Source organism: Paenibacillus thalictri (genome assembly GCF_004307995.1).
Classification (GTDB): domain Bacteria; phylum Bacillota; class Bacilli; order Paenibacillales; family NBRC-103111; genus Paenibacillus_AF; species Paenibacillus_AF thalictri.
This window is the reverse complement of the sequence record NZ_SIRE01000024.1, coordinates 57,672-115,342: the sequence shown is the minus strand read 5'-3', so window position 1 is coordinate 115,342 and position 57,671 is coordinate 57,672. Positions and strand designations below refer to the sequence as shown.

The following is a 57,671-nucleotide window of genomic DNA, read 5'->3' as shown; positions in this document are numbered from 1 at the left end:
TGATCCGCAGCGCTTGCTCCGGATTCTCTATCCACGTTTCGTCGGAAAATTCGTGAGAATTAGCGCAGCGGTATCCATATACGTCCAATACACCCAGCAGCTTCTCCAGAAAAGCCGCTCCCTCCGCACAGGAGGCAAGCCGCTCCATATACCCGGAGCCGTCCGCTTCCGCAAAACACGCAGCAACCTCCCGCGATTGTTTGGCCAATCCCGCCAACAGCCACAGCTCGCGATCCGTTTCCAGCGACTTATTCATGACGCCGGACAACAGATCGTATATGACGGTCGTATCCGTTTCCCCCGTTAGCTGCGCATACAGCTGCTCCAGCGCCATAAAACCGGTGCGGGGCATGACGATTTCGAAGTGCAGCTGCCATGCCCTCTTGTAAAAATCGTGAAGCTCCTTGATCTTCTCCGCGGTCTCGGCAGCATCAAACTTCATGCTGCGGTAAGCATCCAAACGATGATAAAAGGGCATAAGTTCCTCGTCGACAATGCGCTGCAAACGTGCTTTTAGCACCGGCAGCAGCGGTTTAACCGCCGCCTTGTGAGCTTCGAGCCGCTCCTCAAAATCTCCCGGAAACGGCACGTTTTGCTGATACACACGGCTATCCGCCAGTTTAAAGCGGAATTGGGTGAGCGGCATCTTCATATTGGCAAATGCAGCCTTCGTCCCTTCCGTCACCGCCGGCACCATAAACGATGCGAACAGCGGAGTTAACGCGTGAGCCAAATGAACGTCGTCCTGCACCCAAAAACCCGTCTGTTTGTCTTGCTCGCTCAGAATCAATTCGTTTTGAAACGATTCTTTAATCAGCATCCCTTATACCTCGCCTCCGGCTTGAGTGATTTTTAGCCGGCCCGCCCGGGTTAACCGGTAACAGGCCTGGCCTGCAAAATATAAACGCGGCTGTCCTTGACCGCAAATTCGATATCGACCGGGCGGGCGAAGAAAGCTTCGATGGCGGTCGTTTGCCTGACCAATTCGGTAATTTGCGCATCGTTCAGACAGAAGCGGTTTTGCTCTTCTTCCGTCGTTTCCGCTTCGACGGTCTCTTTGTCCTTAGCGACAATCTTCAATTCTTTTAAACCAAGCTCGCGTACGATATGACCGTCGGTTTTGTTCACATAAAATGCATCGGGAGTTACGAGACCGGAGACGACCGCTTCCCCCAAGCCATAACTTGCGTTAATGACGATTTCATCCCGGTTCTGTGTCACTGGATTGATGCTGAAAATAACGCCGGACACATCGGCCTGCACCATACGCTGGACAAGTACTCCCATGGGAAGACCGGCGGCGTCCCATTTCAAATCGTTCTGCAGGGCGTAAGCTCTTACTCTCGATGAAAATAACGAAGCCCAGCAGCGTTTTAAGCTTTCCATAAGATGAGCCAAACTGGTCACATTCAGTATCGTCTCATATTGTCCGGCAAATGAAGCCGCTTCCAAGTCTTCGGCGGATGAGGACGATCGAACCGCTACTGCGATCGGAGCGTCGTTACACTCACCTTCATACAACCATTCAAAAGCGGACGCCACCTCTCGCCACACTTCCTCCGGCAGCGCGGCCCGCGAAAACCGCTGCTCCACATTATCCTCCATATGGCCGAAAAGCAGCGAATTTTGAGTCAAAAATAGCGAGAGCGCCTCGGAGGTAACGACAAAACCTCCGGGAACGGCGACATGAAGCTCGGAAAGTTTTGCCAGCTGCAATGCTTTGGAGCCAATTCGGCTTTTGGATTCGGAGCCGGCTGCGGCAAGTTTGACCGTATACACGGAAGCACTCCTTTATTCATATTTACAAAATATTCACAATAATCCCAGTATATCTAATTTGTTGGCCATTTTGTTAAGGAATTGTAAATTTATTTGCAAAAAAACAGACTGCACGGACAGTCTGCTTTTATTGTTGTTATTCGATTGATGTAGTCGAAATTCGCATATCCGCCCGGTTCCGGCTCTCCATCCAACATACTTGTCCGTCTCCCAGATCGCCAAACTGTGCCGGTTTTGGATCATTTTGCATACATATGGGTTAATTGCTTCTCTTGTATATTTCCCGCCTGCGCTGTCTCCCCTTCTGAATATACCTGCGAAATATCCAGACTGAGAGGAATACCCAGCAGCCGCTTGCCAAAAAACCTCCCAGCACGTCGCTTGGGTAGTGCACACCCAGATAAATTCGGCTGATCCCGATCATCAAAATCAAAATGCCGCTCAGAGCAATCAACACGATTCTCCCTAAGGCGGAAGGAATGTGGCGCCACAACAAAAAAGCAAATACCCCGTACAAGCTGAAAGCCGCCATCGAATGACCGCTCGGAAAGCTGTAGCCGGTCGCCTGCACAATCCGGTGAATATCCGGCCGGGCGCGCTGAAAAACCGCTTTAAGCCCTTCGTTCAGAAGCCACGTTCCTCCCGTCACCCAAACAAACAAGATCAGCTCCTTGCGGTGATGCAGCACGAAATATAAAAACAGAACGATGGCCAGCGCCAAAATAGACGAATATTTACCCGAACCGATCGTTGTGAAGCATTTCATGATTTGGGTTAAAGCCGGTGTCTCCATGCCTTGAACAAGCGAAACCAACGTCTGATCGAATGCGGCGATTTGCTTGCTGCTTACAAATAACGCAATCAGCCCAAAGCCGGCTGCACATAACAAACTGACGATAAAAGCGGCCGCGAGCCGCCCATTTAATTTCATGCGGATAATTCAATCTCCTTTGGCATTTTACGTTCCCGGATGCGGCATATCGCCCATACGATAAATCCGGCGGAAACCATCGCTGCGCCCGTCGCGCAAACCCCGTTCCAGCCCCATACGCTCCAAGTATAGCTGCCGAGCCCCGAACCAAGCGAGCCGATCAAAAATGTAGACCCCGTATACACGGTGTTCAGCCTGCTCCTCGCCTCCGGCACAAGCGCGTACATCCGCGACTGATTGGCGATTTGCCCGCCCTGTACTGCCAAATCAAGAAGTACTACACCGACCACAAGCCCCCAGAGCCGATAGCCAAACAGCCAAAAGCAAGCAAACGACAGCAGCGTAACAAAGCTGACGATGCCAACGATCATTTTCCGGCTGTAGCGGTCGGACAACCTGCCCGTGAGCGGCGCGGCCAATGCTCCGGCGGCCCCGACGAGTCCGAACAAGCCGGCAACCTGGCTGCCGTAATGATACGGCGGTCCTTCAATATAAAATACAAGCGCGGTCCAAAATACGCTGAAGCTGCCGAACTGCATCGCTGCGATAAACGACGCCTCCCGCAGCACCGGCTGGGTTTTGATCAGGCTGCCGATCGACGAAACCAGCTCTCTATAGGTCAGCTTTGTTTCCGGCCTGCTCTCCGGCAGCATGAGCCGCATTACAAGTGCCAGCAGAAGCATAAGTCCCGCGGCGATGCAGAACATGATACGCCAGCCCCACGTGCCGCCAACGGCGCCCGATACCGTTCTGGCCAGCAAAATGCCGATCAGCAGACCACTCATGACGGTGCCGAGCACTTTGCCCCGTTCCTCGGGAGCCGCCATCTGCGCCGCCAGCGGAATGATCATTTGCGGCACGACGGTCGTAATGCCGACCAGCAGGCTGGCGATGCAAATCCACAGCAGCGACTGGGCCGTCGCCACACCGATCAGCGAAACCGACACCGCGATCAGCAGCAGGCATATCATGCGGCGTCTTTCCTTCATATCGCCCAGCGGAACAAACATAAACAAACCGATGGCATAGCCGATTTGCGTCAGCATTGCAACAAAGCCGATTTCCCGGGCCGTCTTACCGAACGTCCGGCCGATATCGGCAAGCAGCGGCTGGTTGTAATAAAGATTGCCGACCGCCATGCCGCATGCAACCGCCATCAGCAAAATGAGCCCCCGGGTCAATTTTTTCTGCGCCCCTTGCTGCCGCAACAGCTCACCCGATATTGCAGCCTTCATGCTTGTAATTGCTCCTCTCCGGTCATCTTCCGTTCAGCATACCATAAAACAGCAAAAAAATAGAGCCGTGAATGCTCGCGACTCAACTTTTACCCACACCTTCGTCCCACTGGCATCATACTCTGCTTACAGATTTTATTATGTCAATTTTAAAACGGAGTTGAATAAATGGTCATTGACGTCATCATTCCGGCCATCGAAAAAGATCTCGGCACCCTTCCGCTTGTCATCGACAGTGTGCGGAAACATGTAACCCATACCATCGGAGAGATCATCGTTGTTTCGCCGGAAAGTGAAAAGATCAAAGCGATGTGCGCTCGCAAAAACTGCAGGTTTGTCAATGAAAACACGGTGCTTCCAATCACCAAAAAGGATATCCGGTACAGTTCCGCAAAATGGGAGCGCTCCGGCTGGATGTACCAGCAGCTGTTAAAGCTGGGAAGCACCAAATTAACGAACCGGAAGTTCTATTTGACAATCGATGCGGATACGATTTTACTGCGGCCGCATACGTTCAGAGCCAACGGCAAAACCGTGTTTTTTTACCGGAATTGGAGCCAGCCTGAATATTTTGTGACGTACCGCAAGCTGCTTGGCAAAAAACGTTCTTCAAGCAAGTCGTTTGTCGCGCATTATATGCTGTTTGAAAAAGCCAAAGTCGTGCAGCTGAAAAAAGCGATCGAAGCCAGGCACCAAACTCCTTGGTACAAGGCGATTCTAAACAATTTCAACCGAAAAAAACAGTTTGCCTTCTCGGAATTCGAAACGTACGGCAATTTCCTGCATTCCCAGAACCCGGGACAAATCAAGTTTAAAACATGGCTCAACAAAAGCTCGGGCATAAGTACCGCGCAGCTGACACCGGGCACCGTCAAAAAGCTTTCCAGCAAATTCAGATCGATCTCTTTGCATAAGCGCAAATGGTATGCACGAAAAGCAAAATAACCGTAACAAAGCTGGCTGCTTGGGGCAGCCAGCTTTTTGCTGTCGGAGGCGCGGTTGCCCGGCCGTCTAGATTAACTGTGCAAGGTGTACTTCTGCGCTTTGCGTTGATTGTGTGCGGGCGACGGTTCTGACCCATTAAATAGGGCGGTGCGTCTTGCGGAATCCGCTTAACCGCCACTGGCATTACACGGATTCGTTGATCGAATCGCCGCTTGTCTGCGCTTCGTCTATTTATCCGCTTCCTGCCAATGTTCTTCGCAAAATGCGGCGAGTTGGCTCAATTCCTCATCTTCCAGCTCAAAATCGACATACTTTCTTGTACTTCTTTCGTACAGCTCGTATTTCACGATGCCGCTGCGGCCTTCCTCCACACGGTAAATGACTCTCGCATACAATCCGTCTTCGGAGTGCAGCTCGTCATCCTCCGGGACATCCAAATCCAACTCGAACTCATAACGTTCGCCGGTTAAGATGCCAAACGGATCTTTTACAAATTCCACGCTGTATCCCGTTATTGCCAGCACTTGTTTCTCATCCTCTCATGAACTTGCTGGACTTTATTATACATAAAAACGGAAGACGCTCAAAATAAAAACTTCGAATTATTGCGCAGCCTGCGATGTAAAGAGGAACTATCGTTTATTGCGCAGCCTGCGGTGTACAGAGGAACTACCGCTTATTGCGCAGCTTGCGGCGAAGCGACGTCCACTTTGCCTGGTGAAGCCGCTTTGGGCGGCTGCTGTCCGAGCTCGCCGAACGCTTTCTGCAGCAGCGGATAACTTTTCTTCAGCCGTTCGTGAGACGCCGGCTTATTCCAGTTATCCCATTTGTAAGCGACCGGATCCAGCGGATCGGGATTGGCGGACAAATGCGGCTCTACCTTGACCGCCTTGCTTTCCGTCATTTTGAACCCGTTGGCCTCATAAGGATAACGCCATACGCGATGTGTGCTGGGATCGGTAAAACCAAGCAGCAGCCAAGGAATACGCACCTCGATAACCTGCCCTTGCGCATACCAATCGGCCAAATTGTTGAATTCGTCGCTGCTTGGGTCCGATGTGCCGTAGTGCAGCTTGCCCACCTCGACATCTTCAAAAGGCAGCTGCTCCTTGGTTTGCGGCAGCGTCATCGGTTTGCCGACCGGCAGCCTCCAAGGCAGAAACAGCCCGTTTTCCGAATGGGACCACGCCTCCTGCCAAGGCATCATTTTGCTTTGGTGACCGTACATCCACGTGTGGTAATCGTACGCGCTTCCCGCGTAGATCGCCGAATCTTCCCCTCCGCCGAGCTTCATGACAAATTCCTGCCCGCCGCTGAAGGTGATTCCGGGCGCTTTGTCGGCTTTGGCGCTTCCTCCATCCAATGTGTCGAAACCGATATACAGCGGTTTGTCTTCCAGCTTCCAATCGCCGTTTTTGCTTTGTAGCAGCATGTACAAATAAGCTTCATCATGCGAGACGGTGAGGCTGTAGCCGTCGTAATCCCGGCTCGCCGTATTTTTGCGGCGGTCCCAATCGCCGGTCTTCCCGTCCAATATGACCAAATCGTCCGCCGAATTCCCCGGCTCTACCGCGAGCACGCCAAAATGCTCCTCGTTAGTCAGCATATTTCGCCACATCGGGCGGCGGTCGACCGGCGAGTCGAGCTCCATCGTGTTCCACGTAATTTTGAACCATTCGTCCTGCCAAGAAAACAACATCGCGCCATCGAAGCTTTCATTGTAGATACTGCGGTACAGATCTGCGTCGATCTGCCCTTGCTCTTTTTCCGTATGCATGCCCTGATTGCGGTCCAACGGACCAAAATGAGCCATCCCCCGCGAGCTTGGCACGCCGTATTCGGCGACGATTAGCGGGATGCCGCGGTGATGCTCGCGCAAATCGTGCAAATAGCCGGCATAAGGGTTGACGTTCCCCTCACTGTCTTTGTAAGTCTGATATTTTTCCTCATACCGCAGCAGGTCGGGATAATACGGGTAAACGTGATAAGAGGCAAAATAACCTGCTTTCCAGCTTTCTTGCGCAGCAATACGCATCGGGTCGACCGAAACCATATCTTCGTTGTCAAGCGGCTCGTTCGGATGCGTCAGCGGGTCGGTCGTCACCCAGTTGGTGAATGAAACCGGGTGCTGCCAGCCGTATTTCATGTCCTCTAACGCGAGAACATCCATCATTTGGGCCAGCCAGCTTTCGAAAGGCGTTGCGCCGGAGGCCGCCTGAAAATAAGTGCCCCGGAACGGCTGCATGCCGGGATGCGCATCGTCCGTCGCCTTCACAGCGAAAGGATCCCATTCGGTGCCGATCACCCAGCCAAGCACATAAGGCGAAACATCGGCAGTAAATTTGCCGGATGCGTGGCCGGGCTCCGCTTTCCGTTTCAACTGCCCGTGAACGGCTTGCACCGCGTCGCGAATTTCCTGTTCGAACAAGCGGATCGTCTCCGGCTGCAGCGCGTCGTAACCTTGCCCGTCCGCGCCGACAAGCTGTTCATCCGGCGCCCATACGCCCTGCAAAATATAAAGCGGATCCGTTCGACCGGAGTTGAATTCCGCCAGCGCCTCGTAAAAATACGGCGGCAGTATCGTGTACACCCGGACAACATCCGCATGCATGTCTTTCATTTGCGCAAACCAGCGCAAATAATCCTCTTTCGTCGGACTGAGCTCCCCAGGCGCATGGCCCGGCGTAGTGGCGCCCATGTTGACGCCCGACCAAAACTGCGGTTTCCATGCCTTCCCGTCGTAAACCGCCAAATGACCTTCTTTAGCGGCGGAGGTTAGCTTGACACCGCCCTCTTCGAATACCGGCAGAGCGGAGGCCGGAATGCTTTTGCCACCGCTGGTAAATAGACCACGCACCGGAGAGCTCCAAAACCACAACCCGGCGCAAACCGCCAGCAGAACAACTATGAGCAGCGCCAGCATTATTTTTTTATTGATTGCAACGTGCATGACAATTATTTCACCTCTCTACTGCGCTTTGGCTTGCATGGCTCCCTTATCGATGCAAAGCGTGGTGCCCGACTTAAACAACGTCACCTTCTCGGAGCTGCAAACCAGCGGCGTCTCTTCTTCGAATGCGATGCCAAACGTCTTCAGCCGTTCCCGGTTGGACCAGCTGTACGTAAATTCCGCTTTCACCGGTTGGGGTACCGTCTTCAGCTCAGCCAGCTGCGTGCGCAGTTGCCCGCTCCAGGCCCATTGATTCGCGACAAACGAGCCGCTGACCAGAAGAGCGTTCGCCGCAATGACAACAGCCAAAGCGACGCCGACGCCTTGCAGCAGCCGGTAACCCTTCAGGCAAAAAGCAAGCCACACGCAAATCAGCGGCACGATCCATAGCTGCGGCACATACCGGGCCCACCAAGCCGCCGGGTTGATAAACGAGGAAACCGCCAGCGCGGCGATCACCCCGCCTGCGGCCAAAGCGATAGCCGGTCGCCGCCGGAAGGCGAGCGCCAACACCAGCAGCGCCAAGAGAAGCGCGCCGCTGAATAAAGGCCCGAAGCCGGCAACCGCGACATCCGTTTCGGCAAAAGTCGGCAGTTCCTTGGCGCTGAACGTAAACGGCCAGCGGAACTGCGTCGGTTTTTTGGCCGTATCGTTGCCCATTGGTTCGGCGAAATATGAGGCGGCGACCTGCTCGAAGCGGTTCATGCGCTCCAAATTCCGCGGCGTAAAATTTTTCACCACATCAATCGCGTTTTCGCCGGCAAGCGGGTAAAACGGATGCCCATAGTGGAGCGTATTGGTGACGTAAGGGTTGTACCCGACGATCAGTGCGCCAATAATCCCCCCGACCGCTGCGATACGGAACAGCCGTTTGAGCCAGCCGAACTGCTCGCTCATATAAAGAGCGACAAGCAGCGCCACGGTCAACACACCGGCATAAGCGATCGCGGTAAATTTAATGTTCATAATCATAATCATTGCCAGCGTGTATGCCGTAAGCGTCAGCCACCCGGGGCGGACAAATGCCAGACAGCCAAGCGCAAGCAAGCAAAGCAGCAGCGAGCCGAGCAGACCGTCGACATAAAAAGTAAACGACTGGTACACGCTGACCGGGTTCAGCGCAAGCAGCGCCGCCACTACCCAAGCGGATATCCGGTTCCCGGGTTTTAAAGCCAGCAGCGCGCCAGCGCTGAGCAGGCCGGATGCAAAGATGGCGAGCAGATTAATCAGCTTGCTTTGCTCGAGATGGCCTGTCGCCATATAAACGGAAGCCGCCGCAATTTCCGCCGCTTTGGCGTAATGGTTGATCCACAGGCTTTGCCCCGTCGGCACGGCAAGCTCCTTATCATAGGCCGGATTCCAGCCCTCAGCCAGATGAATGATCGCCTCCTGGTGATACGCCTGCCCGTCGTAGGACAAATCGTAGAACCAGCCGCAGACGATAAATCCGCAAACAAACAGCAGCGCGCTCAGCCCAGCCGAAATGGCAAAAACTGCCATATGCCCCTCAGCCGCCAGTTTTTTTGAAGCGAACCAGGCAAATGCAACGGCAAGCCCCGCCGCAAGCCAAAGATCTGCCCACGACATCGGCAACCCGGTCAAAAACAGCAGCGCCGGCACCATAAAGGCGGCTGCGACAAAAGTCAGAAGGGTCATGCCGGTGACCGTTGCCGTACAGGCGATTCGATTATTCATAGTGCCACCCCCTATATCCGATATGTTTCAAACTCCATATGCCGTTTCGTTTTATCCAATCAGCAGCGAGGCAACCCAGCCCAGCAGCGTGCCCACGCCAAGACCACCCAGCACTTCCGGCCGGGTATGTCCCTGCCGTTCACGCAGCGCGGGTTCGCTTGCCCCGGCGATTTCGCGAGTCAACTTATTAAGCCGCTTCGCATTGTCGCCAACAGCCCGGCGTATTCCCACCGCATCAATCATCACTATGTAAGTGAGGGCCACCGCAAGGCCAAACATTGGCGTTCCCCAGCCTTCATGAAAGCCGATCAGCATCGCCACCGAAGAAACAACCGACGTATGCGTGCTTGGAAAGCCGCCGTTGCCGATCAGTTTGCGGGCATCTTGCCCGTGAAGCATCCGGTTCACCGCATATTTCAGCGTACCCGACACTAGCCATGCTATAAAAGGCAGCGCCGGATACAGCAGACCGGCGTTGATTCCCACGGCGATCCCCTCCTTTGTTCACGGCGCCTATATGCGCCTTTGTTGATGCGTCTAGGCACGCGCAATAAGCAGCACTCCGCACATAATGAAGGCGGCGCCGAACCATTTTTGCATCGATAACGATTCCTGAAATAAATAAAATCCGAGCACCATGACGAGAATGTACCCGAGGCTGACCATCGGATATGCGGTACTCAGCGGAAATTTCCGCAGCGCAAACAGCCAGAACACCGAGCTGAAGCCATAGCAGGCAAGTCCTGCCGCAACGGGCCAATAAGCCAAAACGGCGGACCAAGACCACATTTCCGCACCAGCCGGCTTCGCGGAGCTGACGCCCCATTTCATCAGCACCTGCCCCGCGGCTCCAAGCAGTACGGATAAGATTAACCATAAATAATGGATCACCGCAGTATTTCCTCCCTTATACGCTTATTTGCGCAATGCTTGCCGGCAGACCCTATTGCTTAAAAAACAACAGCAGGAAAACTACGGAGCTTGCAAACAACACGGCTGTCAGCAAAATATGCTTGTCCTCCAGCAGCAGCTTCTCCGGACGGCCTCCCTTTCCTTCGATATGAATCAAATACAAGTAGCGGAACATCCCATAAAGCACAAAAATAAGCGTCCACATCAAGTGAATCGTATGCCCCGAGGTAAAGGTAAACAACGCGTAACTCATGATTGTCGCCGTTGTCACAATACCCGACATTTGATTCAGCATTTCCATCGAATACGATTCCAGCACTTTACGGTGCGCGCCCGATCCGCTTTGCATCAAGGCGAGCTCGTGCCTGCGTTTGCCGATCGCCAGGAACAACGCCAGCAGCATCGTGCAAAACAGAAACCACGGCGTTAACGGCACGCCGATGACCAGCCCGCCGCCTACCGCGCGTAACACGAAGCCGGACGCTACGATAAGCAGATCTAAGATGACGACATGTTTAAGCCGCAGGGAGTACAACACATTCATGCAAAAATAAACGGCCAGCACAAAACCGAAAGCAAACTGGAAGCGGAAGGCCAGCACTAGGCAGGACGCCAGCAGCACAAAACCGAAAAGCAGCGCCGTCTGCGGATGAATCGATCCCGAAGCGAGCGGCCTATGCTTTTTCTCCGGATGCAGACGGTCGCGATCGCGGTCGACGTAATCGTTGAGCACATACACACAGCTGGATACGAGACAAAACAACACAAAACCGGAGAACGCTTGACCGAACATGTGCAGATCCGCCTGACGGACGGAAAAAATGAGAGCGGCAAATACGAGCAAGTTTTTCGTCCACTGCCGCGGCCGCATCAGAGCAAGGTAGCGGACGGCGAGCGGCTGGCTTTCCCAGCCTTCCGGCTTGACATGCGCTTTGGTTTGAGGCATGAACAAACCTCCTTTTTCATCGTTTAGGTGCGGTTACGTGTATGGTTAGCGCAGCTCCCTCCACTGCATAGAACATTATAACGAACAAAAGGTTCTGTATAAAGAACGGTATTGCGCCGTATTTTGGAGTATAACCTAGGATAACAGCGAATTTTGTTCGTTAAAAAGGAATAATCCAAGTTTTCTGATTTTTATTTTGACGATTTATGCGTTATACTGCTTGGTATCGTTCGTTATAAAGAACTAAAGCGAACGAGATATTTTAGGCGGCATCGGCTGAAAAGGATTTGAACCATACAATTTGAAGGAGGAATGTGCATGTGCGGCATTGTCGGTTATATCGGCGCCCGTGATTCGCAACATATTTTATTGGAAGGATTAAAAAAACTGGAGTATCGCGGATACGATTCCGCCGGAGTAGCGATTCATACAAACGCGGGGCTTCGGCTGCGCAAAGCGAAAGGAAGGATCAGCGAATTGGAAAACCGGCTGAAGATGCAGCCGCTTGCCGGGTTCGCCGGCATCGCCCATACGCGCTGGGCTACCCACGGGAAACCTTCGGATGCCAATTCGCATCCGCATACCGACAACGACATGAAAATATCCGTTGTACATAACGGGATTATCGAAAACCACCTGCAGCTAAAGGAAGATTTGGAGCAGCACGGATACCGTTTTGTTTCGGAAACGGACACCGAAGTGATCTCCCATCTGATCGCCCATCATTATGAGGGGGATTTAGCCGCAACAGTAAGGCATGCGGTCGGCAAAATACGCGGCGCTTATGCCATCGCGGTGCTCTCCGAGCACGAGCCGGACAAGCTTGTGGCGGTCCGCTGGGCCAGTCCGCTCATCATTGGGGTCGGAGATGGAGAAAACTTCATCGGCTCCGATATTCCAGCCATTTTGGAGCATACACGCGACGTTTACATTTTGAACGACGGCGAGATGGCGGTGTTGACCTGCGACGGAGTCGAGCTGATGACACTGGAGGGCAACTTCATCGCCAAGCAACTGCTGCGGATCGATTGGGATCTGATGAGGGCGGAAAAAAACGGGTTCGACACGTTTATGCTCAAAGAAATCCACGAGCAGCCCCGCGCCTACCAGGACACGATGCGGGGGAGGATCAACGCAGGCCAAGAAATCGTGCTTCCCGACATTGCGCTCACTTCGGCGGAAGTCCGGCAGTTGAAGCACATTCATCTTATCGCCTGCGGTACGGCATATCATGCCGCGCTGATCGGCAAAACCGTAATCGAACGGCTGACCCGCATCCCGGTTGAAGTCGACCTTGCCTCCGAATACCGTTACCGCATGCCCGTGATCGGCGAAAACACACTTGTCATCGCCGTCAGTCAGTCGGGAGAGACGGCTGACACGTTAGCCGCCATGCGGCAAGCCAAATATTGGGGCGCACGCGTCATGGCCATCACCAATGTGATTGGCAGTTCGGTAGCCCGTGAAGCGGACGATGTGCTGTTTACGCTGGCCGGCCCCGAAATCGCCGTCGCTTCGACCAAGGCCTACAGCTCCCAGTTGATCGCTTTTTATTTGCTTGGCCTGTATATGGCCCAGTCGTTGAAAACTTTGGACGATACCGCAATAGCCGGTCTGATCGCCATGCTGGAAAAGCTGCCCTTACAGCTTGTCTCCATGCTGAGAAACATGAATCCGATCCGGCAAGTCGCGGAACGGATAGCGGAGAACGATCACCTGTTTTTTATCGGCCGCGGACTCGACTGCAGCTTGGCGATGGAAGCGTCGCTGAAGCTGAAGGAAATTTCCTATATTCATTCCGAAGCTTATGCCGCCGGTGAGCTGAAACACGGCTCGCTTGCGTTGATCGAAGAAAACACGCCGGTTATTGCTTTAGCCACGCAAGAGGAGCTGCTGGAAAAAACGGCAAGCAATATTAAAGAAGTGAAAGCACGCGGCGCTTACGTGATCGCTCTCGCTTTGGAAGGCTGTACCGGGCTTGAAAAAGTCGCGGATCAGGTCATCTACGTACCTCGCACCCATCCTTTATTGACGCCGGCTCTGGCGGTCGTTCCGCTGCAGATGCTCGCTTATTATGCCGCTTCCTTCCGCGGCAACGACGTGGACAAACCGCGCAATTTGGCGAAAAGCGTAACCGTTGAATAACTTTGAATAATCTAGCCTACACAAGCAAAAAGACGATGAAGTAAAGGAGGAGCTACTCTATGTGGATGGAGCCTATCGAACAGGCCGACACGGTGCTGATCGTGCTGGGCGTGGCGATTGCCGGAGGATTCGCCGCCTTATTCGCCATGCGAAACCGGTACGCCGCCTCTGCCGACCGGATGCAAACAAACCTGGAACAGCAGCGTGACTATTTCGCCTATCTCAGTGCCAACATCGACGGACCGGCCCCCCTGCTCCCGCCGCCCGGCCGGCTGAACCCGCTCCAGCTCAAAGCCGTTCAATCCAAGCTGCTGGAGTGGATTGAGACGATCGGCGGTTCTCACCGGGACAAGCTCACGGCATTATGCCGGGAGCTTGGGCTGGTGGAGCTGGAGCTTCGGCGGCTGCGCAGCTTCAAACACGGAGAACGCATTGAAGCCGCCTATCATCTGGGCGTCATGCGCCCTCCCGAATGCACCGGCGAGCTGTTAAAGCTGCTGGAGCAAGAAGGCGGCGAGCCGACAGCTTTTGTCGTTGCGCGCGCAGCCGCCAAATGCGCGGATTCGCTTGACGATTTGTACCGTTTGCTGCGTCTGCTGGCCCAATATCATCCCGACGCGCGGCGGCTGATCGCGGATATCGCCGCCTCTTCCTCTCTGGATACGGCGCCTTTATATGCCCGGCTGCTGCGCATTGAAACGGATGAAACGCTGCTGCTCATTGCGTTGACCGGTCTTTCGGGACGCATTGAAGCGGAAGCGTTCGAAGCTCTTGAACCCCATCTGTTGTCCGGTCATAAAGAAATCAGAATCAAATCAGCCCATCTGCTGCTGCAATACCCCCACCTGTTGTCATCCGAGCGGATCGGCGAGCTGATTCGCCATCCCGATTGGGAGATTCGCGCAGCCGCGGTCAAAACCGCAGGCTGGCAGCAGTTGGAGTCGCAGCTCGAAGCGCTGGTCCAAAGCTTGACAGACGAGCAATGGTGGGTGCGCCATTACAGCGCAAAAAGCTTATCGCAGCTTGGGTTTTCCGGTTTCGAAGCGTTGTGCGAAGCGGCCGCGGCGGGCAGCTCCGAACATGGAACAGCCGGCGAACTGGCATTGGAAGCCGTGCATGAGGAATTGGACCGCGCTGCAGCAGAAGCTTCTCGGGAAACACGGCAAATTCCTCGCTACAATCGGCTGAACTTTACGTTCCGACGTATCGTTGGCGAACCGGGAATCCGCCGGCATGCCAACTGATTTTCCGGACCGGCTCGTAGAAAGGGGAATCGGATGAGATCTTTTTTGCTCAACTATGGAATTATCGCTACCTATTTGATTATCGGATCGTGTTTTTTGTATTTATTCATTTTGGCTGTGTCCCACCAGAAAATAGTGTCGATTATTAAAAGCGCCGTACATTCTCGGTTCCGGGAGCTCGCAGGCTCGGAGAATGTGCCGCCCGTATCGATCCTTGTTCCTTCCTATAACGAGGAACTGACGATTATCGAAAGCGTGCGTTCCTTGATGACATTGGAATTTCCGGTGTATGAGGTTATTGTCATCAATGACGGCTCGACCGATGGCACACTTCAGGTGCTGCTCGATACATTCGACCTGAAGCCAAGCCGGCTGAGCGGATTTCGGGCATTGGTGAAGTCCAAAACAGTCAACAAAGCGTACCGGAACCCTCAATATCCGCGACTTGTCGTCATCGACAAAGAAAACGGCGGTAAAGCTGACGCTTTGAACGCAGGCATCAATGCGTCCAAGTACCCGCTTGTCGCCACGATCGACGCCGACAGCTTGCTGGAAAAAGACGCTTTGATCCGTTTGGTCAAAGTGTATATGGAAAACCCCGAGCAGCATATCGCTGTCGGGGGCAACGTTCGCATCGCTAACGGCAGCTCCATCGAAGACGGGCGCGTGCGGTCTGTCCGCCTGTCGCACAAATGGCTTCCCGCCATTCAATATATCGAATACATGAGGGCATTCCTCGGCGGACGTATCGGCTGGAGCGCCATGAACGGACTTTTGATCGTGTCCGGGGCCTTCGGCCTGTTCCGTAAAGATTATTTGGTCGAAGTGGGAGGTTATGAGCAGGATTGTCCGGGTGAGGATATGAACATCGTGATCAAACTTCACAAATATATGCTGGACCGCAAACTGCCTTACCGGATTGTGTTTTGTCCGGACGCCGTCTGCTGGACGCAGGCGCCCGACACGTTACGTGTGCTTGGCGCCCAACGCCGCCGCTGGATTCGCGGCAGCTTGTGGAATGTCAGCCGGTTCCGCGCCATGCTGTTTATTCCGAAATACAAGGTGATTGGCTGGCTTTCCTTGCCTTACACCATATTGTGCGAAATTTTAAACCCGTTTGTCCGCTTGTCCGGCCTTGCGGCTTTGGTAGGATACGTCTTGCTTGATATGACGCAGCTGCCGATCCTGCTTATCTTCCTGCTGGTCAATCTGCTCATCGGCTTATTGTTTACTTGCGGCGCGCTGCTGATCGAGCAATTTGCCTTCCGCCGCCCGATTCGGACGTCCGACCTTGTGCGTATCATCGGGTTATCGGTCGTTATGGCCGCAGGTTACGATCAAATCAACGCATATTGGAAGCTTGCCGGACTGTGGGACTACCTCCGCCGCAACAACGCCTGGGGCAATATGGTACGCCGCAGCTGGCAGGATGAAGCGGCACATGCGGCCGAAACCTCCGGCTCGCAGAAAAAGGCGGCCAAAGCGCACGCTTTGTGAGGTCGCATGCTGATCCGCTGTCTTATTTTGACAATGGAATCGAACTAAATACATTAAATCTGAAATGGAGTGAGTTACCTATGAATTCCGTATCCGTACTGGCAAAATCCGATTGGCCGCAACGTTTGCAAGCAAAGCTAAGCCAGCTGAAGATGAGTTCCGTTCCTTGGACAGATTGCGGCATCATTGCGGCGGCTACGCGCAGCATCAGCCCCGCCCGGCTTCAGCATTTAAAAAAACATCTCGGCACGGATAACGAGGAGCAACCCGTATTTCCCGTTTACGAAGCCAATGATGGCGTGTTGACGATTGTGCTGCCCGGGCAGTCGCTGCAAGCCGCACATTTTACGGCGTTATCGGCCAAAGCCCAGCTGGAACAAGCCGGTTTGCTGACCGGCGGCATGGCGGTAACCAGCTTCTCCGAAAGTGCCCCCGCATCGGAGGCGACGTTGTCCGATTTCGCTGCGATGTTACAGAGGGACGAGCCAAGCGAGATCGCCGTTTATTCCGGACAGTCCCTGCCTTCGGACACGCCAACTGTCGTTATGATCGATCCGAATACCGATTTGCTCGATTTTCTGAATGTTCGGCTTGGCCTGCAAGGTTATGATGTCCGTCCGGCACAGGACGGTATGGAAGGACTGCGGCTGGTCGAATCGGTTCAGCCCGACCTGGTCATCACCGAGCTGGCGCTGCCGGCGCTTGACGGACACCAAGTGATTCGCCGCATCCGTCAAACCCAAAACCAGGCATGCCAAGTCGTTGTGCTGACCGATCTTGCGGTTGAGCAGGACATCTGCAAATGTTTTGAACTCGGCGCTGCCGATGTAATTAAAAAGCCGTTCTCTCCGGTGGAGCTGGAAGCGCGCCTTAAGCGGCTGCTTGCATAAACGCCTTGAGAACCAAAGGAGTTCGTAGCCATGAAGGGGAAACATTCACCCATCGCCTGGCTGCTGCGTTTTGCCGTGCTGGCCGCCGCCTGCTTATTGGTTTGGCATTATTGGCCGGCCAAAAAAGTGGAAAGTGTCCAAAGCGCGGACGGATCGCAAATCAAATTCCGCACGCAGGGCGATCGCATCGAGATTTACGACAAGGGGCAATGGACTTCGTTTTTTGTCAAAGGAGTCAATGTAGGAGCGGCGCTTCCCGGACACGATCCGGGAGAGCTGCCGATCGGCAAAGAGAAGTATCTCGACTGGTTCGGACAAATCCAGGAGCTCGGCGCCAACACGATTCGGGTATATACGATATTGTCGCCGTCTTTTTATGAAGCGCTTGTGGAATTTAACCAGCGTCATGCGGACCAGCCGCTTTATTTCATCCAAGGCGTATGGACGCCGGAAGATGAGCTGATCGACAGCAAAGACGCCTATCTGGATACCATCTACAAGGAATTCCAAAGCGAAATCGCCGACGCCGTAGGCGCGGTGTACGGAACGGCCGACATTCCCGAGAAGTTTGGCAAAGCCAGCGGAACGTACCGCTACAACGCCGGGCCTTATTTGCTCGCATGGCACATCGGAACCGAATGGGACCCCAAGATGGTGCAAAATACCGACGATTCGCACCGCGACAAAACCGGCTTCCAAGGCACGCACATATCCGCCAAACCAAACGCCACGCCTTTTGAAAATTGGCTTGCCGAAATGCTCGACCATTTAGCGGTGCTGGAATCGCAGACGGGCTGGAAACATCCGCTCACCTTCACCAATTGGGTGACGACGGACCCGCTGAAGCATCCCGGCGAAGTGCTCGTACAGGAGGATATGTCCAGCGTTGACGCCACCCATCTGGATGCTCACGATTGGACGGCCGGCTATTTCGCATCGTTTCACGCCTACCCTTATTACCCTGACTTTTTCCGCCTGGATGAAACGCTGACGGATATAAAGGATAGCGACGGCACGGCGAACACATACCTCAGCTATTTGACCAAGCTGAAAAATTATCATCAGGACATGCCGGTTATGATAACCGAGTTTGGCGTCCCTTCATCGCTTGGCATCGGTCATTTGGCGAACAAAGACCGAAATCAAGGAGGCCACAACGAAACCGAGCAGGGTCAGATCAACGCCTCGCTGCTGCAGGATATCGCTGGCGCCGGCATGGCGGGAGGCATCGTTTTTTCGTGGCAAGACGAATGGTTTAAGCGCACATGGAACACGATGCATTTCGAAATTCCGCAAACCCGCCGCAAAATGTGGACCAACGTCCTGACCAACGAGCAGCATTTCGGAATTGTCGCCGAGTTGTCCGGCAAAGACGGGCCGCTCAAAATCGACGGGGATGCAAGCGATTGGCAGGCTTTGAAGGAAGACGACAAAATGAAACTCCCGGGCACTTATCCGGGTTGGAAATCGATCTGGATGACCCATGACGAAGCTTATGTGTATATTATGGGCGAGTTGGAACAGTCTTTTGACCCGCAGCAAGAAACGCTTTATTTCGGTGTGGATACGACGCCCGGCGGCAACCGGCATGCGCAGGAACTGGGAGGAGTGAAACTCGACGAAGGACTGGAGGCACTTATTGAGCTTTGCAAAGACGGTGACAGCCAAGTGAAAATCGCCTCGAATTACGACTTTCACACCCGGCTTTACGGCAATCAATACGGCATGCTGAAGGTGAGTTCGGACGCCATGAAAGACGATTCCGGATTGTTTAACCCATGGAAGCTGGCCGTGGACCTCGAGCAGATGCCTCCGGATTCCACCCGCTACAGCCCGTTCGAGGACGTGCCGGCTGGAATGCTGAAGCGAGGCTCGACCGACCCGGAGGCGTCAGACTTCGACTCGCTGGCCATGTGGCAGGCCCAAGGCGGCATCGTGGAAATGCGCATCCCGTGGATGCTGCTTGGTTTCACCGACCCCAGCTCGCTGCAAGTGATGAGTTACGGCGAAAAAGAAGGAAAAATGATCGCCACGACAACCGCCGGCATCCGTTTGCTGCCCTGGATCGTAAACCGCTCGAACGGAACCGTTCTGGGCCTCGAACCCGGCAGCGGAAGCTACCCTGTCTCCAAGCTGCCGATGTACACATGGCCGGCATGGGACAATGTTCAGTATGTCGAGCGCCATAAGAAAAGCTACGATTTGATGAAGGATGCGTTCCACAAGCTGGACGTATCCACTCGGTAGGCGGGAGGGGGTGGCCGCGAGACGTCAGCGCAGGCGCTTTCAGGCCCGAGAGCTTGGGGGTTGCTTGTCAGCAACCCCCTTTCGCTCACTGTTTCGCGCGCAGAACTTCAGACCCGCGAGCCTGGGGGTTGCTTGTCAGCAACCCCTCTTCGCTTACTGTTTCGCGCACAGAGCTTTCAGGCCCGAGAGCCTGGGAGTTGCTTGTCAGCAACCCCTCTTCGCTCACTGTTTCGCGCACAGAGCTTTCAGACCCGAGAGCCTGGGAGTTGCTTGTCAGCAACCCCCTTCGCTCACTGTTTCGCGCACAGAGCTTTCAGGCCCGAGAGCCTGGGAGTTGCTTGTCAGCAACCCCCTTCGCTCACTGTTTCGCGCTCTGGAAGACAGCAGCCCCCAACGTTGGAGCCTCCCCGCCCTAACGGACATCAGCGCAGCTATGTAAACCAAATCTAAGGTTTGCTAAACGTAACGGACACCATCGATCTTATTCGGTCTGCCATCTCGGTTTCCCCGACTTTTTTGGGCAAATAAAGACGCTCCGGTCCGTTAAAAATGATAACCTCGATTTTTTTGCCAAATAAAGGCGCCCATGTCCGTCAGCGTTGGAGCATGACGTTCGCAGATATCATTCTAGTCGCAGGGAAACCCTAGCGGCGAGGATGTCCATTACAGACAGTTAGCCAACGATCAACTTTAATCACATTAAATCGAAATCGCGTCATTTGCTGTTTTCAAGCATGTCATGGTTCCAGTTTACTCCATGATCATGCCGGAAGCACAAAACAGCCCCTGCCGGCGTAGAGCCAAATGCTCATCCGCCGCAGGGGCTGCTTTTATGTTCATCTTTACTCGGAGCGCTTTTGCTTGATGCGCCACTTGTTGTACTCCAAAAACTCCGCAAACTGCTCCTTGCTGATGCCGGAATCCATCGCTTCTCTTACCAGTGTGAGCCACTCCTCGTCCAACTGCTCCCGGGGTCCATCGTTATGGATAAACGTTTCCAGCGGAATGCCCAGAACCGCGCTGATTTTCTCAAGAAAATGGATCGAAGGATTGGATTGAACTTCACGTTCGATCGAGCTCAGATAAGATTTGGCTACCCCGGCTTTCTCCGCCAGCTCGGTGAGGGTAAATCCCTGCTCCAAGCGCAGCTTCTTGACTTTCCTGCCAATCATCGTAGCGACCCCTTATCCCAACTGAATATAAGTATATTTTAACAAAAAATGTTCGCAATGTGGACAATTATTTTAAATCCAATAAATGTAACCGTTTTCAGATCTTCACAAAAAAAATTAATTTCTTGGGTGCTATTCTCTCTCTTCTAATGTTTTGGCTTATCTTCGTTTTCTTGTTTGCATTCGAGGAAAAATTGCCTGATTTCTTCCTTCGAAAGTCCCGAATCGCGTGCTACGATCATCAGGTAAACCCAGTTCTCGTCCAGGTTCTTGTTGGGTACAAGCGTTTGTTTTACGGACATAGCCCGATCCCTCCAGATTTCTGGTTAGTTGGCGCGCATCATATGATTCGTTTCTATGCCTATTTTTGAGCGGGTACACCACTCCAAATACGTTATAACGCACGATATTGCATATAAGTAAAATACGCCAACCAAAGTGAAAAACAACCAAAAATCGTCGATATATTCAATATTATTAATTCATTTCGCCAGCCTCATAAAAATCTTTTATGAATAACCTGCACTCTCTTTGTTCTTTAAAACGAACAAATATGATATAATCATGCTTGTACTTTGCTGATTGCTTTATTGTCCAAGGCAGCTACGATGCCCCTGCGCCTAAAGTCGCATGATTTTATGACTGTTCGTTACAAGCAATATGTTATTGAAGGAGTTAACAAGTGAATATTCAGAGGAAGCTGCTCGGAACCCGTCTTGTCGAGAAAGTGTTGTTTCTGTGTTTGGCTATTACCCAAGCCATTGTTTCGTTGCCTGCAGTTGCAGGCACCTCCAGTCAGATCGATACCGCGGCCGCCGGCCGTCCGTTGTACAAAGCGACCTGGATATGGAATACAGGATTGCAGTTGAAAAATATCGATTCCACGTTCCGGTTTCTCGAGCAAAACGGGGTCAATCTCGTTTTTTTGCAGGTTGATGCGGATGTGCCCGCAGCGGATTACGGCAGCTTTATCGGCCGCGCTTCGGCTAGCGGCATCGAAGTTCACGCATTGGGCGGCGCTCCCGACTGGGTGCTGGAGGACCATCAGGTTAAGATGTACAAGCTGATCGACTGGGTGAAAACGTACAATGGCAGCGTCAGGGCTGAACAGCGGTTCAAAGGCATTCACCTTGATGTCGAGCCGTTTGTGCTGCGGGAATGGTACGCCGACACGGATGCCATGCTGGGGTTGTGGCGGGACACGGTAAGCGGGTTTGTGGAAGAAATGCGAACTGAGACCCCCGGCCTGGTTGCCGGCGCCGATCTGCCGGTATGGCTGGATAAATTTCAAGTTCCGGACGGGCAAGGCGGACGGTCGACATTATCCGCTTGGATGATCCGCAAGCTGGATCTGACTGTGTTAATGGCTTATCGGGACAACGCATCCGACATTATCGCCAGCGTCACATCCAAGTTAAATGAAGCCGAAACAGATGGCAAACCGGTTATCGTCGCCGTAGAAACGCTGCCAAACGCCGAGCGGGACATCACGTTCTACACCAAGGGCAGCGTACAAATGCTGCGCGATCTCGGCATCGTATGCGAAACCTTTGGCTCCCGCGCCGCGTTCGCCGGATACGCCGTGCACGATTATGACGGCTGGAGCCGCTTGGCCGAATAACCTGCAGGTACCGGCATTTTTCGCTTGACGCTCATGCCCCATACGGGGACGATCCCCTCGTCTCCGGCTCTGGGTTCTAATTTACTATGCGGACTTTCGGCGCCGGGGATTAGCCTTGGACATCAGCAAGGTACCCCCTGTAAAAAAAAAGGAGTGATAACGATGAACCATACATTTGCTATCGTACTTGCAGCCGGACGCGGGACCCGCATGAATTCCGACACGCACAAAGTGCTGCATCCGCTATGCGGCAAACCGATGATGCGCTACGTCATCGATTCTCTTAAAACCGCCGAAATCGACCGTTTGCTTGTCGTCATCGGCGCCCATGCCGAGCAGATCAAAGAGGAGCTGGGGCTGGAGACCGAATATGTCTTGCAGGAACGGCAGCTCGGCACAGGCCATGCCGTCATGCAAGCCCGGCAGTCGATTGGGCTGACGGGCTGTACGCTCGTGTGCAACGGCGATACGCCTCTGGTCACAAGCGATACGTACAAGTCGCTGTTGTCTGCGCATCAACAATCCGGCGCGGCAATCACCATGGTGACCGCTACTGTCGATAATCCCTCCGGATTGGGGCGTGTCGTTCGCAATGATATGGGCGAGGTTATCCGCGTCGTTGAAGAAAAAGATGCGACCGCCGCCGAAAAAATGATCCATGAAATCAATTCGGGTCTTTACTGTTTCGCAAACTCGGTATTGTTCAGCCTATTGGAGCAAGTGCGCAACGACAACGCGCAAGGCGAATACTATTTGACCGATTGCATACATATTGCCAAAGCTATGGGGCTGCCCGTCCATACCGTATCCGTTGCCGACCCGTACGAAATATCGGGAATCAACGATCGGATTCAGCTTGCCCAGCTGGAGAAAAAGCTACGAAATACGATCAACGAAACACACATGAAAAACGGCGTTACTTTGATCGATCCCGATACGACCTACATCGATGCTGCAGTATCCATCGGAAAAGACACGGTCATCGGACCCGGGGTAACCGTTTCGGGCGCCACTACGATTGGCAAAAACTGTTTCATCGGGCCCGGCTGCCTGATCGATTGCAGTATCGTCGGAGAACGGGCTGCCCTTCACCAGGCGATCGTCAGAAACACGGTGATTGCCGAAGACGAAACGGTCGGATTTGTCGCGGGTGTTTCAACTGCTTCGCCTGCGTCCCTTCCCCAAGCGAATTACGCAGTACATGTACAAACAAACCCGCTTTATGCAAATTCACGGCAGGCTTAAAGAAAGCAGCATAATCAAACGGACGATATTCAGGCACGGACAGCGTGCGAGGTGTGACCACCCGGTGCATTGCCGCGCCCTGTCCGAACCTGCACCGTCAATCCGGCCATAAATTAATTTGCACGATCTGCATTTTTTTGGTTATGAAGGAAGATACTAACCAAAAACAACAGGTGGTGCAAGATTAACATGTGCAATTCTATTTCTGTCGTTGCCGAAGCTTCCGAGCTTATTCAACAGTTTAAACTGGATCATGTGCTGTTTTATACGTCAAACCGTTACGAAATCAATCCGACTCAATCGGTTTCGGCGATTATTACCCGGAAAGACGAACGGGTGCTGGATGAATTCCGCTGGGGGCTGATGCCCTTCTGGGCCAAAGATTCCATCTGGGCGGACAGTGGTTCCTTGCTCGACAAAAGAGCGTTCCGCCGCATTTTGCAGAAACAGCGGTGCATCATTCCCTGCAGCGGTTACTTTGTAAGCCAAATGGAGGGCAAGCGCAAAGTTTGGATTAAATTCACGCCAAAAAGCGGCAGCTTTGGCATCGCCGGTCTGTACGACGTGTGGCGCTCCGCATCCGGAGACGAACTGCGCACCTGCACGATGCTGACAACCGAAGCAAATAGGGTCGTTTCCCCTTATCACCACCGCATGCCCGCCATTATGGATCAAGAACGGACGGATCAGTGGCTCCAGCCCGGACTGAAGGACCCGCTTGCACTTCAGGCGCTTTTGAGCTTGCCTGATCATGAGGCGATGGTTTCGATCCAGCTCACTTCGCCCGAGCAAAAACTGGAGGCCGATCTCGCGCTCCCCGAACCGGGATGGGCATGAGTCCAAAAGAGATGATGTTCTTAGCGGACATCGTCTCTTTTTTTGTTAAAATTTTTACAGAAACCCTCACCATTTAATTGTTATATATGATAAAATCTTCCTGTACATCATCAAACCAAAATTTGGAGGAGGTAATGAACAAGTGGGAGCAAGCTTAATCAAGATCGCGGTTGTCTATTTTGTGATCGGTGTATTGTTCGGGATGTTTATGTCGATTACGCAAATGTTCCAGTTTGCCTCAACGCACGCCCACATCAATTTATTGGGATGGGTGTCGCTGGCGCTCGCCGGATTCGTGTACCACACATTCCCGAAGGCGGCTGAATCGAAACTGGCCAAAATTCATTTTTGGCTGCATAACATCGGCCTGCCGATCATGATGATCGGTCTTATTATCCTTGTAAACGGCGTCCCCAGCATCGAGCCGGTGATTGCCGTCGGCGGCGTTCTCGTCGTAATTGCCGTCATCTGTTTTGCCGTAAACGTCTTTTTGAATGTCGGAGATTCGAAAAATCAAAGTGCTGCGGCCTCCCAGAAAAAAACCACCTCCTTGTAATACAACGAATCTAGCGAGCATGTGCATTCTCTGACAGAACAGTCTCGTGTGTCATGAATACGAAATACACTAAACCGCTTCCTTCCCCGCTTCTACAGCTGGGTTTGGAAGCGGTTCCATTTTATCGTCGGACGCATGCCTGAGCGGGACTTTTGGGAACCGACCACCCTGCCGGTCACCGGCATCGCATCCATTTTGTCGGAGAACATCGAAATGCCCTGTCGGGTTACTATAGATGATCGCTGGAGGCGGAGTCGATTACCTCTTGAATCAAGCTTTTTATAAGCGCTATCAAATATTTTATATTGAACAATCCGGGTTTGTCCTGCACAATAGGCTGTAACGTTACCATAAACCGGAAGGGACACAAACCAATGGATCAATACTGGCAAGTGATGTTTAACGTCATTACCCCCATCCTGTTCACCTGCATCTGCGGTGTGCTGCTGCAAAAATACAGAAATATCGACTTGCGCACCATCACCGATCTCAGCTTGTTTGTGCTTGCGCCGTGCATGGTTATCATCTCGCTCGCCGAATCTTCCCATGACGCGGTCAACATCTGGCAGGTCGCCTCTTTTATCGCAACCCATACGACTTTGTGCTGGCTGGCGGCCCGGCTGACCGGCCGGCTTTTCCGGATGGATGCCGGAGCCATGACGTCAATGACGCTGACGACGATGTTTGGCAATGCCGTTAACTACGGTCTTCCCGTACTGCTGCTCGCTTATGGCGCGGAGGGTTTTTCGCTGGGTGTCAATTATGTCGTGATGCAAATCGTGCTTGTCAACACGCTGGGGTTGTACATCGCTTCCCGCTCCAATGTCAACGTGAAGCAGGCGCTGATTCAAATTTCGCGCACGCCGCTGCTTTATGCGGTTGCCGTGGGAATCGTCATTTTCTCGCTTGGCATCGTGCTGCCAAAAGGCATAGCGAATTCCTTGCATCTGGTAGGCAATGCCTACGCGGCTGTCGTTGTGATGATTTTGGGCGTACAGCTGTATAAGGTCGACTGGAGTAAGGTTCGGCGCAAGGAAGTATGGATCGCCGTATCGCTGCGGCTGCTTATCGTGCCGATTCTGTCCAAATTATGCCTGATGCTGCTGGGCATTCACGGCCTGCTCGCTTCCGTCTTGTTTGTGCATTCCAGCATGCCCGCGGCCATTAATACAGCCGTGCTCGTGGAAAAATATGGCGGCGATAAAGAAGTTGTGACGTTAACCGTAGCGATTACGACATTAATCAGCTTTGCCACGCTTCCTTGGTTTATCAGCATGTCAGCCGGTTAAAGAGCGCTCAAATACCTTCGCAAGCTCAATCGCTCCTTTTTCGCCGCCGGTCCTGTCTTCAACATGCCATGATGCGGATAACACCGCATGGCAATACGCCCAGCCATAAATTCTTTCGGTATTCAAATCAAGCCGCTTCGCGAATATATCCACTCTGCGGCGGATCGCTTCCGGCACGCCTTGCTCCGGCAGATGGTTCATCAAAAACGAGATCACTTCGTATTCGGGTTCGCCGATCAAACCTTTCGGATCGATGGCAAGCCACGGCCCCCGTTCCGACGATAAGATGTTGTCGTGGTGAAGGTCCCCATGCAGTAGCTGTAATCTGCTGGCGGATGATAACAGCTCGGCGTACAGTTTCTCCGCTTTTGCCACCATCTGTTCCGGCAAAGGTCCGGTGCCTCCGCCAAAATCGGCGCGAAACCGGCTTAATCCCTCCGCCCACCTCCCCACCGACGGCAAGCTGCCATTGTCTGGAGCAGGCCGTCTCATCTTCTTCATCACATCGGCAGCGATAAGTGTCGCTTCTTCATCGTCTTTAACCGATTTCAGCGTCGCGCCCGGCGACAGCTTCTCCAGGATCAGGATGCCCCGTTCCTCATCTGCTTCGAGCAGCCGGACTGCGCCATTGCCGTTATAATGGCGGAGTGCTGTCACTTCCAAATGGATTTCGCCGGACGGAACCCCCAGCTTGATCACCGCCGGACGGCCGTCCTGAAAACGAACCGGAGCAACAAAGTTATAGGAGAGCGGGTAATCGTGATCGCGCTGAACGACGCAGGACCACCTGCGCTCGCAATAAGCAATCAGTTCTTCAAGTCCGCTTAGCCAATTTTCGCCTTTTTGCCGGTGTACGCCGACTATATTTTGCCTGAATGTTGCGGGCAGATGCATCAGACTTCGTTCCCTTCCATTTGGTATGAACAATTTATATAAGGTCCGCGCCGGCCGCGCCAACCGGTCACTTCCCGTATTGGATCCATTGGTCGCCGAGCCAAAACGTTCTTATTTGGACCCAACGTTTTTCACCCGGATCGGCTAATATTTTATACCAGTCGGCCCCGGCATCAGCCACAATCACGTCTTGCGGCGTCAGTTCAGCCGACGGCTGCAAAGACGAGTCCGGCGCTGCGTATATCGGTGTATTCGTATGCAGCGTCAAATAAACCGGCAAGCGGGGGACGGCCGTTTTGCCCGTTTCCGCATGGATCCATTTGTCGCCAAGCCACGTGCTGACCTGATACCAATGTTTCCCTTCATTGTACCATTTCGTATCCGCCCGGATCACCTGCACCTGCTGCGCACTAATGGTGCCATCGGGCTTTTGCGTTTCGTCGGGCGAACTGTAAAAAGGAAGTTCCTTTGTAATCCGTATCGCTTGCGGGATTTCAGGCGTTTCAGGGCGCTGCATCAGTACCTTCGCCCGGCCGCCTTGCACTTGAACGGATTCCGGTTCGTTCTGTGAAGCGGGCGCATTTCCCGTCTTTTCCTGCTGCGGAATGTTCAAAACATTTCGCGTCCCGCGCCGGATCCATTCCCCGGTCACCGCGTCAAGCGCCGCAAATCTGCTGTCTTTATCCCATTTCCAGCGATAATAAAGCGATACGTTCTGGATTTCCGGATCCGTATTTTGGGCGCATGCTTTCGATTTCTCATAGTTGCTGCTGTCACAGCGCATCGTATAAGGCGCAAAGTAGATCAGCTCCGGTTTGTTGTGCGCCATATACAGCGCCTGAGCCTGCTTTAAGCCCAGTACGTGCGGAATATCCGCCGACATCCACAACGTGTCGCCACCGGTCAGGGCATTGATTTCGCCGGTGAATTTGTTTACGCGCACCGTCACTTCACCCAAGTCAATGCGCTCCGGACCCGCAATCCGCCTGTAGCTGAAGCCGTAATCGATATTGTTCTCGTCTTCGTTCGGCCAAACGGTCGGATCTTTCTTCTCCGGATAAAGCTCATGCACGGCAGCTCCGGCAAATGTCCGCAGGAATTGTTCGGCGGCGGCCTGTGCCTGCGCTCTGGCAATAACAGGCGTACCGTCCTTGATCATCTTGTAGATCTGAAAATATGTCGGCCTGCCGCTTTGCTTATCGACCACGGCGTGCGCGCTGCCTTCCGTGCCAAGCGAAAATTCAATCGTCCATGCGCTGCCCGCATCCATCTCTATAGCATTCACTTTGATCTCGGCCGAATCGGGAATATGCAGCATCGTTTGCAGAAAAGCTGCGGCTTTCTCTTGCGTCACTTCACCTGCCGGCCCCTCAATCGCCGCAAGCGGTTCGTTCGAAAGCGGCAGCTCCGCTACTTGCGGATCGGTTCTCCCGTAAGAGTCCGTAATTGCAGCCGTTGCGGCGTTCAAATATATATCGGGCCGCTGATCATAGATCAGCATCGGAGTCCGGTCCGCATCAATAAGCGGAATTTGGAACGTCAGCCGAATCTGATCTTGAAAAACATTATACGCTGCTTCCGTCGGCACGGCGCACTGCGGATCTTGAAAATGGAATTGAGCATCCCAATTGCGATTGAATTCCACTATCGTTCCGTCCGGATCGATCCGCAAATTCACGTTGTTTTGCGGAAACGGAATGCCGTTAACAAGCCGGTTGGCCGTAAAATGGTATCCGTACAAGGCGTCATCCTGCGGGTCCGTCGTCATCATCCATTCATAGCTGAACCGCCCCTTGTCGTCCTTCAGCTCGGACACAATATCGCCGCTGACGCCGGCTATAAAAATACCGGCAAGTTTTTCCGCTTCGCTATACGTCAGCTTCGGCCAAATCGCATCCGGCTGCCCGCCGTCGGGTTCCATGTGGTAAAAGGTTAGCAAACGCCCTGTCGCCGCATCCAAATTGACAGTCCAGACAGGCGTTCCTCCACCTTCTTGACCAAAGGAGACGAACCACCGTGCGGGACCTCGATGGTATGGATCGATTTGTCTTCGCGAATTGACGTAATACGACGCCGGCAAATAATCGATCTTCGCTTCCGTGACCCGGTAGCTGTCCGGCACATGCGCATACATCCGGGACAACTCGACTGCCTTCTCTTCCGCGATATAAGCTTCTTCCGCATCCGGCTGCGCGGCAAGCTCCTCGTCACCGCTCCGGTCGGCTGCAGTCTCTGTGTTGTAAGCCGCTTCCGGCACAAGCGAAAATGCCGCACAATTCGCATTTGGCGGCTGCAAAGCTGCAGCGGCGGCGCCTTCAGGCAATCCGCTTGCCGACACACCTGCCGTTCCCAGCGCCAGCCAAACAAGACTCGACACGGCTGCCGCACGCTTCAACTCTTTTTTCCATTTGTGCGCTCTATTCATATATTCCGTTCCTCCTCGACTATTCCGGGCCAACGGTCTTAGCTCCATATATGGATATAAACGCCTAGAAACTGTAAAGGTTGCTGCCGCACGCAAAAAAGGCCAGTCCTTTTTCGGGAGGCCGCTGAAAAAAGTGAACGCTGCATGAACGAATCATTCTTACGATCGCCAATTGTCCCCGAATTTCTTGAATTGTACCTGCTTTTGGCAGGTGAAATTCGGGGACAAAAGCGAACGCTGGCGCTTCTCCAGAATGATTTCGCTCACTTAAGCTACTTTTTCAGTGGCCTCCTTTTTCGGCTGGCCTTTTTGTAGCGTAAATTACATCGATACGGTACGATCGGTTTCCTGACGCTGCGGCCAGCCTATTTTGCGCAGACCGACGGTCGCGGCGATGCCCAGCAAGGCAAGTCCATTAAGCAGGAATACAAGCGGGATGGATAACACGCCGCCCAGAAATCCGCCCAGCAGCGGACCAAGCATATTGCCCATCTGCATGGCGGATTGGTTTAAACTGAAGGCGCGCCCACGAAACGACGGATCGGTCGACTGCACGATCAGCGCGTTAAGAGCCGGGAATACGGCGGCAAAAAACAACCCGTAGCAAAATCGCAGCACGCCGAAACCGACCAGATGGTGAATGGCCAACTGCAGCAGGTTGCCAATGGCTCCGCCTAACAGACCGATACAGAGCACCTTGCCGAAGCCCAATTTTGTCCCTGCCTTGCCCCAGCGGGGAGCGGCAATAATCGTAGCAATGCCTACCGCCGAGAAAATGATGCCCGAGCTCAGCGATGCCGTTCCTTTGCTGCCGCCAAGCTGAATGACATAAATCGTCAGCAGCGGTTCAATCAGCATCACCGATGTCGATGTCGCCGTAACCATGCCTAACGTCACCATCAGCTTGCGGTTGGATACGGCATCCTTCAAATCGGCCAGCACGTTTGAACGTTTGGACGAACGGTTAAAATTCGTCTCTTTCGCCCATAACAGCGCTATCAGAAACGAAAATGAAACAAGGCCGGCGGCGAATAAAAACGCTTCCCGATTGCCGATCCAATGACTGACCACCCCGCCGATCAACGGCCCGATAATACTTCCCGTTGCTGTCGCCGTCGACATGACGCCCAGCGAATAACCGACGTGTTTTTCCGGCGTGTTGGTCGCTACAAGCGCAATCGCCGAGGGCACGTATCCGGCCAGCATGCCCTGGAATAGCCGGATCACCAGCAGCTGGTACGGATTTTGCACGAAATAGGTAACAAAATACAAAAGGGCCAGAAAAAATCCGGACCTCAACAGCATCGGCCTGCGGCCGTATTTATCGGCGAGCGAACCCCAATAAGGCGCAATGAGCGCGCTTGCCAAAAAAGTTACCGCAAAACTTACTCCCGACCATGTTTCCAAATTGTTTTCCACATGCAGCTCATCATGCAGAAAGATCGGCAGAAACGGAATAACGACCGAAAATGCGGTGCTGCAAAAAAATACACCTGTCCAAAGAACAAACAGGTTTTTCTTCCAAGAATATTGCTCCTCTGCCATGCGGTCACATCCCATCGCCATAATTTCCTCTATAGGTATTATGTTCCTCTCTCCCGGAAAAGCAAGTCAGTCCGGTAAAGCAAAAAAACCGCCGAAGAGTTTCGGCAGTTCTTTTTCAGCCTTTTTTCATTTCCAAAACCTTTCTAAATGCCGCTCCAGCCCGGTTCCACGACCATCTTTTCATATCAGCCCGGCCCTTCATGCCTTTCTTTTTGCAGAGCTCAGGATGCAGGTATGCAAATTTCATCAATGATTTTAAGCTGGACACGTTCGCTTCCGCCCACCGTTGACCCGCCCCGGAAAATAAATGACGGAAGGGTCGCGCGATCGCATGTTTGCTGTTCATGCTAGTCAGGGGACTTTGCAGCTTGTAATTAATGAGAAATGAATTTCCGCCGTTCAAAAAATCCGTATGTCCGCCCCAGCCTGTAGCTATAACGGGAACCCCGCTGGATAACGACTCCAGGAAAGGCAGCCCCACTCCTTCCCCTCTTGTCGGGAGCACAAATGCGTTACCCAGCGTATAAATGCCTTTCAGTTGTCCGGCACTCATACTTCCCGTGATCACAGCAATCGGCGCTGTGCTCTTGCGAATACCAAGTTTTTTCTTATAACTTTCGATTCGGCTGCGGATCCATTGTCCCGTCTCGTAGGGTGCATATCCGTTCGTTTTAATGACAAGCAGCACTTTATCGGCGGCCGAAAACTGCTCCCAATACGCCCTCAACAGTGTCTCCGGGTTTTTCCGGTGCTGAAAGCCAAATACGGAGACGAATACAAAACGTCCTTTTGCGGCGGGAAGATTGTATTTTTTATTTCCGGGTTTGAATATTTCGGTATGGACCCCGTGCGGGACGATATGGACAGGCACCTTGACGCCGCTTTGCCGCATCGCCGTTTTATTATGCAAACTCGGTACGCATACAGCGTCGAACTTGTTGATTTTCGGCACCCAGGTCCGCGGAATTCGTGTCGTTTCCCAAACCGTATTTAAGATGACCCGGCCGAAGTTTTTACGATCCCGCTTCATATCCCATCTTTCAGGCAATTGGTGATAGATCAGCACTTTCGTTTTTTTTAATCCATCCTTCTGCCAATGCCCGGTACCGGCCACTTCGACCCTGACGCCCACACCTTGTCTCCGCAATGCGGAAACGTATTCTCTGCTGGCGATTCCAAGACCCGAAGCCCGCTTGACGGGACCTCTCCAAACCACCTGTATGTTTGCCATCGTACCGCACCTTTACGCATAGTTGCTTTGTTTCATCCATGATACTTTCACTAAGAGCAAAAAGTGCGGGCGGATATCCCGGATGCCTCAACATATTGTGCTCATCAGCAGCTCCAGCACCTCCCGCTCCTTGACTCCGACGGTCACCTCGGCATTCGCGGCGGCGCCGGCGATCGGCACCGTCACCCCGCGGGTATACTCCCCTTTCGTCTCGACACGCACATGCATCGCTTCCGTCTCGTATAAATCCCGCCTGTAGCTCCATATCACCGGAGCGATATCAAACATGACAGGGCCGGGCTTATTCGCTTTATAAGGCCGCCACAGCTCGATGCAGCGGGTCAGGAAGCGGCAGTGGTCGCTGTCTTGGTCGCGGATTCGCCGGCATAAGTCTTCCGTTATGACGACCCGCCTCGTGATATCCCATGTCCCCACAAACAACGGCACGCCGGATTGAAACACAACTTCGGCCGCCCGGTCGTCCCAAGTCATGTTATGCTCCTGTCGAAAAACGTTCACTTCTCCGCCCATCATCGCGATAAACTTCAGTTTGCCCGCAATGGACGGCTGGCGGCGCAGCGCCGACGCTATATTGGTCAGCGGGCCTAACGTAATAAGGCCGATCTCGCCGGGATACCGCTCGACCGTGCGGACGATCAGTTGGACGGCGTCGTCTGCGGAGGTTCCTCCCGCCGCATCCAGCCATTCGTCGGCCGCCGCCGCATGGTTAAGCACATACCCGGCATTGTCGGTCATGTGATACAGCTCGCTTTCGCTAAAGCTGCGCATCGGCAGCGACATTCCCGCCCCGGACGGAATATGCGGCTTGCCAAGCGAGTTCAGCAGGGCCCTGACGAGCTTCTCCCGCCGCTCGGGGAACGTCGTCACCGTCGTGATCGCCTTGACGTCAAGCTCCGGACGGAGCAGCGCAAAAGCGATCGCCAGCAGGTCGTCGATGTCGTCACCCGGATCGGTATCGATAATCACTTTTTGTGCCTGAATCATATACATTAACTCCTTTACCCGGCTATCCTTTGAGCGCTCCGCTTGTCAAACCGGAAATGATATGCCGCTGCATGAACAAATAAAACACGACGGACGGCAGCAATATAATGACCATCGTCGACAGCATCGTCGGCCAATCATTCGTAAATTCACCGACGCCTTGAAATATTTCCAGGACCAGCGTCATCGATTTTTTGGAATGGAGAAATAAATACGCAAACATAAAGTCATTCCAGATCCACATCGATTCGAAGATAATTACCGTGACTGTGACCGGCTTCAGCAGCGGAAACACGATTTTCCAGAAGCCCTGCCATAACGAGCAGCCGTCGATTGTCGCCGCTTCCTCCAGCTCGCGCGGTACCGTCTTCATAAAACCTTGGTACATAAAAAACGAAAACACGCATTGCGCCGAATAAATCAGCATCAAGCCGCCGATTTGATTGACGAGGCCCAGCTTTTTAATGATGATGAACAGCGGCACCATCGTTGTCTGCAGCGGCACCATAAAGCCGATCAGGAAATAAGACAGAAGCCCTTTTGTCCAGCCGTTTTTGATGCGGGATACAGGGTATGCCGCCATCGCGCCGAACAAAACGATCAGCGTGACGGAGACCACCGTGATCAATAATGAATTGGTAAAAGAAACGGACAAGTCCATCTTGCGGAACGCTTCGGCGTAATTGGCCAGCGTGATCTGCTTGGGCAGTGTCAGCGGGCTGCCGGTCAGCTCGGTTCGCGTTTTTAACGTATTCAGCAGCACGAAATAAAACGGAACAATCGCCACAGCGGCCAGAACCAGCATCACAAGCTCAACCAGCAGCATCCCTGGGCCATAGCGGCCTGTTCCGCGAAGCATTGCAGTGAACGAGGCAGCACCGCCTTTTGATGTTCTTGAGCTTTGCTTGTGCTGCGCATTCGCCGTTTGACCGCTTGCGCCACGCTTAGTTCCCGGTTCCGCTTGAGAGTTTAAGAATCGCTTCATTCCAGCCGCTCCTCTCTGCGCCGCATCAGCGTATGCTGCACTGCCGCGATAACAAAGATGATGAGAATAAACAGCACCGCCATCGCGGCCGACCGGCCAACCAATTTATCGTTGATCCCCCGCTCCATAATGATTTGCGTCAGCAGCGTGGTCGCGTTACCCGGACCGCCGCGAGTGAGAGCGAACGGTAGTTCGTACACCTTCAAGCTGTCGATCGTTGTCAGCATGACACTGATTGTCATGCCCGGCGCGAGCAGCGGGAACGTGATGTGGCGGAATTGCTGCCAACGGCTGGCTCCGTCAATGCTGGCAGCCTCGTAATAATCTTTTGGAATGCTCTGCAAATTAGCGATATAAATACAGCTGTGCCAGCCGGTCAGCCGCCAAACCGATACGAGAATTAGCGATATCATCGCCAATTGGTAATCGGACAACCAGTTCACCTTGGGCAGCCCGGCGCCTTGCAGAAGTTTGTTTAATACACCGTTAGCGGTCGGGTCCAAAATAAACAGCCAAATGTAGCCGATGATAAGCACGCTGGGCACGGACGGGAAAAAAAACACGGCCCGCAGCAGATGCGACGACTTCAGCGCGCTGTTCAGCACAAGCGCCAGCGGAATCGCCAGCCCCGTAATAAGCAGCGTATTGACGACGGCAAACACAAACGTGTTGCGGAACGCCCCCACTATGGCATCGTCCTGGAATATAGCGAAATAGTTTTTCAATCCGACAAAATCGAAATCGGGAGCGTAACCGTCCCAATTCGTAAACGAATAGCCGAAGCTCATGGCGAGCGGGACAATCCGGATGAGCGTATATACCCCCAAGGCAGGGAGAATAAACAAGATGCAGTGCAGGATGAAATGTTTCTGCCTTATCAAACGGGCCCCTCCCTTGTGTGATGCAGTACCCGGACAATGCGCCCGGGACGTTAATATTGCGCCGCTTTGGCGGTTACTTGTTCGAGAGATCCTTGCGTTTCTTGTCCATTCGCTTCGGAACGTCTTCCGGCTTCGCTCCGCCGGCCAGCACGTCCTGCGACGCTTTGATCATCTCATCGAGGACGGAGGCTGACAGCTCGCCGAAAAAGTTTTGCGGCAAATACAGTCCGATTTCGTTGTTCGAGTACATCTTGTTGAACTGCTCCAGCACCGGATTCACTTCGTATTTCACGCCGGGAATGCCGACCATTTGTCCGGTCATTTTCTGGTAAGGCGTAATCCCGTCTTGGGTTCCGATAAAGTTCAGGAATGTCAGCGCTTCTTCTTTATGTTTCGTTTTTGCTCCGACCGCAATGCCGACGTTAACGGCGCCGTACAAATATTTCGTGCCCGGCTCGGTGCCGACGAGCGGGAAAATGCCGACCTGCAGGTTCGGATTGGCTTTGACGATTTTGCCGAGGTGATCGGCGTTGCCGACCAGCATCGCCACTTTTTCCGATGCGAAATCGTTGATGAACTGCTCGGAGCCTACACCCAACAGATCCTTGGAGATGAGCCCCGCTTGCACGACGTCGTTGTACCACATTTGGAACGGTATGGTCCAGCCGTCTTCATATTTCTTTTTACCGTCGATGACCTCTTGGTCGAAGCTCGGATTTTTGCTGATCACGTCGTTTAAGAAAATGCCGTTGGCGAGTGTCCACAGGAAAGTGCCGCGTTCGATCAGCGGAGTCATACCGGCTGACTTGATTTTTTTCATCACGTCAACGAACTCGCTCCATGTTTTCGGCGGCTGTACGCCGGCTTTTTCGAACATCTTTTTGTTGTAGAGGATACCGCCGGCCCATGCGTCAGGGGCGAAGCCATACAACTTATCGTTGTATTTGTACATTTCCAAATTCGTTTTGTTCAAGTTTTTGAACACCGGTTGATCGGAGATATCCAGGGCGTAGCCGTTTTTGATCAGGTCAAACTTGTTTTCCGCGCTTAAGTAGAACAGATCCGGCGTCTCTCCGGCTACGGTAAGCACTTTCAGCTTTTCGTTGTAATCTTTGACCGGCGGAGCGAACTGCAGGTCGATTTTGATGTGCGGGTATTTCTGGTTAAACGCCGCAATGACATCTTTCATGCTGTCCGCATTGTACCAGGACAAAAACGACAGCGTGACTTCCTTCGGTTTGGCCGCACCGTCAGCCGCCCCTTCTTTTGGTTTGCCGCCCGCATCGCCGCTTCCGCAGCCGGATAACACGGCCGCAGACAACATAAGCGTTGCCGTCGCGCTTGCTACGATCTTTTTCATGATTGCAACCCCTTTTTTTGAATTTCCTTCTCGTACATTCGCAAAAATGTGCGGTTGTCAGCAGCTGCCGCACAGACACCACATTTGCTTCCTTTATGACGGGAGCTCAACATGCCGGCTTATTGAAGCTCCTATATTCAGTGTAAAAAAATAAGGCGTTCGCTTAAATGCCGTATGCTATGATCTTTTGCGTAATATTCTCCGGGTTCCCCGCATCGGGTTGCCAGAATTCGCCTTTTGATGAGATAATTTGTGAAGAAACCTGATCTTAAGCATAGTGAGGTGAGTCATATAACCAGCAATCAAATGAAAACCGTTTACATATTATCCGGACCCGCCGGAGTCGGTAAATCGACGACAGCCGAAGCGCTCACTAAAAGCTTGAACCACAGCGCTTATATTTCCGGCGATGATGTCAGCCATATGCATATCGGCGGACGCCAAAAACCATGGGAAAGTGAAGAGGAGCTGCGCTTAATTTGGAACAACATCTTAAGTCTGGCGCGCAATTTCGTTCAATTCGGCAACGATGTCGTCATCGATTACGTTACCTTTCCCCAGGAAGCGTCGTGGCTTCGGGAAAAGGTTAGAGATTTGCACGTCCGTGTTGTTTATGTGGTGTTATGGACAGACCCTGAGACACTCCTCTCCAGAGACCAAATGAGAATACCCGAGCATCGAATGAGAGAACGCTGTCTTATTTTAATCGAGGAATTTAAGCAGTCCGATCTTAACGCCAAACATCTGCTTGATACCGGTTCATTCACGACCGCACAGATGAATCAATACGTTGAAGAGATCAAGAACAACTCCGGTTTCGAACTGGCATAATGCCGGAAATACACGGCAGGTTAAATCAAACGAACCCAAACGGGACCTGATTGTCCAACTCTTTCAGCAAGCGTCTACACGCATCTATTTGTTTCCCATCAGCACCGACCAGTCGTTTAAACCGCGCAGCACTTCCAGCCGGAAAGCGGTCGGCCAAGCGACAAGCCACTGCGACACGCCAAAGTATTCGCCCCACCGCGTATGCCAGCGGGTATGGCAGATGCCCTCGTCTTGCCCGCCGGGCGGCCTGACGTGACCGCTCACGGACAATGCGCCGTCCGAGACAAACGCCGTGGCGTTCGCCCAAGCGGCCAGCGCCCGCTGGCGCCACGTATCGTCGCCGGTCCAAGCGGCCAGCCGCAGCCATTCCGGCACAATCGCCACTGCAAAATGGTCGATATGATGATGTTGAGCGGAAACCGTCGTGCCGCCAAACGAATCGTATCCGTGCTCATGCAGCACGCTGCCTTCCGGGAAATGAATCGAGTGATGCAATTGCCAGCTGGCGATGTACCATGAAGCTTGTACGGCCCCATCCAAATACGCCGACTCCCGCGTCAGCTCGAACAGCTCCAAACCCGCCCTCAGCAGCGGAATGGCCGATTCCTTGTCGATGCAATACGTATCAAGCGCTCCGGCCGTAGAATAGCCGTTGGCGATAAATTCGCCGATGTAGTAATGGTAACCGTCCTTCGCCGCATGGAGATAACGGCGATCGCCGGTGCGGCGATAAGCTTCCAGCAGCGGCGGAACAAGGTAACAGCCGATCGTCCCTTCCGGGTCGGCGATGCTGCCGTCGTTTCTCCACGCCTTGCCGAATCGGCCTGAAAACTCCTGTACGTGCACGGCAAAATCGCATATGCCCAGCGCGATCCGCTCGTATTGCGGGCGCTCTACTCCGCATCGGGCCGCAAGCCGGGCCGATTCGAAATATTGCAGCGCCGCCGTGCTTAAGTTGCAGGCGTCCTGCACTTCGGCTCCGCATTTCGCCGTATCGAGCGGGTAGCCGACGATGTGCTGGAAACGGCAACGGAACAAGCCGTTCTCAAGCGGCGCATGGGCCGCCCATGTGTCAAGGGCGGCAAGCCCCTTGGCGAGCGAGGCCTCATCCCCGCTTAGCACATAATGCTCGAGCAGTGAATTGGCCAGCGAAGCGTTTTGCCCGACCCAGCCGATCTCGTAAGGCCAATCGCGTTTTTGCACCCATGCCCCTTCATGCCAATGAAGCCCCCAGACGAACCCGCGGAAATCGCCGTCCTCCACCCACAAATAATCACGGGCATATGTGATGCCAAGTTCCCAAATTCGATCCGGCTCATGCCAAGCAGTTATTGGATGAACGTTTTGACGCCAGGCGACCTCGAGCAGTTTATGCCAGCCGTGCTTCGGCAGTTCAACCGGCTGCAGTACAACACACGCCACGGCTATAAACACATCGCCGGGCCGGCAAATCATCGTCCTTTCATACGCTTGCTCGTATTGATCCCTTGCGCAGTAAACCCGGGGACATTCGCATTCCGGCCAGATGAGCCGGTGCAAAGTCCGGTCGTTCTGCGCTTCAAGCGAACATGAGAAGCCAATCTGCTCGTTTCCGTTTTTGCTGACGGATACGCCAAATAAAGCCAGCGAGTCGGCATTTCCTTCCGAATAGGTCGCTCCGGCCACCGTTGTCCGGTGAGCGGCAAACGACCACGGTGTCACGCCATCCGTCAGCCCTTTTGGTTCCTTGCCTTGCCCCCAGCCGTTTCCGTCGTACGATACGCCGGGAATCATCGAATATCGGAGCGGATACAGCGCTTCCACTTCCATAAACAGTCCCGCCACATATTGATCCGTTTTGCCGGTATATACAAACGACCTTTCCCAACGGAATACTCCCGGCTCGGTTTGTTCCCATCGGTCGCTCGTTTGAAAATCCGGACGGCTGAAGCCAAGCACCGATGCAATTTTTTGCTCACCGCGCCAAAGTTCGCAGTTTCCATCATTCTCCGCGCAGCGGTACGTGCCGCTCATCGTTTGCGCCCCCTTATCGTTCCTTCAGGCGTCCGCGCTGCCGGACAAACCCGCCTTACGGCAGCTGGCTAACCCGCGTTTATTGCCGCCGTAAGATCATCTTTATTTTATGGGCCCGGGAGGTCCTCCGAAATGCGCGATACTATCAATCTTTGCTGCATATTACGTTACTTAGGTTACTTATTTCAGCTGCCGTGCAGCTTCCGGTACTGTGTTGTCGTCATCCCCGCCAGCTTGGAGAACAAGCGGGCGAAATGATATTCGCTGCTGTAGCCGATCAGACCGGCAATCTCATAATTTGTTTTATTGGTGTCGCGCAGCAGCTTTTTTGCCTGCTCCATCCGCAAATGAATGACGTAATCCCAGAAATTTTCCCCTGTCTGCTCTTTGTACATCTTGGAAAAATGATTTTTGCTGACCCCTATATAATCTGCCGTATCCTTTAAAGTAAACGGCTCCTCATGAAAATGCAGAAGCGCAAATTCCTTCGCTTTGCGGATCACCGCGTAGTTTTTGTTGCTGTCCATTAAGGCGCGCAGCGCCGAGCCGGCTTTCACCGCCAGCTCCTCCATGCCTTGTTCCAGGGAAGCGCAGCTTCTTCCGCCCATTAAGCCGTCAGGCATCATATCGTTAAACATCCGCACAAATTCCGGATCGATTGCGGCAAACTGCTCCTTCAACAAAGCGGACCATTCCTCGCAGAAACGGAACACGTCCTCGGGATGCACGCGCCGCTCCTTAAACTCGCTAAAAGCCTCCTGTACAAACTGCCGCAAATAATAAACGTTGCCCGTCTGAGCTTCCCCGCCGCCAACCCACTTGCGGGCGACAAATTCGCTGGGGGACCACCTAGGCGCCGCCGATGTGCCGCCGTACACGGCAATGGGATCATCTTGACCGCCGTACACCGCGATTCGTCCGGCTTGTACGCCGTATACGGCAACCAGCCCGTCGTGCTCATAAAACAGCGCAACCGAAGCTCGCCGCGCCTCATCGTAGGAACGCGGAAAGTCCGCCAATCCGCTTGCCGGACTGCCTACGCCGCATAGCAGCCGCTGTCCGTAGCGCGCCCGACACTGCCCGGCCAGCTGCCGCAGCCCCTCGACAAACCGCTGCCGCATGGCGTTTGGCGACGCTGCCGCCAGATCCGTGCCGGCTTGCGGACCGGCGCCCCCTTCATAAGAAGCGGCTGCCGGTTCATGCACAATCACCCACATCTTTGGTTGTTTGCCTGCCTTTATGAAGGTAACGCCATGCCGTTTCTGCAAAGTATCGGTCAAAAATTGCGTAAAATCCGTCTCATGCCGCGGTTCGGAGCGCCCCCTTAACGGCTCGAAGGCGATACAGGCGACCAGCAGCGGCATTGACCGTTTTTCACTTCCGCCAGCGGCGAACTGCGGCTGCCGGCTTGTATGTGCCGCAGCCGACAGCTTACGCTCTCCTTCGCTTGCGGCGTTTGCCCCGGTTGCCATCGATCGGCTATCGTTTGCAGCCTGCGGCGGGTTCGACAGACCGGCATTTGCCGCTATCCCCTCCGTCCCCTGCGCCTCCAGCTGATCAAGCAGCTTGTGGTATTCCCGCTCCATCTGAGTACGGCTTGCGGCAAATTCGGACTCCCGTTCGGTTTTGACGGCGAGCAAAATTTGCTCGAGCTTATCTTCATCGACAGGCTTGAGCAAATAAGCGTGAATGCCGTATTCGATCGCTTTTTGGGCATATTCAAATTCCGCGTAAGCGCTGAGTATGACGATTTTGACCTGCGAATCGTTTTTGCGCACCTCCCGGATAAACGCGATGCCGTCCATGATTGGCATACGGATATCAACCAAAACGACATCCGGCCGCGTCATCCGGTACAGATCAAGCCCTTCCCGGCCGTCAAGCGCCGTTCCGGCAATACGGTAGCCGAGCGCCTGCCAATCGAGGACTTTTTCCAGAAGCCTGAGGTTCGTCTCTTCATCGTCTATGAGAATCGCATTTAGCATATCGTCACTTAAGCCTCCATTCATGTCCGTTCTCCCGCGGCAATCGGCAATGTCAGCTTCACTTCCGTGAAAACGCCCTGCTCGCTGCTTACGGAGATACCGTAATCGTTTCCGTATTTCAAATGAATCCGCTGCAGCACATTCAGCAGACCGATGCTGCCGCCGTCCTCTTCCAAGCCGCCGGCCAGCCGCTCACGCAGCCGCTTAAGCTGCTCTTCGCCGATTCCTTTGCCGTTGTCCCACACCGAAATATCGACCGCCATGCCGTTTCGGCTTATAACAATGCGCAGCAGTCCTCCCGACCGCGTATCGCTGAAACCATGAACGATTCCGTTCTCCACAACCGGCTGCAAAATCAGCTTCGGAACTTGCATCGCCAGCAGCTCATCCTCCTGCACCTCGCATACATACTCGAATTTGCCTCGGAACCTGCGCTGGTAAATGTCAGTATATTTGCCGATGTAGGCCAGCTCTTCGCGCAACGCGACAGGTTCGCTGCGCCCGTACATCGGATATCGCAGCAAATCGCCCAGCGTTGTCACAAGCGTGCTCACCTCGCGGTGATTTTCGAATACCGCCTCCGCTTTCACAAGCTGCAGCGTATTGTACAGAAAATGAGGGTTGATCTGGTTCTGCAGCTCCTTGAGCTCGGCTTCCTTCTGCTTCAGATTGGAGACGTATACTTCGGAAATCAGCTTGTTGATTTCGTACACCATGCCTTCGAACCGCTGGCCGATCACAGCGATTTCCCCTTGTCCGTAATCAACCTGCCTGCTGCTCAAATCGTGCGTTTGCACTTTTTTCATCCGATCGATCAGCGTCTTAAGCGGTTTCGTAATTTGCCGGGAAATCAAAAAGGAGATTAACACGATAAACACAAACCCAAGCGCAAGGATCAAATACGTAATCGCGCGGTTCTGTCCGGCCGCTTTCGTCAAATTGGCGTAAGGGATATCGCCGACCAGCATCCAGCCGGTAATTTTCGATTGGTTGTAAATGATCAGCTGCTCCTCGCCGTCCAGCTTCATCTTAAACGATCCGGTTCCTGCAGAACCGTCCGCCGATAACCGGCCCAGCAGTTCGAAGCTGATCACGCTGCCGATCATGGCGCTGTCGGGATGCACGATGATGGTGCCCTGCTCGTCCACCATATAGATGTACCCGCCTGCACCAAGCGACAGCGATTCGAAAATTTCGCGGAACTTTTGCAAATTGATATCACACAAGACGTAACCAAGCACCTTCGTGTTCTCCTCAATCGGCAGCACCGCGGAAATGACCTTATCTTTGGAAAAAGCGCCGACATAATAGCTGCTGGCATGGGTGGTGACAAACTGGATGCCTTTCTGGTCTTTAGCGATGATCGCTTTCAGCCAATCGGATTGCAACAGCGGATTCGCTTTTGATATTTCATCGGCGGAGGCGATATTGTAAACAAAGCCGTCCCGGCTGACGAGAATAATGTCCTTGATATACGACTTGAACTGGTTGATATTGCGCGTAAAATCTTCCAAAATGCGCTGCATGCCAAGCCGGTCTACCCATTCCGACGTCGTGTAATCCCGCAAAATATGAATGACGTTTGGGTTGCGCGCCATCATGATCATCGGTGTTTTAATGTCGGAGAGATAGAAGTCGGCGTTAATCATCGCCTGGGCCATAATTTTTTGCGTTTCCTGGACCATCTGCTGCTCAAGCGCCTTTGAAAACATCCGGTACGTAATCGTGCCGATCAAAATAATGACAATGGCAAACAACACGGAGAAATAAACGATCATTTTATTACCGATGGAATAAAACCGAAGTTTTTTCAAACCACGAAAACGCCCCATTTTTTGGAACCAATATTCCGGCATACGCTCTCCCCTGTACGGTTTTTGTTTTTACAAAATTATATCATCCGCAAGCCGGCTGTAAAGCGTTCTCATCTCGTCTATCCGGCCTCATGGCCGTTTATATGAATCACGAAAACGCCAGACTCCGTAAAATAAGGTTTAGGTTGATCAAGAAATTAAAACAGCGGCAGCCATAGACGAGAAAAAACGTCCTGGACTGTCGCTGTTTCATTGAACCAACGTATCCGCTAGCGTAATAAGATTTAGAGCACTCACCGCGAGTTGGCGGGCTTCCGAAATAAACCGGGCAGTTAAGCTACCTGATACTTCATAATAGGCGCGAATATGTGCGGGTCATCCATCGTTACGTAAGCCCCATGCGGCGATCCAGGCAATCAAGACGCTGCCGGATGCCGCCAAAAATGCGTCCGAATAATTCACGGCGTCCAAGGTGTACAACGGATTCCAGGATTCAGAAGCTTCTTGGCGGCCAGACAGCAACTGAAAATAAATTTTATTTTTCAAGAGGCACAATCATCTGCTTTCTTCTCCGTAACGATCACCCCGCCCAAGCGGCTTTTTGACTGAGATTTCTATGTAAAAAAGAGCTGTATATAAACCATCGTAGTGAATGGATAAAGTGTATCAAGGGGCAAGTTTAGTTTATCAAAATATTCCTTGGCAGGAAAATACAACATTTTGTCGAAAACAACAATTCAAACATAAGGAGGCATAGATAACCGCATGAAGAATCATCAGCCATTATTCATTACCGCATTAGCGGTCGTCACGGCGATGTCCGTTATGCTTGGGGCGCCGTCCGCCCCCATTGAAGCAGCTCAGCATACTCCGGTCCGGATTGCCGCGGACGACAAAGCAAGTGAAGGGGCGGCAAGGGCGCTCCAATATTTAAACGAAGTGCGCAGCAAGACTGGCGTTCCGTCTTTGCAGGTCGACAACCTGCTGAGCAAAGCGGCAAATCATCATGCAGCTTACTTGAAAACGAACAGTTTGACCGGGCATTCTGAGGAATCGGGATTGCCTGAATTTACGGGGGAAGGCCTATCCGATCGGGTTAAAATCGCGGGCTTCAACACGTTAAATAAGGGCATTTGGGAGGATATCGCTTACGGCGATATTGTGCCTGAACATGCAATCGCCCAGTTGATCGATGCACCGCTACACAGAACATCACTGATTTATCCAGCTATGACCTTGTTTGGCTTCGGCTACAACAACCATGCATCTGTCGTCAACATGGCGAGCGCAGGGATTGCCAAAGCACCCGTCGTATATCCTTATGACGGACAAACCGGCGTAGGCATCGGATTTTACGGCAACGAGAACCCTAACCCTCTGGAAGGCTTCGGTATTGCCAAATCGGGGTACATCATTTCTTATGTCGGGGATATGGCATCCCCTAACGATGTTGCTGCGTCGATCACAGACAGCAGCGGTCATGCAGTGGACTTTTTTAAGCTGAAACAAAGCAGTGTTGCTTGGCACCTTATCCCCAAGGAAGAGCTGCAATACAATGAAACCTATACCGTAACGGTGGAGCGCAAAACGTGGTCGTTCACTACCGCGCAAGATAAGCAGACTTTGGAGCAGCAGCAGACAAGCTGGCGTGAGATGGCCAAAGCGGAGAAAGAAGCGGAGAAACAAAAAGAGCTTGAGCTGGAGCGGCAAAAGATTATGAATTCGCAGGATGCGCCGCCACGGCAGTTCGACGAGACGGACGTCGGCATCCGCATTAACGGCAAATATGTCGATGTCGAACCTAGAGCCAAAGTGATTAACGGCAAAACCTTCATCCCGCTGCGCGGCGTGTTTGAAAAGCTTGGAGCTTCCGTCAGTTGGTCCCCGCCCCCATCAGGCGCCATATCTTCAACAGGCGAATCGGTGCCGGTCACCTCGCTAGGTTATGTGCGAATCATGAAAGACGCCAAGATGGTCAAATTATCCATTGGCGAAAACTACGCCACCGTGGGGTACAAATCCGTTAAACTGGAGGACGCGCCATTCATCTTGGACGATGCGACTTACGTGCCTTTAAGACTTGCCGCTGAAGCGCTCGGCGCGGAAATTTCGTGGGATGCCACGACGATGACCGCTTCGATTATTATGCTTGACCAATAAACCAAGTTTTAAAAAAGCCGGAGCGTCTTGCGAAATGCCCATTGTGCATGGGATTGCCCATTGTGGCCAGTTCGCTAGCCGTCCGGCTTTTTGATTTGCCGTTTTGCCGGCGAATCGCTTCATATGGCACCGTTCCTTGCTCCGCACGTGCGCCGCTTTCGTCGCCCGGGCTAAGTACTCCAGCCCGTTGTACATCTTCTTGCCGCGAAGATGCCCCGTTTAGCTTTGCCGCCGGTTTTACAGCCAAACCGTCACAGCTCCAACAAGTTGGTCTCCGCAATATCCAGTTTCGGGTCATACGGAATAAGGAACGTCTTGATCTCGCATGGGCCAAACGCCGCCGTCCATTTGCGGCCAAGCATCGGCACTTCGATGGCCCCCGCCGCAGGACGTCCGTCTGTCTCGTAGCAGCGTAAAATATAACCATCCGCTTCCTCCGCCTTCTTGAACGCGGTTGCGACAACGTGTTCGGATTCGATGCGGATGCCGCAATAACGCTGCGGCAAGTTCCCTTCGTGATACGTTTCGATGACGTAAGAGAGAGGTACGCCAAGCTCATACGCCTTTCGGACGACACCGGCGTCCTGCCAGCTTCCTTCGTGAGGGACAAGCGCGTAGGCGAATTCCTGAACGCCCTGGTCCATAAACTCGCACAGTTCGTCCCGCTGCCCATAATGATCGGCGAATATCGCGCCGCGCGCCACCGTCATCCGCAGCTCGCTGTCTTTGACGTCAAAGGCGTATTTGCCGTTGTTGAGCAGCGCCAAGCCGATCTTACAGCCGCTCGCGGGTGAGGTTCCCGAGATATCCAGCCATTGCTGGCCGGCCTCCTCTTCACCGTTTACCGGCCGCTCGATCGTACCGTACGGAATTTCATAAGTGGCCGTCGGCTGCTCAACATGGACGGGGAACGACAACTTGAGCATCTTGTGGCGCTCCTGCCAATCCAACTTCACTTTGACCTGAATGTCGGCGCTGTCCTTATGAAGCATAAAATCCTGCCGCAGCACCGAGCCGCCGTAACGGCTCGTCACACGCAAGCAGCCGCGGACCGGTCCTTCCTCGACAACGCTGATTTTGGCATCGGCAAACCGGCCCAACTCGTCGCGGAACGACCATTTGCCGTGCGCCCACGTATCGCAATCGTACTCGTCGATCACGACAGGCACGGCCCCTTTCCCGGACAACACATCAACGCCGGTTCGTTTGTCCGCGAGCCGCTTGATATAACCGGTATGCGACTCGATGTCCAGGCGAATGAAGCGATTCTCCAGCGACGTCGGCGTCACCGACAGTTCGGGGGCAGCCTCACGCACCTCTTCGAATTTCGCCTGCTCCCGGTATATCCAATAGACGCGGTACCCCATAGCCGGCACCTTGGCGAGAAACAACGTATCGTACTTATCGCCGCCGTTCGTGCGCGAGGCGCGTACCCGCTGAATCTGCTGAGGCACTTCGGCTTCATCGGTGACACCTTTCATCTGCTGCGGGATTTGCACCGGCGTCGTCACTTCCCAACTGTGCGGGTTAAACACGACAAACGGCACGCCGAGATCGTTTTGCTCCCACAACGTCCGGTCTTTGTCCCGGGTCAGCGAGACGATGCCCGGGCGCATCGTGCCGATGGACCACGATATTTTTTGCATCGCCGCATTCATCGATGCGGCGGCGATATACAGCGCGTGGCCGTAACTTTCTCTGGCATCCTGATACGCTTCCTTGATGCTGCAGCCGCCCATGATGTCGTGAAACTGGTTAAACATCACACTTTCCCACGCTTCCTGAAACCGCTCGTTGCGGTAAGGCAGCTTCAGCATATGGTGCGCCATAGTCGACCATTTCTCGGCGGTCAGCAGCCGGTGCTCGGCCTCGCGGTTGCTCGCTTTCGTCTCCGAATGAGCCGAATAACAGCCGCTGGCATGGTGCTGAAGATCGTCCTGCACGACAGGGAGCCGAAGCGCATGCTCGCCGCCTTTTTGCATAACCCGCTCGAAATAAGCGTTAGGCGAGCTTAGCTGTATCGCTTCCTGTCCCCACTTCTCCCTGGCGGCGCGAATATCGAGCAAATTGGCGATGGTTGGCCCGCCGCCATGATTGCCCACCCCGTAAAAGCACATCTGGTCCGTTCCTTGCTCCTCCATCGTTTTGCCGAGCGCTTCGATTTTTTCCGTTACGCCGTCGTTTGGACGGGTTGTGTAGCCAAGCGGGATACGGTACGCCAGCACCCGGCTGCCGTCCTTGCTTTCCCACCAGAACAAGTTCGACTCCATCGCTTTCTCATGCTGTTCAGGGCGCATGAACACATAGTATTCCATGCCGCTTTGCTTCAGCAGCTGCGGCAGCATCCCGTGATGCCCAAACGAGTCGACATTATAGCCAACCTTCGCCATAACGCCGAACCGCTCCCGGAAATAACGTTGGCTGTACAACGCATGTCTTGCGAACGACTCGCCGGAAGGCAAATTGCAATCAGGCTGAATCCACCAGCCACCAACGATGACCCACCGGCCCTCCGCCACCCGTTGGCGCAGCTCGGCGAACATTTCCGGCGCATTTTCCTCGACCCACCGGTAATATGCCGCCCCGGCGCATGTAAAAACGAATTCCGGGAACTCCTTCATCCGGTCCAGCGCCGAACGAAACGTCGCCTTAATTTCTGCATAACCCTCCTGCCATCTCCACAGCCATACGGGATCGAGGTGGGCGTTTCCGATCATATGAAGCACAAGATCGGCCGAACCTTCCGCATTGTCCGACGCTCGTTGTCCGTTATCCATGTTCACTCACTCCAGTCCCAGCTCGTATCTTTTTATTGGTTTTCGCCGGCGGTCTGGCGAACCTCCGGTTCATCCTGCTTCTTCGTCCGGCTGAGCTCCCGGTATTGCTTGGGTGTAATGCCCTCCAGCTTGCGGAAGTAACGAATGAAGTTTTGCGGTTTATTGTACAGCAGTTTCTCCGATATTTCCGTAATGGTCATGTTGGTTTCGAGCAGCAGCTGTTTGGCGATTTGCAGCCGGTGCCGCGATAAATAATCGCTGAAAGCAAAACCGGTTTCCTTGCGGAACACACGGCTGATATATTCAGGATGATAATTCAGCTTTGCCGCACATGACTCCAGCGTTAGCGGACCGTCGTATTCCTGGTGAATGATGGCGAGCATTTGATCGGAAATTTTCGTGTGCACCATTTCCCTGCGTTGATCGATAAATATCATCAGGGGACGCACGATCGTCGATTGCAGCCAACTTGCGATTTCGCGGGCTGACTTCAGGGCAAGTATCTCACCCGCGACCGATTTATTGTCCTGCGGCACCATGTCATACAGATTGCCGCCCTGCTCCTGAGCAAAACGCATCAAATCGGCCAGCAGCCTGATGAGCAGCATTTGAAATTCCTGCTGGCTGATCGCCTTGCGGGTAATAAACGCCAGAAATTCCTCCAGCAGTTCGAAACACCGCTCCTCTTCCAGCAGTTTAATATGGTCGAACAGCTCCTGCACGATTTGCTGCGGGTACGTGACCGGAGAATCGACAACTTCCAGATGAATGTCTTCCAAAAACAAAACGGACTGACGGCCCAGCCGCACGCTGTATGACAGCGCTTCCTTCGCTTCTTCGAAGCCTCTAGGCGCATCGGTCCATTTGGGGAACGGCGAACTGATGCCTGCGCTGATTTTCAGGTGCAAATATTCGTCTACGCTCCGCTGAATTTGCTCCGCCCATTCCCGCGCCTCATGCTTTAAGTCCTCCGCCGGCTCATGATGGTCGCCAAGTATGGTCGCCTGGAAGTCCCCCAGCACGATCGGATTGAGCCTGATCTTGCGGGGAACGATTTCGCCCGCCATATTGTTAATCGCAAACATAAGCAGATCGCGGTCGCGTTCCGTGTAGTTCGTTCCTTCCAGCGTATCGATGCGGATGCACAACACGCGCATCCGCTTCCAATCCGACAGCTCGCCGGACTCCAGCCGGGCCGCGATTTCCTGCGCCCTGGTCGCGCCCTGCAGCAGCCGGTGCGCAAAAAAATTCTGCGCCTGCTCTCTCATGCGGCTCTCCTTGCCCATCAGCGTATGCACATTTTTTTCGATCCAGTACAACTCATCCCGTTTCGCGGAGCTGCCGCGCATATCAGGCGCCGGCACAAGCTCATACAGCTTGCGGATGGGACTGTACAACCTGCGGGTTCCGACCAAAGAAGCGGCCAGAACAAGCAGCAGCACGATGAGACATATGGTCAGCGTGACCCAGCCGATCGCTTTTGACTCCTTAGTGATGTCGCTGATGTTTGTCTTGGATATATACGTCCAGCCGTTGTATGCCGATTTCCGAAACGTGATGCCGTATTTGTCGTCATCCGACTGGAACTGGCCCGCTTCCGCTTCGGCCTGCCGGATTGCCGCCATATTCGGCTCCCCGGACAGATCTTGGCCAATCCATTCCGAATTGCGCGCCGCAATAATCCGGTAGCGGTCGTCCAGTACAAACATGTCGCCGGATTCGCTGTCTTTCGGAATCATTTTGCCGATTTCCTGGCTGGGAAGGACCGCTACGAGCAAACCAAGCGGATGCACCGTATTGATCGGAATCGTCTTTACCGACGCCATGTTCCACAGCCGCGGGGCCGCTTCATTAACGAGCGGCGACCGCAGCAGCGACCAGAAAAACGGTTTGCCTCTGTCCGCATATTCCATAAAGACGGCGTTTAGCCCGCTGTCCCGAAGCGGCTCCTTGCCCCCGCTGCTCAAAATCCAGTTTTTTTCGAAATTGACCAAATAAACGTCCGTCAGCCCGTATTCGTAAAGCTGCAGCCGGTACAGCGATTGCATTAATTTGTCGTATGACTGATAGTCTTCACGGCCAAGCTCCTGTTCCATCGCGTCGATCACAAGCGACGAGTTGATAAGCTGAACCTGCGCGTTATCCACCATCTTAAGCTTCTGCTCGATCCGCAGCTGCGTCTGCTCGACGAACTCTCTGTCGCCGCGGTACGCCTTATCTAGAAGCAGTTGGGAAGACTTCGCATAGGAAAAATAACCGAGGGCAATCACGGGTATAAAACCTATCAGCATGCAGAACAAAAACAATCGTTTGAAATAAGTAAAGCGGCTGCTTTTCATGTTGCACCTCCAACTCGCAGAAACGGTACTTGGCGTGAAAGACTTTCCAACTCTTGATTAACGGGCGAGCTCCTCCCGCATGTCGTCCGGCACTTTGGCCATGTACACGTGCGGAATCCCGGTTGCATCCGAATTGTAGACGACCAGCTTGCCGTCCGGACTGAAAGAGGGATGCGGATGAGTCCATTGCGGGTGGCAGGAAGAGCTGTTCGGGTAACACAACACTTTGTGTTTCTTCGTCGCCACGTTCAGCAGATGGATCCCGTGGTCGGGCCAATTCGTGTCGGATACAAGCCATTGCCCGTCCATGCTGCAGGATCCGTGCCAATAATGCTCGCCGTTTGCAAACAGCTCGGCTGACTGCTCATGTTCTCCTCTGACCGCAATGCCTTGTTGTTCTTTTTCCAGGTTGGTCATAATCCGTTTTGTTCCGGCGATCCACATCCAATGTCCATTGCCATAAGGCAGCTCAAGCGGCCGGAAGTTGCCGCCGTCGCGGTCGATCAGCCAGATGTTCCGGTGAAGCCGGTCCGGCCCCTGCTGAAAAGCAACGGTGTTGCCTTCGGACGGTTCTACCTGCGTATGGGTAATATGCAACTCGCTTTCGAAAATAACTTCAGCTTCTTTCCCGTCCGTCGAATATCTCGCTATGCCGCGTTTGCCGTTCTTTAAGGTGGCTTCCACGAAATATTGCTTATCGTCATAGGTCATACTGGCCGACTCGGCGTCCGATGTCAGCGCATCCAAATAACCGATTGTCTCTTCCTCGTATGTGTCCATCGACACTCTGCGAAAATAACCTTCCGTTACATAATACAACCATTTCCCGTCGTAGGATACCGTTGCGCCGCGCACGTTGGGCCTATCGGTCAGCTGCACGAGCCCCATCCCATCCGTATTTACTTTAAATACGTCGATCTCCGAATCCCGCTTGGCGAATCGGTAGGAATGGAACACAAGTGTCTTCGAATCCGGCGTAAATGCGTTAAAATGAAAATAAAATTTGCTGTTCACCGTCGGAAACGCGGTCAGTTTCATAATGGAAACGCCCGTTTTGCTGTCGGTAAAAAACTGCCTTTCGGACGGGTAAGCTTGCCCCCTGGCCATACACGATCACTCCTTAAACATGTGTGATGTAAAAAGCATTCGACTTCTTAACGGCTCATTCCTTCGTTTCCGAGAATAGGCCGCGCGTTTCCTTGTTAACGATTCGGCCGGCTGCCGACTGCTTCGCCTGTACCGTTACCCGGGTGCAGTGCAGTTCGTCTTCGAGCGGCAGCGGCATTTCCGACTTGCCCAACAGGCAGTCGATATACATGTCGAGATAGCTGCGCTCCGGTTCCCATAGCTGCAGCGGGCCCCGATCTTCGTCTCCGACGACAAGCCTGGTCCGGGTGCCGCCGTCGGTGCTTTCGACAAACCCTTTTGTGCCAAAAATACGCAGATGATCGTTCCCCCAACTGCCCATGCCGCGCTGGTTCAAATAATTGACGACGGCGCTGGCTACGCCGCCGTTTGCCAGCTCCATCAGCAGGCCGGCGGCCATCGGAAGATTGCCTTCCGCACTCGGATTGCCGAGCCGCGTCTCCGCCGCGGTCACCCGCTTGATCCTCACGCCGGCCACGTGCTCGATGAATCTTACGGCATGAATGCCGTTTTGCCCGATCAGCCCGCCGTCGACCGCTTCGTCCTGCGGACGCCCATCGTGATACGGATACGACTTCTGGGCAAACACCTGCACCACCTCGCCGATGACGCCGGACTTCACCAGCTCGCGTATGGCAAGATACGGCTGCTCGAAGGCGGTTCCGGCCATTTCCCGGAACTGGCGCCCCGTCGCTGCGGCGGTCTCAAGCAAGCGGCCGATATCGCGTTCGTTCAGCGCGCATGGTTTTTCGGCGTACACGTGTTTTCCGCGGCTCATGCACAGTATCGCCTCATCCGCCTGCAGGGCTCTTACCGGCGAGCAAAGCGAGATGAGCTGCGCTCTTTTGTCGTCCAGCATCCGCTCAAGCGTTTCGTAAACGCGAATGTCCGGATCGGCCTGCTGTTCCGGAGTCAGCAAGTCGGTGTCCAGACCAGCGATGGCAACAACTTTGGCCAAGGGATGGCAGCTGAGCTCCCGGTGGATTTGATGCCCGCCATTATTACCGTACAATCCGACGCCAAGTTTCATACGTTTTCACCGACCTTCTGGGTGGCTCCGGTTTTATCGGATTTCCGCATCGCTTCAATGATGTTAATCCCCTCAACGATATCGCGAATATAAGCCTCGTCATTAAGCCGTCTTTCGATGATCGACCCGTGCCATTCCTCCCATTGGTATTCTCCTGAGCCGCCGGTCACGTAGGTTTCCTCCGTCACCCTTTCGCCCGTTGCCCGATCCTTGGTGACAAGCAATAACTTGCCCGGCTCGCCCTCCTCCTGCGGCATGACGCTGCTGTAGATCGTGCCCCGCTCGAAATTAATCGTCATCGGCTCCTTGTACCGCTGGCTGTCGTCAACGCAAAACGAGCCGAATATACCCGCAATGGCCCCGTTCCGAAACTGTATGCTCACCTGGGCATTGTCGACCGTAGGCCGGCCCGTCAGCAGCCGCGAACTCATCACTGCCACTTGCCGAGCGGGTCCGAACAAACGGACCATATCGTTGATGATATAAATGCCAAGCCGAAAAATCGGCGCCACCGGACATTTCTCGGGATCGTCGTACCAGCCTCCATCCGCCTGCTCGCGGTAATTGACCCATATGTCGGCACGACATCCGACAGGAATGCCAAGATCGAAACGTTCTCTCCAAGCTTCGATTTGTCGCAGCTTGTTATCTTTAAGCGGGCCCGGCGAGTTCAAGTGGACAACCCGCTTTAATTCGTTTGCTTTCTCCAGAATGTTCCGCGCCTTACACGGGTCCATTTCAAAAGGTTTGGTAGTCATCACATCTTTGCCCGAACCGATGATTCTACCGATCAATTCCGCCCGGCCCGCCGGCGGAGTGAAGAGGCCAATCGCCTGCACGTCCGGGTCGGCCAGCAGGCTATCGAGCGAATCATGCGGTTTCGCGCCGTAGTTGGCCGCGCACACGCCGGTCTTCGCTTGATCCAGATCGTATACCGAATGAACCCGGAAAAAGCGGCTCCCCTCTCCTTGCATCAACTGTTCGATCATCGTGCTGCCGAACCGCAAGCCCACGATGCCCAAGTTGATCTTATCCATTTGCCTTTCCATACGGATGCTCCACCTCCCCGGAATTGCGCAGTTCTTCCTTCAGCTCCTCGGGGACCCGGACGATATACATCTGCGCCATTCCGGTGCGGTCGGAGTTGTAGACCACATAACTTGCGTCCGGACTAAAGGAGGGATGCGGATGGGACCACTGCGGGTGTGAATTTGAACTCTCCGGATAACAAAGCGGCTTATATTTTCGAGTCCCTGTATGAATGAGCTGGATGCCGTTGTCCGGCCAGCTTGTATCCGATACAATCCATTCGCCGTCCCGGCTGCTGGCCGCATGCCAGAAATGCTCCCCTGTCGCGAGCAGCTCCGGCTTCTCATCCCGCTCGCCCATAACGGAAATTCCGTTACAACGTTTCTCCAAATTGCTGATGATCCGTTTGGTTTGGCCAAGCCACATCCAATGCCCGTTGCCGTATGGAAGATCAAGCGGCCTCAAGTTGCTGCCGTCTTCGTTAATCAGCCAAATGTTCCGGTGCTTCTCGTCGGGCCGATGCTGAAAGGCGATGACTTTCGCTTCCGAAGGCTCGCATTGCGTATGAGTAATATCGTCGGACTCGTAAATGACCGACGCCATCTTGCCATCCGTCGTGTAGCGCAAAATCGCCCGCCGCCCGCTCTTCAGCGTGGCGTCGGTAAAATAAACGGCTCCATCGGCGCTCATGCTTGCGTTAATCGTCGAACCCGCCGTATTGGCGCTGAGGCCGGTTGACGGCCGCACGCCTTCGATATAGCCGATCGAATGCTCCTCATACGTCGTCATCGAGACGCGGCGCAGCTCGCCTTGGCACATATAATACAGCCACTGTCCATCCGGAGAGACAACCGGGCTTCCCGCTTCGGCCGCATCGGTCAGCTGCGTCAGTCCGAGCCCGTCGACGTTGACCTTAAACAGATCGACCTTTGCGTCCCGGCCCATCGCAGAAAATGACTGGAACACCAGCGTCCGTGAATCAGGCGTAAAAGCGTTGACATGAAAATATAACTTGATATGAATGCCGGGGATAGAGGTAAGCTGCACTCCCTCAACCCCGGTTCTGGTGTCCCGGAAGAATCGTCTTTCCGGTGCGTATGCCGTTCCTCTGCCCACAGTAATACACTCCCGGCCGGTTTATTTTTTGGATTTCGCAAACGCTTCGGCAAACTCGGTCAGCACCTTGTCGCCGCCCGCTTTTCTCCAGTCGTCCTGCACTTTTTTCCACTCGTTTTCATCGATTTTGCCCATAATGAATTTGACTGTGCCGTCGGATGCGATTTTGCGCAGTTCGTTGCTCTTCTGGCTCCAGGTCGGCGACTCGAAATACAAGCTGAGCGCCGGATTGGACACAACCAGCTTGGCGTTGTCCTTGATCAGCTGCTTTCCTTGTGTCGTAAGCGGGTCCTCGCCCGTCATGACCAGTTCCTTCGAGCCGTCGTCGATCCGCAGCTCGCCAAGCCCCAGCATATCGTTGTTGAATGTGTCGTCGGGAACGGTTTTCTCCGCCTTGCCGCCATTCACCTTATATTGCTTGCCCTCGACGCCCCAAGTCAGCAAATTGACGGCGTCCGGCTCCTGCATTCTGTCGAAGAAGGCCAATATGTCTTTCAGCTCCGCCTCCGTCTTCACTGACGATTTCGGAAACAGGTACACGCCCGTATACCCCGGCTGAGACCAGATATGCTGGCCTTTAGGCCCGGCAATCGTATCGACGATGGCGATTTTCGCCTGCGGATTGATTTTTTTCAGCTCCAGCTGGATTTTACCCACATCGTCAAACAGTCCGAGGTTGACCCCGGCTTTGCCTTGGTTAAACATCGTGTTCATCTGCTGCTCTTCGGTCACGACAAAGTCCTGATTGATCAGCTTTTCGTCGTACAACCGCTTGATGTATTTCAGCGCTTGCAAATATTCATCGGTCATAAAAGCGGGAGTGAACTTGCCACCCTCTTCTTTCCACTCATTTGGCGCACCGAACCATGATGCGATATGCGGAATCAGATAACCTTGCCCGTCCTTGAAGGCAAGCACGCCATAGGTGTCGTCTTTGCCGTTTTTATCCGGGTCGTTTTTCGTGAACGCTTTCATAACCTCGTACATATCTTCAGGTGTCTTCGGTTCCTTCAAATTAAGGTTTTCCAGCCAGTCTTTGCGGATCGTCACGCCAAACCGCGCAAGCGGCCGCGACCGGTACAAACTGTACGTTTTGCCTTGAATTTTGGTGCTTTCAAATTGCACTTTGCTGAGTGCATTCAAATTTTTGTAGTCCTTCAAATAAGGCCCGATTTCCCAAAACAACCCCGATTTAATCGCATTCACTAAAGCCGGAGAAGAGGAGTTCAGCGCCAGCATAACTTTGGGCAAGTCGTTGGAGGCGATGGATACGCTTACTTTGTCGTCGAACGCCGAACGCGGCACCCAGGTCATATCGATTTGCGTGTTGGTAATTTCCTGCAGCTTCTTCCATACCTCGTTCTGGTTAGTCGGTGGCTGTGGCGTGTAATACGTTGCCATGATGCTCAGCTTCAAAGGCGCTTTCGGCGTGCTTGTACCGGAAGCGGAGCCAGCTCCTGCCGGTTGAGACGAGGCCGTATTGCCGGCCGGAGCGCTGCCCGCCGGACTTCCTTGACCGCCTCCGCCGCAGCCGGCGGTTACGACAGATAACGCAACAAGCGTGTATACAATAAAGCTAAAACGTTTCTTCATCGCCATATATCCCCTTAATATTCGTATTTTAATTATCCTTTAATTGATCCGAGTAGTACACCCTGCGCGAAATGTTTTTGCAAAAAAGGGTATACCGCAATGATCGGCAGCGTGGCTACGGCAATAACCGCCATCTTGACCGTCTGCGGCGGCACCGCGTAAGCCGATTCCGATGCAAAACTGGCATCACCGATGCCGCCGGACGACATGATAACGATTTGTCTCAGCAATATTTGAATCGGCCATTTGTGCGAATCGTTGATATACAATAAAGCGCTGAAAAATGTATTCCAATGAGCGACCGCATAAAACAGCGAAAAAGTGGCGATCGCCGGCAGCGATAGCGGGATGACGATTTTCCACAGCAGCGTCGGTTCGTTTGCCCCGTCGATTTTGGCCGACTCCTCATAATCCGCCGGCAGCTGCCTGAAGAAATTGATCAGGATAATCATGTAAAATGCATGAATGGCGCCGGGCAGCCACAACGACCAATACGTGTTAAGCAATCCCAGCGACTTGACGACAAGAAAGTTCGGGATGATGCCGCCGCCGAACAACAGCGTGAACACGACAAGCAGCATAATGATCCGCTTGCCCTTGACGTTGCGCGCCAGCGGATAAGCCATCGACATCGTCATAACCATGTTGATGAGCGTGCCCACCACCGTAATGTAAACCGTAATCAGCATGCTTCGCAGCAGCGTATTTTCGGAAAATATAAACCGGTACGCATCAAATGAAAACTGCTTCGGAAACATAATGAACTTGCTCTGCAGCACTTCCGCGGGTGAAGCAAGAGAACCTGCCAATATGTGGAGAAACGGAAACAATGTCAGTAAGGCAAGCAGTGTCAGTAAAACGAAGTTGCCGATATCGAAGGCGAGGCCGGCGATTGTGCGTTTTTGCAAGCGTGGCGCCCCCCTTTCCTCGTAAAATGTTGCGCAAATCCGGCGTTTCCCTCCGGCTGTGTTGCTTATTAGGCCGCAAGCTAGCCGAGTCCGGCAGACAAAAGACATAAAGTTTCACCGTCGGTTAATACACGCCTTCCTCCCCTAGCTTGCGGGCGATATAGTTGGCGACCACCACCAACAGCAGTCCGACGACCGATTTGAACAATCCTACCGTTGTTGAATAGCTGAACTGACCTTGCGTAATCCCGTTTACATAAACGTACGTATCAAACACCTCGCCTACTTCGCGGTTCAGCGCATTAATCATAAGCAGCATCTGTTCGAAGCCCGTGTCCAGAAAATGACCGAGACGCAAGATCAGCAAAATGACGACCGTGCTTTTGATCGCCGGCATCGTAATGTACCAAAGCTGGTGCCAACGATTAGCCCCATCGATCTTGGAAGCTTCGTACAGCGAAGGATCAA

47 protein-coding genes (2 of these 47 cut by a window edge) are annotated in these 57,671 nt (G+C 53.5%); 13 read left to right on the top strand and 34 right to left on the bottom strand.

The annotated features are described in order from the left end of the window. From EYB31_RS29235 to EYB31_RS29220, 4 genes are all read right to left on the bottom strand, one after another. Nucleotides 1-820 carry the 5' portion of a PEP-utilizing enzyme gene (locus EYB31_RS29235; protein ID WP_131017023.1) on the bottom strand. Its footprint begins 809 nt before the window's first position, so only the first 820 of its 1,629 coding nucleotides appear in the window; its start codon is at nt 818-820; its stop codon lies off the left edge, out of view. A 50-nt stretch (nt 821-870) separates the two neighbouring features. After that, the gene (locus tag EYB31_RS29230; protein WP_131017022.1) at nt 871-1,779 is read right to left on the bottom strand and encodes a PEP/pyruvate-binding domain-containing protein; all 909 of its coding nucleotides are present in this window, start codon (nt 1,777-1,779) and stop codon (nt 871-873) included. 259 nt (nt 1,780-2,038) lie between these two features. Continuing rightward, a complete protein-coding gene (locus EYB31_RS29225) occupies nt 2,039-2,710 on the bottom strand; it encodes a phosphatase PAP2 family protein (RefSeq protein WP_131017021.1) in 672 nt (223 codons plus the stop codon). Continuing rightward, nucleotides 2,707-3,945 carry an MFS transporter gene (locus EYB31_RS29220; protein WP_131017020.1) on the bottom strand — a complete coding sequence of 413 codons (1,239 nt, stop codon included), beginning with the start codon at nt 3,943-3,945 and terminating at the stop codon, nt 2,707-2,709. Before EYB31_RS29220 ends, EYB31_RS29225 begins: the two co-directional genes overlap by 4 nt. A 168-nt stretch (nt 3,946-4,113) precedes the next feature. Here EYB31_RS29220 and EYB31_RS29215 point away from each other — a divergent pair, with 168 nt between their 5' ends. Beyond that, nucleotides 4,114-4,890, top strand: coding sequence for a DUF6492 family protein (locus tag EYB31_RS29215; RefSeq protein ID WP_131017019.1), 777 nt, complete (start codon nt 4,114-4,116; stop codon nt 4,888-4,890). Between the two features lie 227 nt (nt 4,891-5,117). Here EYB31_RS29215 and EYB31_RS29210 read toward each other — a convergent pair whose 3' ends face one another. From EYB31_RS29210 to EYB31_RS29185, 6 genes are all read right to left on the bottom strand, one after another. Next, nucleotides 5,118-5,414 (bottom strand): DUF6509 family protein, encoded by a 297-nt coding sequence (locus EYB31_RS29210; RefSeq protein WP_131017018.1) that lies wholly within the window; start codon nt 5,412-5,414, stop codon nt 5,118-5,120. Nucleotides 5,415-5,566: 152 nt separating this feature from the next. Next, nucleotides 5,567-7,840 (bottom strand): hypothetical protein, encoded by a 2,274-nt coding sequence (locus EYB31_RS29205; RefSeq protein WP_131017017.1) that lies wholly within the window; start codon nt 7,838-7,840, stop codon nt 5,567-5,569. Between the two features lie 18 nt (nt 7,841-7,858). After that, nucleotides 7,859-9,535, bottom strand: coding sequence for a hypothetical protein (locus EYB31_RS29200; protein WP_131017016.1), 1,677 nt, complete (start codon nt 9,533-9,535; stop codon nt 7,859-7,861). A gap of 51 nt (nt 9,536-9,586) precedes the next feature. After that, the gene (locus tag EYB31_RS29195; protein ID WP_131017015.1) at nt 9,587-10,021 is read right to left on the bottom strand and encodes a divergent PAP2 family protein; all 435 of its coding nucleotides are present in this window, start codon (nt 10,019-10,021) and stop codon (nt 9,587-9,589) included. A 51-nt stretch (nt 10,022-10,072) separates the two neighbouring features. Beyond that, nucleotides 10,073-10,426, bottom strand: a complete 354-nt coding sequence (locus EYB31_RS29190; RefSeq protein WP_131017014.1) for an SMR family transporter — start codon at nt 10,424-10,426, stop codon at nt 10,073-10,075. A 52-nt stretch (nt 10,427-10,478) separates the two neighbouring features. After that, a complete protein-coding gene (locus EYB31_RS29185) occupies nt 10,479-11,393 on the bottom strand; it encodes a decaprenyl-phosphate phosphoribosyltransferase (RefSeq protein ID WP_131017013.1) in 915 nt (304 codons plus the stop codon). Between the two features lie 318 nt (nt 11,394-11,711). Between EYB31_RS29185 and glmS the strand changes: the two genes are divergently transcribed. The 5 genes from glmS (at nt 11,712) to EYB31_RS29160 (ending at nt 19,416) form a co-directional block, all read left to right on the top strand. Beyond that, nucleotides 11,712-13,538: a glutamine--fructose-6-phosphate transaminase (isomerizing) gene (gene glmS / locus EYB31_RS29180; RefSeq protein ID WP_131017012.1), complete on the top strand. Its 1,827-nt coding sequence runs from the start codon at nt 11,712-11,714 to the stop codon at nt 13,536-13,538. Between the two features lie 59 nt (nt 13,539-13,597). Further along, nucleotides 13,598-14,782, top strand: a complete 1,185-nt coding sequence (locus EYB31_RS29175; protein ID WP_131017011.1) for a HEAT repeat domain-containing protein — start codon at nt 13,598-13,600, stop codon at nt 14,780-14,782. 33 nt (nt 14,783-14,815) lie between these two features. Further along, on the top strand, nt 14,816-16,279 hold the full coding sequence (locus tag EYB31_RS29170; protein WP_131017010.1) for a glycosyltransferase family 2 protein: 1,464 nt from the start codon (nt 14,816-14,818) through the stop codon (nt 16,277-16,279). Between the two features lie 80 nt (nt 16,280-16,359). Then, a complete protein-coding gene (locus EYB31_RS29165) occupies nt 16,360-17,169 on the top strand; it encodes a response regulator transcription factor (protein WP_131017009.1) in 810 nt (269 codons plus the stop codon). A 30-nt stretch (nt 17,170-17,199) separates the two neighbouring features. Further along, nucleotides 17,200-19,416 carry a hypothetical protein gene (locus EYB31_RS29160; protein ID WP_240762983.1) on the top strand — a complete coding sequence of 739 codons (2,217 nt, stop codon included), beginning with the start codon at nt 17,200-17,202 and terminating at the stop codon, nt 19,414-19,416. A gap of 842 nt (nt 19,417-20,258) precedes the next feature. On the opposite strand, the gene EYB31_RS29155 is transcribed toward EYB31_RS29160, so the two are convergent. Together EYB31_RS29155 and EYB31_RS29150 are read right to left on the bottom strand one after the other, a co-directional pair. Next, nucleotides 20,259-20,588, bottom strand: a complete 330-nt coding sequence (locus EYB31_RS29155; protein ID WP_131017008.1) for a helix-turn-helix domain-containing protein — start codon at nt 20,586-20,588, stop codon at nt 20,259-20,261. A 146-nt stretch (nt 20,589-20,734) separates the two neighbouring features. Then, nucleotides 20,735-20,890, bottom strand: a complete 156-nt coding sequence (locus tag EYB31_RS29150; protein WP_131017007.1) for an anti-repressor SinI family protein — start codon at nt 20,888-20,890, stop codon at nt 20,735-20,737. A 380-nt stretch (nt 20,891-21,270) separates the two neighbouring features. Here EYB31_RS29150 and EYB31_RS29145 point away from each other — a divergent pair, with 380 nt between their 5' ends. The 5 genes from EYB31_RS29145 to EYB31_RS29125 all read left to right on the top strand — a co-directional run bounded on the left by EYB31_RS29145 (nt 21,271) and on the right by EYB31_RS29125 (nt 26,136). Further along, nucleotides 21,271-22,209 (top strand): hypothetical protein, encoded by a 939-nt coding sequence (locus EYB31_RS29145; protein WP_131017006.1) that lies wholly within the window; start codon nt 21,271-21,273, stop codon nt 22,207-22,209. A 162-nt stretch (nt 22,210-22,371) separates the two neighbouring features. Next, nucleotides 22,372-23,454: a bifunctional UDP-N-acetylglucosamine diphosphorylase/glucosamine-1-phosphate N-acetyltransferase GlmU gene (locus EYB31_RS29140; RefSeq protein ID WP_165452680.1), complete on the top strand. Its 1,083-nt coding sequence runs from the start codon at nt 22,372-22,374 to the stop codon at nt 23,452-23,454. Between the two features lie 189 nt (nt 23,455-23,643). Beyond that, nucleotides 23,644-24,291, top strand: a complete 648-nt coding sequence (locus EYB31_RS29135; RefSeq protein ID WP_131017004.1) for an SOS response-associated peptidase — start codon at nt 23,644-23,646, stop codon at nt 24,289-24,291. 142 nt (nt 24,292-24,433) lie between these two features. Further along, nucleotides 24,434-24,847: a cytochrome-c oxidase gene (locus EYB31_RS29130; RefSeq protein ID WP_131017003.1), complete on the top strand. Its 414-nt coding sequence runs from the start codon at nt 24,434-24,436 to the stop codon at nt 24,845-24,847. A gap of 374 nt (nt 24,848-25,221) precedes the next feature. Continuing rightward, nucleotides 25,222-26,136 (top strand): AEC family transporter, encoded by a 915-nt coding sequence (locus EYB31_RS29125; RefSeq protein ID WP_131017002.1) that lies wholly within the window; start codon nt 25,222-25,224, stop codon nt 26,134-26,136. On the opposite strand, the gene EYB31_RS29120 is transcribed toward EYB31_RS29125, so the two are convergent. The 8 genes from EYB31_RS29120 to EYB31_RS29085 form a co-directional block, all read right to left on the bottom strand. Then, on the bottom strand, nt 26,125-27,030 hold the full coding sequence (locus EYB31_RS29120; RefSeq protein ID WP_240762981.1) for an aminoglycoside phosphotransferase family protein: 906 nt from the start codon (nt 27,028-27,030) through the stop codon (nt 26,125-26,127). The two genes, EYB31_RS29125 and EYB31_RS29120, sit on opposite strands and share 12 nt — an antisense overlap. A 67-nt stretch (nt 27,031-27,097) precedes the next feature. Next, the gene (locus EYB31_RS29115; protein ID WP_131017001.1) at nt 27,098-29,455 is read right to left on the bottom strand and encodes a YcdB/YcdC domain-containing protein; all 2,358 of its coding nucleotides are present in this window, start codon (nt 29,453-29,455) and stop codon (nt 27,098-27,100) included. 321 nt (nt 29,456-29,776) lie between these two features. Next, the gene (locus EYB31_RS29110) at nt 29,777-31,000 is read right to left on the bottom strand and encodes an MFS transporter (protein ID WP_131017000.1); all 1,224 of its coding nucleotides are present in this window, start codon (nt 30,998-31,000) and stop codon (nt 29,777-29,779) included. Nucleotides 31,001-31,115: 115 nt separating this feature from the next. Beyond that, a complete protein-coding gene (locus tag EYB31_RS29105) occupies nt 31,116-32,231 on the bottom strand; it encodes a glycosyltransferase family 4 protein (protein ID WP_131016999.1) in 1,116 nt (371 codons plus the stop codon). A gap of 87 nt (nt 32,232-32,318) precedes the next feature. Then, nucleotides 32,319-33,236, bottom strand: coding sequence for a nucleoside hydrolase (locus EYB31_RS29100; RefSeq protein WP_165452679.1), 918 nt, complete (start codon nt 33,234-33,236; stop codon nt 32,319-32,321). A gap of 22 nt (nt 33,237-33,258) precedes the next feature. Further along, the gene (locus EYB31_RS29095; protein ID WP_131016997.1) at nt 33,259-34,221 is read right to left on the bottom strand and encodes a carbohydrate ABC transporter permease; all 963 of its coding nucleotides are present in this window, start codon (nt 34,219-34,221) and stop codon (nt 33,259-33,261) included. Beyond that, nucleotides 34,218-35,102, bottom strand: a complete 885-nt coding sequence (locus tag EYB31_RS29090) for a carbohydrate ABC transporter permease (RefSeq protein ID WP_276322102.1) — start codon at nt 35,100-35,102, stop codon at nt 34,218-34,220. Before EYB31_RS29090 ends, EYB31_RS29095 begins: the two co-directional genes overlap by 4 nt. A 73-nt stretch (nt 35,103-35,175) precedes the next feature. Beyond that, nucleotides 35,176-36,462: an ABC transporter substrate-binding protein gene (locus EYB31_RS29085; protein ID WP_131016996.1), complete on the bottom strand. Its 1,287-nt coding sequence runs from the start codon at nt 36,460-36,462 to the stop codon at nt 35,176-35,178. Nucleotides 36,463-36,768: 306 nt separating this feature from the next. Between EYB31_RS29085 and EYB31_RS29080 the strand changes: the two genes are divergently transcribed. Continuing rightward, complete coding sequence (locus EYB31_RS29080; RefSeq protein ID WP_170318281.1) at nt 36,769-37,293, top strand: P-loop nucleotide/nucleoside kinase family protein; 525 nt, start codon at nt 36,769-36,771, stop codon at nt 37,291-37,293. A gap of 84 nt (nt 37,294-37,377) precedes the next feature. Here the strand turns inward: EYB31_RS29080 and EYB31_RS29075 are convergent, their stop codons facing one another. The 4 genes from EYB31_RS29075 to EYB31_RS40405 form a co-directional block, all read right to left on the bottom strand. After that, nucleotides 37,378-39,306 carry a glycoside hydrolase family protein gene (locus EYB31_RS29075; RefSeq protein WP_131016994.1) on the bottom strand — a complete coding sequence of 643 codons (1,929 nt, stop codon included), beginning with the start codon at nt 39,304-39,306 and terminating at the stop codon, nt 37,378-37,380. Nucleotides 39,307-39,491: 185 nt separating this feature from the next. After that, nucleotides 39,492-41,315 (bottom strand): response regulator transcription factor, encoded by a 1,824-nt coding sequence (locus EYB31_RS29070; protein WP_131016993.1) that lies wholly within the window; start codon nt 41,313-41,315, stop codon nt 39,492-39,494. After that, nucleotides 41,312-43,105 (bottom strand): cache domain-containing sensor histidine kinase, encoded by a 1,794-nt coding sequence (locus EYB31_RS29065; RefSeq protein WP_165452678.1) that lies wholly within the window; start codon nt 43,103-43,105, stop codon nt 41,312-41,314. The genes EYB31_RS29070 and EYB31_RS29065 overlap by 4 nt, the downstream gene beginning before the upstream one ends. 375 nt (nt 43,106-43,480) lie before the next feature. Then, nucleotides 43,481-43,651 (bottom strand): hypothetical protein, encoded by a 171-nt coding sequence (locus EYB31_RS40405; protein WP_165452677.1) that lies wholly within the window; start codon nt 43,649-43,651, stop codon nt 43,481-43,483. Nucleotides 43,652-43,870: 219 nt separating this feature from the next. Between EYB31_RS40405 and EYB31_RS29060 the strand changes: the two genes are divergently transcribed. After that, nucleotides 43,871-45,265: a stalk domain-containing protein gene (locus EYB31_RS29060; protein ID WP_131016991.1), complete on the top strand. Its 1,395-nt coding sequence runs from the start codon at nt 43,871-43,873 to the stop codon at nt 45,263-45,265. Here EYB31_RS29060 and EYB31_RS29055 read toward each other — a convergent pair. The 10 genes from EYB31_RS29055 to EYB31_RS29010 all read right to left on the bottom strand — a co-directional run. Further along, nucleotides 45,249-45,512 carry a hypothetical protein gene (locus tag EYB31_RS29055; protein ID WP_131016990.1) on the bottom strand — a complete coding sequence of 88 codons (264 nt, stop codon included), beginning with the start codon at nt 45,510-45,512 and terminating at the stop codon, nt 45,249-45,251. The genes EYB31_RS29060 and EYB31_RS29055 overlap by 17 nt on opposite strands. A 4-nt stretch (nt 45,513-45,516) precedes the next feature. Next, a complete protein-coding gene (locus tag EYB31_RS29050) occupies nt 45,517-48,042 on the bottom strand; it encodes an alpha-mannosidase (protein ID WP_131016989.1) in 2,526 nt (841 codons plus the stop codon). Between the two features lie 32 nt (nt 48,043-48,074). Beyond that, nucleotides 48,075-50,381 (bottom strand): helix-turn-helix domain-containing protein, encoded by a 2,307-nt coding sequence (locus tag EYB31_RS29045; protein WP_131016988.1) that lies wholly within the window; start codon nt 50,379-50,381, stop codon nt 48,075-48,077. A 57-nt stretch (nt 50,382-50,438) separates the two neighbouring features. After that, nucleotides 50,439-51,488, bottom strand: coding sequence for an oligogalacturonate lyase family protein (locus EYB31_RS29040; protein WP_131016987.1), 1,050 nt, complete (start codon nt 51,486-51,488; stop codon nt 50,439-50,441). A 55-nt stretch (nt 51,489-51,543) separates the two neighbouring features. Further along, complete coding sequence (locus tag EYB31_RS29035) at nt 51,544-52,557, bottom strand: Gfo/Idh/MocA family protein (protein WP_131016986.1); 1,014 nt, start codon at nt 52,555-52,557, stop codon at nt 51,544-51,546. Next, the gene (locus EYB31_RS29030) at nt 52,554-53,606 is read right to left on the bottom strand and encodes a Gfo/Idh/MocA family protein (RefSeq protein WP_131016985.1); all 1,053 of its coding nucleotides are present in this window, start codon (nt 53,604-53,606) and stop codon (nt 52,554-52,556) included. Before EYB31_RS29030 ends, EYB31_RS29035 begins: the two co-directional genes overlap by 4 nt. Beyond that, nucleotides 53,587-54,702 (bottom strand): PD40 domain-containing protein, encoded by a 1,116-nt coding sequence (locus EYB31_RS29025; RefSeq protein WP_131016984.1) that lies wholly within the window; start codon nt 54,700-54,702, stop codon nt 53,587-53,589. Before EYB31_RS29025 ends, EYB31_RS29030 begins: the two co-directional genes overlap by 20 nt. Nucleotides 54,703-54,723: 21 nt before the next feature. Beyond that, the gene (locus EYB31_RS29020; RefSeq protein WP_165452676.1) at nt 54,724-56,295 is read right to left on the bottom strand and encodes an extracellular solute-binding protein; all 1,572 of its coding nucleotides are present in this window, start codon (nt 56,293-56,295) and stop codon (nt 54,724-54,726) included. Between the two features lie 32 nt (nt 56,296-56,327). Further along, nucleotides 56,328-57,203, bottom strand: a complete 876-nt coding sequence (locus EYB31_RS29015) for a carbohydrate ABC transporter permease (protein ID WP_240762979.1) — start codon at nt 57,201-57,203, stop codon at nt 56,328-56,330. A 124-nt stretch (nt 57,204-57,327) separates the two neighbouring features. After that, nucleotides 57,328-57,671 carry the 3' end of an ABC transporter permease gene (locus EYB31_RS29010; RefSeq protein WP_131017062.1) on the bottom strand. It continues 514 nt past the right edge of the window, so only the last 344 of its 858 coding nucleotides appear in the window; the start codon falls outside the window, past its right edge; the stop codon is at nt 57,328-57,330.

Bases quoted from the DNA above. Each gene is read 5' to 3' on its own strand.
- EYB31_RS29045 (WP_131016988.1), bottom strand. From the start codon at position 50,381: ATGAAAAGCAGCCGCTTTACTTATTTCAAACGATTGTTTTTGTTCTGC.
- EYB31_RS29030 (WP_131016985.1), bottom strand. From the start codon at position 53,606: ATGGAAAGGCAAATGGATAAGATCAACTTGGGCATCGTGGGCTTGCGG.
- EYB31_RS29085 (WP_131016996.1), bottom strand. From the start codon at position 36,462: ATGAAAAAGATCGTAGCAAGCGCGACGGCAACGCTTATGTTGTCTGCG.
- EYB31_RS29205 (WP_131017017.1), bottom strand. From the start codon at position 7,840: ATGCACGTTGCAATCAATAAAAAAATAATGCTGGCGCTGCTCATAGTT.
- EYB31_RS29095 (WP_131016997.1), bottom strand. From the start codon at position 34,221: ATGAAGCGATTCTTAAACTCTCAAGCGGAACCGGGAACTAAGCGTGGC.
- EYB31_RS29215 (WP_131017019.1), top strand. From the start codon at position 4,114: ATGGTCATTGACGTCATCATTCCGGCCATCGAAAAAGATCTCGGCACC.
- EYB31_RS29050 (WP_131016989.1), bottom strand. From the start codon at position 48,042: ATGGATAACGGACAACGAGCGTCGGACAATGCGGAAGGTTCGGCCGAT.
- EYB31_RS29075 (WP_131016994.1), bottom strand. From the start codon at position 39,306: ATGAGCGGCACGTACCGCTGCGCGGAGAATGATGGAAACTGCGAACTT.
- EYB31_RS29060 (WP_131016991.1), top strand. From the start codon at position 43,871: ATGAAGAATCATCAGCCATTATTCATTACCGCATTAGCGGTCGTCACG.
- EYB31_RS29170 (WP_131017010.1), top strand. From the start codon at position 14,816: ATGAGATCTTTTTTGCTCAACTATGGAATTATCGCTACCTATTTGATT.
- EYB31_RS29165 (WP_131017009.1), top strand. From the start codon at position 16,360: ATGAATTCCGTATCCGTACTGGCAAAATCCGATTGGCCGCAACGTTTG.
- EYB31_RS29175 (WP_131017011.1), top strand. From the start codon at position 13,598: ATGTGGATGGAGCCTATCGAACAGGCCGACACGGTGCTGATCGTGCTG.
- EYB31_RS29225 (WP_131017021.1), bottom strand. From the start codon at position 2,710: ATGAAATTAAATGGGCGGCTCGCGGCCGCTTTTATCGTCAGTTTGTTA.
- EYB31_RS29115 (WP_131017001.1), bottom strand. From the start codon at position 29,455: ATGAATAGAGCGCACAAATGGAAAAAAGAGTTGAAGCGTGCGGCAGCC.
- EYB31_RS29135 (WP_131017004.1), top strand. From the start codon at position 23,644: ATGTGCAATTCTATTTCTGTCGTTGCCGAAGCTTCCGAGCTTATTCAA.
- EYB31_RS29020 (WP_165452676.1), bottom strand. From the start codon at position 56,295: ATGAAGAAACGTTTTAGCTTTATTGTATACACGCTTGTTGCGTTATCT.
- EYB31_RS29140 (WP_165452680.1), top strand. From the start codon at position 22,372: ATGAACCATACATTTGCTATCGTACTTGCAGCCGGACGCGGGACCCGC.
- EYB31_RS29035 (WP_131016986.1), bottom strand. From the start codon at position 52,557: ATGAAACTTGGCGTCGGATTGTACGGTAATAATGGCGGGCATCAAATC.
- EYB31_RS29160 (WP_240762983.1), top strand. From the start codon at position 17,200: ATGAAGGGGAAACATTCACCCATCGCCTGGCTGCTGCGTTTTGCCGTG.
- EYB31_RS29185 (WP_131017013.1), bottom strand. From the start codon at position 11,393: ATGCCTCAAACCAAAGCGCATGTCAAGCCGGAAGGCTGGGAAAGCCAG.
- EYB31_RS29100 (WP_165452679.1), bottom strand. From the start codon at position 33,236: ATGATTCAGGCACAAAAAGTGATTATCGATACCGATCCGGGTGACGAC.
- glmS (WP_131017012.1), top strand. From the start codon at position 11,712: ATGTGCGGCATTGTCGGTTATATCGGCGCCCGTGATTCGCAACATATT.
- EYB31_RS29220 (WP_131017020.1), bottom strand. From the start codon at position 3,945: ATGAAGGCTGCAATATCGGGTGAGCTGTTGCGGCAGCAAGGGGCGCAG.
- EYB31_RS29155 (WP_131017008.1), bottom strand. From the start codon at position 20,588: ATGATTGGCAGGAAAGTCAAGAAGCTGCGCTTGGAGCAGGGATTTACC.
- EYB31_RS29080 (WP_170318281.1), top strand. From the start codon at position 36,769: ATGAAAACCGTTTACATATTATCCGGACCCGCCGGAGTCGGTAAATCG.
- EYB31_RS29200 (WP_131017016.1), bottom strand. From the start codon at position 9,535: ATGAATAATCGAATCGCCTGTACGGCAACGGTCACCGGCATGACCCTT.
- EYB31_RS29105 (WP_131016999.1), bottom strand. From the start codon at position 32,231: ATGGCAAACATACAGGTGGTTTGGAGAGGTCCCGTCAAGCGGGCTTCG.
- EYB31_RS29110 (WP_131017000.1), bottom strand. From the start codon at position 31,000: ATGGCAGAGGAGCAATATTCTTGGAAGAAAAACCTGTTTGTTCTTTGG.
- EYB31_RS29070 (WP_131016993.1), bottom strand. From the start codon at position 41,315: ATGAATGGAGGCTTAAGTGACGATATGCTAAATGCGATTCTCATAGAC.
- EYB31_RS29040 (WP_131016987.1), bottom strand. From the start codon at position 51,488: ATGGCCAGGGGGCAAGCTTACCCGTCCGAAAGGCAGTTTTTTACCGAC.
- EYB31_RS29120 (WP_240762981.1), bottom strand. From the start codon at position 27,030: ATGCATCTGCCCGCAACATTCAGGCAAAATATAGTCGGCGTACACCGG.
- EYB31_RS29150 (WP_131017007.1), bottom strand. From the start codon at position 20,890: ATGTCCGTAAAACAAACGCTTGTACCCAACAAGAACCTGGACGAGAAC.
- EYB31_RS29125 (WP_131017002.1), top strand. From the start codon at position 25,222: ATGGATCAATACTGGCAAGTGATGTTTAACGTCATTACCCCCATCCTG.